Here is a 55,235-nt window from a genome sequence, read left to right as displayed (position 1 = left end):
CCTTCTTTCTCATAGCACAAAAGACAAACCGCTTCCTATTATTGAAGTGGAGAGTGGCAAAGAAACACGAATTTTGACGGGAATTGGTGAATTGAATCGTGTGCTCGGCGGGGGTGTAGTGCCGGGTTCTCTTGTTCTGGTGGGTGGTGACCCGGGCATCGGTAAGTCTACGCTTATGTTGCAAACCTCTAACGAGCTGGCATTAACTGGATTGAAGGTGCTGTACGTGTCTGGTGAGGAATCAGTTCGCCAAACGAAGCTGCGTGCAGATCGACTCGGTGCCTTGTCTCCCAGCTTATACGTATTATGTGAGACGAATCTGGAGACGATTGAAGAAGCAGTGGACAGCTTGAAGCCAGAGTTTTTGGTCATCGACTCGATACAGACTGTATATTTGCCAGAGGTGACAAGTGCGCCTGGTAGTGTAGCTCAGGTACGCGAGTGTACTTCACGATTTATGCGAATCGCGAAGGGATTAGGCATTGCGACAGTTCTGGTAGGACATGTGACCAAGGAAGGCGCTATTGCGGGTCCGCGTTTGTTAGAGCATATGGTCGATTGTGTACTTTATTTTGAAGGAGAGCGTCATCATACGTATCGGCTATTGCGTGCGGTTAAGAATCGTTTCGGTTCTACGAATGAAATCGGCATCTTTGAAATGGCCGAAAGCGGATTGCGTGAGGTAGCGAATCCTTCTGAACTTTTCCTGTCCGAACGACCACTGGGGGTGGCTGGTTCCACGGTTGTTGCCAGTATGGAGGGAACGCGACCTGTGTTGGTTGAACTGCAAGCACTCATTGCGGCTACGCATTTTCCATCTCCACGCCGAATGGGTACGGGAATTGACCATCATCGAATGGGATTAATCATTGCCGTCCTAGAAAAACGGATGGGCATGTTTTTGCAAAACCAGGACGCTTATCTTAATGTTGCCGGAGGCGTAAAGCTGGATGAACCGGCGGTCGATTTAGCTATAGCGGTGAGTATTGCTTCCAGCTTTAGGGATGCTCCTACCAAGCCATACGATGTGATTTTTGGTGAAGTGGGACTGACAGGCGAGGTGCGCGCTGTATCCCGAGCAGAACAGCGAGTGCGAGAAGCGGAGAAATTAGGTTTCAAACGGGTGATCATGCCTGAGAAAAGCTTGAAGGGCTGGACACATCCGAAAGGGATACAAATTATAGGAGTTGGAACGGTGGCAGATGCACTGGCAGCCGCACTAGATTAGGGGGCATTGAGAATGAAGGAAGCGAGCCAACTGGATAAAATGAACGATTTGCTGCGGCTTGTGGCACCGGGAACTCCCTTTCGCGACGGATTAGAAAACGTTTTGCGTGCTAAAACGGGTGCTCTTCTGGTCGTTGGCTATAGCCCGGAAGTAATGGAAGTCGTGGATGGCGGTTTCTCGATTAATTGTGACTTTTCGCCGAACTATTTGTATGAGCTGGCTAAAATGGACGGCGCAATCATATTGAGCGAGGATTTAAAACGAATTTTATATGCCAATACGCAATTGATTCCTGACTCCTCCATTTCGTCTATAGAAACAGGGATTAGGCACCGGACGGCGGAACGAGTTGCGAAGCAGACTGGCAAACTGGTGGTGTCTATTTCCCAGCGTCGTAATATTATTACGTTGTATCAGGGGACTTTACGGTATGCGCTCAAGGAAATCGGGGTTATTTTAACGAAGGCTAATCAGGCTATTCAGACGTTAGAAAAATATAGATCGGTATTGGGGCAGGCTTCAACCAATTTAACTGCATCTGAATTCGAAGAACTGGTTACCATGCCTGAGGTCGTTAATGTTATTCAACGAATTGAAATGGTGCTCCGCATCAAAATGGAGATCAAGCGATTTATCAACGAGCTCGGAAATGAGGGTAGGCTGATTAGCATGCAGATGGAGGAGCTTGTCAGCAATATCGAGGAAGAGGCTTGGTTATTGTATAAGGATTATGCTAAAGATGACAGCGACGAGAAGATTCGTGAAATTATATTGGGACTCAAACGTTCCACGGACGACGAATTACTGGATGTGAATCATATTGTACGTTTATTAGGCTACCCTTCTTCAGCGGCGACATCAGAAGAATATATCGCTGCACGCGGCTATCGGGTGCTGAACAAAATACCTCGATTGCCAAATGTAATTATTCATAATCTGGTGGAACGATTTGGACGTTTTCCACATGTGATGACTGCCACGATTGAAGAACTGGATGAAGTGGATGGTATAGGCGAGGTTCGGGCGCGTACGATTAAGGAAGGGCTTAAACGTTTGCAGGAACAAGTTTTCATTGACAGACAAATGTAAATGTAATACAGTGAAAGGATTATAATGGAACAATTCATACATTGAGGTGAAGAGATGATTACCAAATCAATTCCGAACATGTGTACCTTGGGTAACTTGTTTCTCGGAATGATCGCCATTTTATTGGCCGTAGACGGAAAATACAGTCTTGCCGCTATTATGGTTATTGTCGCCATGTTGTTGGACGGACTGGATGGAAGGATGGCCCGGGCCTTGAATGCCCAAAGCGAATTCGGTAAAGAACTGGACTCCTTATCAGATATGATATCTTTTGGTGTTGCTCCTGCAGTTATTATGTACCTGGTTGCTTTTCATGATGCGAATTCGGCTCTGGCTTGGACGGTTACAGCCATTTTTCCAATGTGTGGAGCATTGAGATTGGCTCGCTTTAACGTACGTCCAGGTGTACCAGGTTATTTTACGGGTTTGCCCATTCCGGCAGCAGGTGGCGTATTAGCCACTTTGTCCTTATTCCATGACCAGATTTCTTTGTTATACATGTCGATTGCCATGTTGCTAGTCTCATATTTGATGGTTAGCTCCATGAGATATCCGAATTTCAAAAAGGTTGGTCTTCCGAAAAAAGCGATCTGGGTTGCTCCATGGGTCGTAATCGCAGCGGTGATTCTGGCCGTTAAATTTCCTGATCAGCTGTCAAAGCTGATTTTTATACCATTGGTGCTGTATGCATTGTACGGTATGAAGCTGAATATTCGGAAGCTATCGCGTAGACGTGGACGTGAGCGGGATCGTTCTACTCAGGAAGAACAGGACGACCAATATCGTCATTCGCAACGCTAGTATCAGAAGAACTAGAATAAGCATTTATTTCCTTGATTCGTTCAGGGAGATAAATGCTTTTTTTATGCATAAAAAGTGAAAACACAGGGTTAGTTATTCAGAAAATGGATCATACTGGTAAGGGAAGTGCTATGTATCCAATCAATAGCAGACGATGAAAAGAAAATAAAGGAGGTATAGAGACTCGATGTGGAGAAAGGCTATTTTAACTTTTACAGGATTGTGCGGCGCGTGGTTTGGCTATACGTTATACCAGCGGATAGGGGGCTTCGTGTCATGGATGCCACAATGGTTGAGTGATGGATCTTTACCAGGAATGGCTGTTTGGATGATTGTGGGGGCGGTGTTATTTATGGCTGGCTGCTCATTCGCAGGGGCATCTGTGGCGAATCGATTGCAGCAGGGTATTGAAAGTTTGGTACGAATTCCGATGAATGAGATGATGGCAGGTGTGATCGGGTTAGCGGTGGGGTTGATCCTTTCCTTAGCCGTTTACCCGCTCTTTTCAGGGCTGGGGGCACCTGGTCTGCTTATTCAGACCGCGGTTACCTTGGTATGCGGATATGTGGGATTGATGGTCGGACTAGAAAAAAGGGACGAGCTGTCATCCTTTTGGAGTTCAGGATTTTTTGGTCGGGGAACAAATGTAGAAGAACGCAAGCTGGAGGAACATAAAATTTTAGACACCAGTGTTATTATAGATGGACGTATTGCTGATATTTGCAAGACAGGTTTTATTGAAGGAACCATTGTGATTCCTGAATTTGTGTTGGAAGAGCTTCAGCATATCGCCGATTCATCAGATTTGCTTAAACGTAATCGTGGACGGCGGGGTCTGGATATTTTGAATAAGATCCAAAAAGAGCTAGACGTGAATGTACTCATCTATGAAGGGGATTTCGAAGAGATTTCAGAAGTCGACAGTAAACTGGTTAAGCTTGCAAAGGTGTTGCAGGGTAAGGTTGTAACCAATGATTTTAACCTGAATAAAGTATGCGAGCTTCAAGGTGTGTCTGTGCTGAACATTAATGATTTGGCGAATGCGGTAAAGCCTGTCGTATTGCCTGGTGAGGAGATTATGGTACAGATTATCAAAGACGGCAAGGAGCATGGGCAGGGTGTGGCTTATCTGGATGATGGTACGATGATTGTCGTAGAGGGTGGACGTGACTATATTGGTTCTCTCATGGAAGTGCTGGTTACAAGCGTACTTCAGACCTCTGCTGGCCGTATGATCTTTGCTAAACCGAAATTATTGGAAAAAGCTCAATAAACGAGGTATGATGAAGTAGATGTGTTATCATACGGATCGTCCAAGGCGATCAGGGCAGGAGTTATTTGAATGAACAATCAGGTAGGAGTCGTGATTGTGGCGGCCGGGCGCGGCTCCCGTATGGGGACGCAGGAGAGCAAGCAATTTCTGCTTTTGCGAAACAAGCCCATCTTCATACATACACTTGAAATATTCGCAGCAATGCCGGAAGTGGATGAAATGGTGATGGTTACTGGCGCTGAAGATGTGGAACGCTGCAGAGACTGGATTCATCAATACAAGATCAGCAAAAATGTACGGGTGGTGGCTGGTGGCAGTGAACGCCAGCATTCGGTTTATCGCGGTTTGCGCCACTTGCAAACAGATTGGGTGATGGTGCATGATGGTGTGCGCCCATTGATTCAACCTGAGCTTGTACGTTCATGCCTGGAGGCTGCTCAGCGTACTGGTGCTTCTGTTGCGGCAGTACCTGTAAAGGATACGATCAAGCAAGTGAACGGGGATGGTATCATTACAGCAACGCCGGATCGCCGAAGTCTGTGGAGTATTCAAACGCCACAGACTTTTCGTCTTTCCGATCTGCTGCGGGCCTATGAGGAAGCGGAGCAGGCCGGATTTTTGGGGACTGATGATTCTATGCTGGTGGAGCGGATAGGCATCCCGGTTACTGTCGTTCAGGGCAGCTACAAGAACATCAAAATTACTACGCCTGAGGATTTGGATATGGCGGCGTTATGGGTAAAGACAGAGGGAGAGGATATCAAATGATCAGAGTGGGGCAAGGATTTGACGTCCACCAGCTGGTGGAAGGAAGGCCATGCATCATCGGAGGCGTACATATTCCGTATGAAAAAGGTTTGCTGGGCCATTCCGATGCAGACGTGCTGCTGCATGCCATTAGCGATGCCATCCTGGGCGCGCTTGGCTTGGGAGACATTGGAAAGCATTTTCCGGATAACGATCCTGAATTTAAGGACGCGGATAGCCTGAAGCTACTGGAGCATGTGTGGGGGCTGGCTAAAGAGCGGGGATACCGCTTGGGCAATATCGATTCTACGATCATTGCGCAGAAGCCCAAGATGATTTCATACATCCCGCAGATGAATGAAATTATCGCCCGAGTGCTGGAAGCAGAGGAGTCGTCCCAGGTAAATGTCAAGGCGACGACAACGGAGCAGCTCGGATTTACCGGGCGGGGCGAGGGAATCGCAGCTCAATCGGTTGTCTGTCTAATTAAGTAAATGCTATCATCTTGAGTAATTCTATTTGGAGGAGATTATATGAGCACGGAAGTTCGTGTACGCTATGCACCAAGTCCTACAGGTCATCTGCATATTGGCAATGCCAGAACAGCATTATTTAATTATTTGTTTGCCCGCAATCAAGGCGGAAAATTTATTATTCGCATCGAAGACACAGATGTGAAGCGCAATATTGAGGGCGGAGAAGAAAGCCAGCTTAAATATTTGAAATGGTTGGGCATGGACTGGGATGAAAGTATAGACGTGGGCGGCGAGTTTGGACCTTATCGCCAGACTGAACGCTTGGACATCTACAAAACATACTGGCAGGATTTGCTGGATCGTGGTCTGGCATACCGCTGTTACTGCACGGAAGAAGAGCTGGAGCGCGAGCGTGAAGAACAGATGGCGCGTGGGGAGACTCCACGTTATTCAGGCAAACATCGTGATTTAACAGAAGAACAGTGCCAAGCTTTTGAAGCAGAGGGCCGTGTACCAAGTATTCGTTTTCGGGTACCCGAAGATCGTGAATATACGTTTGATGATATGGTTAAAGGTCAAATTACGTTCAATTCCAAGGAAAGCGGCGATTTTGTTATCGTCAAAAAAGACGGTATTCCGACATATAACTTCGCGGTAGCGGTTGACGACTATTTGATGAAAATATCGCATGTACTACGAGGCGAAGATCATGTATCCAATACACCGCGACAGTTAATGATCTTTGAAGCACTCGGCTGGGAGCCGCCACGCTTTGGTCATATGACGCTGATCGTAGGCGAGGATCATAAAAAGCTCAGTAAACGTAACGAATCCATTATTCAGTTCATGGAGCAATACGATAAGCTGGGCTATCTGCCGGAAGCCATTTTTAACTTTATTGCACTGTTGGGCTGGTCCCCGGAAGGCGAAGAAGAGATTTACGATCGGGAACAACTGATTTCGATTTTCGATCCTAATCGTTTGTCCAAAAGCCCAGCTGTATTTGATACGAACAAGCTTGCTTATTTGAATAATCATTATATTAAAAAGGCTGATCCTGAGCGGATTGCCAGTATGGCAATTCCACATTTGCAGGCAGCAGGGCTGTTGCCGAATGAACTATCGGCAGAACAACAGGATTGGGCTAAAGCTCTTGTCCGCTTATACCAGGAACAAATGACTTCAGCGTCTGATATTGTAGCGTTGTCTGAGTTGTTTTTCCGTTCACATCTGGAGTTGGATGCGGATGCGGCGGCTGTTCTGGCCGAAGAGCAGGTTCCTGATGTACTTAGAGCCTTTGCAGCTAAGGTTGAAACGAGCGAGGAATTTACAGCTCCACAAATGGCCAAGCTGATCAAGGAAGTGCAAAAGGAAACTGGATTTAAGGGGAAACAGCTGTTCATGCCGATCCGTGTGGCCCTTACAGGTCAAACGCATGGACGGGACCTGAACGAAACCATCTACTTACTTGGTCGTGACAAGGTGTTGGACCGTCTTAAAGCACAAATTAAAGGCTGATATTTCTTGTCAATTTGTTGTCTTTTCGCTATAATGACTCCATTGATATGGATTGATACTTACGTGTAAAGGCTGCGAACAGGAGAAGTACGCTGCATAAAGGGCATCTGCCAGAGAGGACGGCCGAGGGGAAACCCGGGCTGGAAGCCGTCTAGATGACCTGCGGAGGAAATGCGCCTGGGAGCCGTGCGCCCAAACCCTCGTTAGTCTACAATGCTAATGTGGCAAGGGCATGCCGATTCGTTCCCGTTACAGGACGCCAAAGACGGACTTCTCTGTTTTTTATGCAGCAGATATGTTCGAAGCAGAGTGGGACCACGTTTATGCGTCTCTGCAGCTTAGGCTGCGGAGGCGCTTTTTCATTTTTATCAGATTCAGACGCTGTAGATTGAAAAATGTCGAAGCGTGCTGGTGACTACGAAAATTGGCGAAATGTGAAGTGTGATGCGGCAAGGATATGGAGGGAATAGGAGGGCGACATGTTCAGACATTTCAAATCCGATATTCAAACTGTTTTGGATAATGATCCGGCCGCCCGGAGTAAGCTGGAAGTCATTTTTACGTATTCTGGCGTTCATGCCCTTTGGGCACACCGAATCGCACACTGGTTTTATTTGCGAAAGTGGTGCACTCTAGCCCGAGTTATATCCCAGGTGTCGAGGTTTATGACAGGAATTGAGATTCATCCTGGCGCTCGTATTGGAAATCGGCTGTTCATTGACCATGGTATGGGTGTTGTCATTGGTGAAACCTGTGAAATTGGTGACGATGTTGTGTTGTATCAGGGAGTTACTCTCGGAGGAACTGGAAAAGAGAAAGGGAAGCGCCACCCTACCATTGGGAATAATGTTGTTATAGGCTCCGGCGCAAAAATATTGGGTTCATTCACGATTGGAGCGCAATCCAATATCGGCTCTAACTCGGTTGTGCTAAAAGAAGTTCCGCCAAACAGTACGGTGGTGGGCATCCCGGGGCGAGTGGTCAGACAGGATGGTAGACGTCCAGATCGACTTAGTCACCAGTTGCCTGATCCGGTCGTCGATTCTATACGGGCTCTTCAATTGGAAATAGAACGATTACGAGCAGAATTGTCTGATTTGAAGGATGAGCAATCTGCTCAGAAACATCAGATAACCCAAAAGAATAAATTACAAGGATAATTTTCATAAGGGAGGAACATACGATGTCGCTTCAAATTTATAATACAATGACGAGGAGCCGAGAGCTTTTTGTGCCACTGGAGCCTGGAAAGGTTAAAATGTATGTATGTGGACCTACAGTGTATGATTACATTCATATTGGTAATGCACGTCCTGTAATTGTGTTTGATGTGGTACGCAGCTACCTAGAGTATTTGGGCTATGATGTAAACTATGTGGTGAATTTTACGGACGTCGATGATAAACTGATCCGCAAGGCTCGGGAACTTGATATGGAGGTTCCGGCAGTTGCTGAGAAATTTATTGCTGCCTATCATGAGGATCTGGCCGGATTGAATGTTCCTGCTGCCAGTATAAATCCCCGTGTAACGGAGAGTATGGAGCTGATTATTGATTTTATCAAGGATCTGGTAGCCAAGGGCTATGCCTATGAAAATGATGGCGATGTCTTCTACCGTACTAAAAAGTTCAAAGACTACGGACAGCTGTCAGGTCAAAATTTGGAGGAACTCCAGTTTGGGATTCGCATTAATGTGGATGAACGAAAGGAGAATGCCGAGGATTTTGTACTCTGGAAAGCGGCCAAACCGGGAGAGATTTACTGGTCAAGTCCTTGGGGGGATGGGCGCCCAGGCTGGCATATCGAATGCTCTGCTATGGCTCGCCACTATTTGGGGGATACACTGGATATTCATGGAGGCGGACAGGATCTGCAATTTCCGCATCATGAATGCGAATGCGCACAATCCGAAGTAGTTACGGGGAAACCATTATCACGTTACTGGATGCATAACGGATATATTCGCATAGATAATGAAAAAATGTCGAAATCACTCGGTAACGGTATTCTGGTTAAAGATCTGCGTGCTCGTCACAAGCCTGAGGCTTTACGTTATTTTATGCTGTCGACACATTACCGCAATCCTTTAAACTACAACCAAGAGACGATGAGTCAGGCGGAGAATAGTGTCGAACGGATTGCTAATGCAGTCGCCAACGTAAAGCATCGTTTAGCCACTGCTTTAGAAGGTAATGGAGAAGTATCGGCTGAGCTGCAAAAGAAGCTTGACGGGATATTGCGGAAATTCGAGGGAAAAATGAATGATGATTTCAATACACCTGATGCGATTACTGCGGTATTCGAGTGGGTCAGCGAAGCCAATCTTTTGTTGCAACGTGATGTTGTCAATCAGGCGGAACTACAGGCTGTATTGCAAACCTTCCACTCGATGAATAGTGTACTTCGCATTTATTCAGAACCGAGTGAAGAACTGCTGGATGACGAAATAGAGCAGTTAATTGCAGAACGTGTCGAAGCTCGTAAAACCAAAAACTGGGGTAGAGCTGACGAAATTCGCGATCTATTGGCTGCTAAGGGCATTGTGCTTGAAGACACGGCGCAGGGGATGCGGTGGCGGCGGAAATGAGTGATAATCCATTGAACTCAGGAGCTGTGGAAGGCGCGGGAAACTGGTTTCCGTATCCTGCGTCCAAGCCGGCTCGCTTGATGCCCCCCATTGCGTTAGCTTACATTGGTGATGCGGTGTATGAGGTGGCTGTCCGGCAATATCTGTTGGCACAGCCCAACCTGCGTCCCAATCATTTACATCGACGAGCTACAAAGCTTGTCTCCGCCAAGGCACAGAGCCGTATGTTAGGGTTATTAGAAACAGTGCTGACGGATGAAGAGCGTGATATTGTCCGACAAGGGAGAAATGCCAAATCAGGGAGCCTGCCCAAAAATGCTGATGTGCTTGAGTATCGGCATGCCACGGCGCTGGAAGGGTTGATTGGTTATCTTTATTGTGATGGACATTTGGACAGATTGAGAGAGTTGGTTACTTACGGAATTGCACAAATGGAAAATACCGAAAAATCATAAATTGGGAACGGATTGGATAGGTTGAGTATCGACCGTTTCCCGGGAGGAAGCTAGAGATGGAAGATGAATGGATTGCCGGTAAGCACTCGGTAACAGAGGCCCTGCGTTCGGGCAGGACGATAAATAAAATATGGATTGCTGAAAATGCACAAAAGCATTTGACACTGCCGATTACGGCTGAGGCAAAAAAATCAGGAATCATTGTTTTGCAGGTGGACAAGCGCAAGCTCGATCAAATGGTTCCAGGCATTCAGCATCAGGGAGTGGTTGCGCAAGCTGCACCTTTTGCCTACGCTGAAGTGGAGGACTTGCTTGCTAGTGCTCGTGCTAAGGGAGAAGAGCCGTTTTTGATTTTGCTGGATGAGATTGAGGACCCTCATAACTTGGGCTCTATTCTTCGTACAGCAGATTGCACCGGAGCACATGGTATTATAGTACCGAAAAGGCGTTCAGCCGCTGTGACTGCAACGGTGTCCAAAACATCGGCAGGTGCTGTAGAGTATGTCCCGGTGGCGCGGGTGAGCAATCTGGGACAAACCATTGACCGTCTTAAAGAAGAAGGTGTATGGGTAGTTGGCACGGATGTTACGGCGACTGATCCTGTCTTTGGGAATGGAGTATTCACGGGTCCCGTAGCGATTGTCATTGGTAACGAAAATAAAGGGATGGGCCGTTTGATCCGTGAGAAATGTGATGTACTCGTCAAGCTGCCAATGGCGGGACAAATTAATTCCCTCAATGCTTCTGTAGCTGCAGGTGTCGTTATGTACGAAGTCTTGCGCGGACGACAGGCACGGGGCTGACGATATGGCTGACATGCGGGATGTTCTGCTTGTGGACGGTTACAACATGATTGGAGCCTGGCCCGAACTTTCCGCACTGGTACAATCTGGTATGCAGGAAGCGAGGGACAGACTGCTTGAACGACTGGCGGATCATCAGGCGTATTCCGGCAGAAGAGTCATCGTCGTATTTGATGCTTACAGGGTGCCAGGATTAGGTAAGACCTTTGCCCAGAGCAAAGTCCAGATTTATTTTACGAGAGAAAAAGAGACAGCTGACGAGTGCATCGAGCGATTGGTTCGTGAGCTAAGCAGCAAGAGAAGAAGTATTTACGTAGCAACAAGTGATCAGGTAGAGCAGCATGTCGCCTTTGGACAGGGAGCACTCAGGGTATCGGCACGAGAATTGCTGATCGAGATTGAGGAATCTGAAAGGGAAGTTCAGAAGCGGATTGAACAGGATAATGCCAAATTGTCCCGCAACTCGCTGGATGCCAAGCTGAGTCCAGAGCTTCGCAAGCTGTTTGAACGATGGAGAAGAGAGTGACCCAGTAATTGGTATACTCTCCATTTTGAAACCATTGACAATTTTGTTAGCGCTCTTCTTTTTTAGGTTGTTGTGGTTGACGGTATCAGGTTACATCGCGTATACTTGTCGTATATTTGAGAGAGTAACGGGTACCTTGCGTTGCAGCCGGAGGGATTGTTAGTGAGTGTGGACCTCAAGGATATCATGTTGTCAAAGTTTGATTACAAAAATGATGAAGACATTGTCGGAGCAGTCCATGAAGGTGATGGGGAAGCGCTGGAGTTTCTGATTAACAAATACCGGAACTTTGTGCGGGCCAAGGCCAGATCCTACTTCCTGATTGGTGCTGATCGCGAGGATATTATTCAGGAGGGCATGATTGGTCTCTACAAATCTATTCGCGATTTTAAGGGAGACAAGCTTGCTTCGTTTAAGGCTTTCGCCGAATTGTGTATCACACGACAGATTATTACGGCAATTAAAACGGCTACACGACAAAAGCACATTCCTCTGAACTCTTACGTATCTCTGGACAAGCCCATCTATGATGAAGAGTCAGACCGGACGTTGCTCGATGTGATTTGCGGAACACAAGTAAGTGATCCTGAAGAGCTGATTATCAATCAGGAAGAGTTTGTGGGTCTTGAGGACAAAATGTCCGAGATTCTGAGCGAGCTAGAACGCAAGGTACTTATGTTGTATCTAGACGGACGTTCGTATCAGGAGATTGCTGAAGACCTGGACCGCCATGTGAAATCCATTGATAACGCGCTGCAACGGGTCAAGCGTAAACTTGAAAAGTATCTGGAAGTAAGGGATAGCTGAAAGTAGAGGCTGACAAAGAAAAGGCTCGAGTTTGAGTCTTTTTTTATTCGTTTGGGGTAAGCTGTACAGGTTTATAAGTGTTGTAAATGATTTATACTAAAAAAGATGAATAATAGATATCGCTTTGTTTTTGAGGCAGTATTTCAGAGAACAGCTTCAAAGGATGGACAGATGTTAAAATGACTACAACCGGGACTGCGAAATGTATGCAAACATTCGTTGACATGGAAAACCTCGTGTGATAAAGTGTTTTAGGTAGGCCTAAATTCGCGGTTTTTTTAGGATCAATTATGAGACTTCCGGTGTTGGATGTCTTCGGGAGGTGCACATCATGCGGGTAATTATTACTTTGGCTTGTACGAATTGCAAACAAAGAAATTACACAACGACGAAAAACAAGCGTAATCACCCCGACCGCATGGAGATGAAGAAATTCTGTAAGTCCTGTAACGAACAGACTTCTCATCGGGAAACCAGATAGTTTTTGGAGGTGTAGTCGGCGTGAAACGCAGTTTCAAGTCTCTGTTTTCCTTTTTCTCTGAAAGCTGGGCTGAACTCAAGAAAGTTCGCTGGCCCAATCGTAAAGAACTGACCAACTATACGCTGATTGTCGTAGGGACGATTGCGTTCGTCACGATTTATTTTTGGGTTCTCGATATCGGCATTTCCGCTGTGATCGAAGCGATTATCTAGGAAGGGTTCCAGGTGGCTTGATATGGAAAAAAGATGGTACGTCGTTCATACCTATTCAGGGTATGAGAACAAAGTCAAAGCCAATTTGGAAAAACGCGTTGAGTCCATGGGCATGGAAGACAAGATATTCCGTGTTCTTGTTCCTATGGAAGAAGAACTGGTAACCAAGGACGGTAAGAAAAAAACCGTTATGCGTAAAGTCTACCCTGGTTATGTCTTGGTCGAAATGGTCCAAACCGATGATTCTTGGTATGTTGTACGCAACACACCAGGTGTTACGGGATTTGTAGGGTCGACAGGCTCGGGTTCCAAGCCGACGCCATTGCTTCCAGAAGAAGTTGAACAAATTCTGAAGCATATGGGCATGGTAGAGCCGAAACCGAAGATTGAATTCGATGTTAAGGAATCCGTGCGAATTAAAGTTGGTCCTTTTGCGAATTTTGTGGGCTCCGTGGAAGAAATTTTGGTTGAGAAGAGCAAGCTTAAGGTTCACGTCAACATGTTTGGACGGGAAACCCCGCTTGAGTTGGATTATACTCAAGTGGAGAAAATATAGATTTTTCTTACAGGTTTCTTGTGGGAGGATCAATAGGTCCGTCTACCACTATTGAGTCAAGGAGGTGTCATCCATGGCAAAAAAGGTAATTAAAATGGTAAAACTGCAGATTCCTGCAGGGAAAGCTAATCCAGCGCCTCCAGTAGGTCCAGCTTTGGGTCAAGCAGGTGTCAACATTATGGCATTCTGTAAAGAGTTCAACGCTCGTACTGCTGATCAAGCAGGCCTGATTATCCCGGTTGAAATTTCGGTATTTGAGGATCGTTCTTTTACGTTCATCACCAAAACTCCACCGGCTGCTGTTCTGTTGAAAGTTGCTGCTAAAATCGAAAAAGGTTCCGGTGAACCGAATAAAACGAAAGTTGCAACTGTAAATCGCGCTACTGTTCGTCAAATTGCAGAGCAAAAAATGCCTGACCTTAACGCAGCTTCCGTAGAATCGGCAATGCGTATGGTTGAAGGTACTGCTCGCAGCATGGGTATCACCATCGTAGATTAATTTTATTAATCTACGTGTGCCGGCAGTTTGACTGTCCGGCAAGTGTGGGAGGAATATCCGCTAATACCACATAAGGAGGAAAATATTATGGCTAAACATGGTAAGAAGTACCTGGAAGCTGCTAAGCTGATTGATAGCGAAGCAACTTACGAGCCTTTGGAAGCCGTTGAATTGGTGAAAAAGGCTGCGACTGCTAAATTTGACGAAACCGTTGAAGCAGCAGTTCGTCTGGGCGTAGATTCCCGTAAACAAGACCAGGCTGTTCGTGGTGTTGTTGTCCTGCCACATGGTACGGGTAAAACACAACGCGTTCTGGTATTTGCAAAAGGTGACAAAGTGAAAGAAGCGGAAGCGGCTGGCGCTGATTTTGTTGGCGATCAAGATATGATCAACAAAATCCAACAAGGCTGGTTCGAATTCGATGTCTGCGTTGCGACACCTGATATGATGAGTGAGGTTGGTAAACTGGGTCGTTTGCTCGGTGGTAAAGGTTTGATGCCTAATCCTAAAGCAGGTACAGTTACTTTCGACGTTGCCAAAGCTGTTCAAGAAATTAAAGCTGGTAAAATCGAATACCGTCTCGACAAAGCAGGTCAAATTCACGCACCAATCGGCAAAGCTTCCTTCAGTGCTGAACAACTGAACGAAAACCTTAAAGCCTTGATTGAAGCCTTGAACCGTGCGAAGCCAGCGGCTGCTAAAGGTGTATACCTGAAAAACATCGCTATTTCTTCGACTATGGGACCAAGTGCACGTGTGAACGCATCTGTTTACAGATAATATTTTGATTGACATACTCAATCAAAACTGGTATGCTGTAAAAGTTGTGAGTCCTTGTGACTGACCGTTAAAGTTGAATATGCTTACCGTAGACAGTAGGTGCCCTCGGGCTTAATTTCCTACCGAGGTGTTATGATAGAACGTTTCATGTGACGGGCTTGTCCCGTCCATGTGGATTTATCAAGCCTTCGTACTCTACGGAGGCTTTTTTCATGCTCAGGAAAACGACTTTGGTAGAGCACCAGAATGGGTGTTTCGAACAAAGTGGATAAATTGATCAGGAGGTGTACAGTTTGGCAAATGCAAAGGTGATTCAAGCAAAACAAGAAGCTGTTGAAGTTGTAGCTGCAAAATTGCGCGAGAGCGTAACAACTGTAGTTGCAGACTATCGCGGTCTGAATGTTGCCCAAGTAACTGAGCTGCGTAAGCAGCTTCGCGAAGCCGGAATCGAATTTCAAGTGCTGAAAAACACACTGCTCCGCCGTGCAACTGCGGCAGCAGAATTGACTGAACTGGACGCAGTATTGACAGGTCCTACTGCAATCGCGTTCGGCAAAGATGATGCAGTGTCTGCAGCTAAAATCTTGAACGATTTCGCTAAGAAAAACAATGCATTGGAACTGAAAGGTGCAGTTGTAGAAGGTCGTGTGATCGGTGTTGAGGAAATCAAAGCGCTGGCAGAATTGCCATCCCGCGAAGGTCTCCTTTCCATGCTCCTCAGCGTGCTTCAAGCTCCTATGCGCAACTTCGCGCTTGCAGTTAAAGCTGTTGCAGAAAAAGAAGAGCAAAGCGCATAAGTTAGGAATTAACCCTGCTGTATAGCAGTTGAGAACAAAAAAATACGAATTTAAATGGAGGTTCAACCATGAGTAAAGAGCAAATCTTGGAAGCAATTAAAGGTATGTCCGTATTGGAACTGAACGATCTCGTGAAAGCAATCGAAGAAGAATTTGGCGTAACTGCAGCAGCTCCAGTAGCTGTAGCAGGTGGCGCAGCAGGTGGCGCAGCAGAAGCTGAGCAATCCGAGTTCGACGTAATCTTGACAAGCGCTGGCGCTTCCAAAATCAACGTTATCAAAGCAGTTCGCGAAATCACAGGTCTTGGCCTGAAAGAAGCAAAAGAACTGGTTGACAACGCTCCAAAACCATTGAAAGAAAAAGTTGCTAAAGAAGAAGCTGAATCCATTAAAGCAAAATTGGAAGAAGCAGGCGCTTCTGTAGAAGTAAAATAATTGACTGCTCTCTAGCAGACAATGAACTAAAACAAACCCCTTGAGGTGATCTTCAAGGGGTTTGTTGCTGTAAAACGGTAATACCAACAAGTCTGAAATGATATTGTAAAGGCTATGATGGTAGTACAACCGAAAGAGGTGGGCGTGAATGGCGGATCATTATTACTCCAAACGACCAGAGACGGCGCATGAACGGCGGAGTTTAGAAACAGTACTGCGGGGTCGTTCATATCGATTTGTAAGCGATTCAGGCGTTTTTTCAAAGCAGGGAATTGATTATGGGAGTCGTGTGCTGATTGAAGCCATGCAGCTTCCTGCACAAGCCTCGGTATTAGATGTAGGATGTGGTTACGGGCCGATTGGTTTAGCGGCGGCAATGCTTGTCCCAGATGGGCATGTTACGATGGTTGATATTAACGAGCGAGCTGTTCAATTAGCCATTGAAAATGCGGAACGTAATGGGATTAGGAATGTCACTATTAAACAAAGTGATTTGTTTGATGAAGTGCGGCATGAACATTTTGATGTGATTTTGACGAACCCTCCTATACGTGCAGGGAAAGAAACGGTGCATACCATTTTTGAACTTGCATATGAGCATCTAAATGAGGGTGGAGCTTTGTGGGTGGTCATTCAGAAGAAGCAGGGAGCCCCTTCGGCGAGCGCTAAAATAGAGAGTCTTTTTGGTTGCGTGGAGGAAGTTACCAAGGATAAAGGATATCGGATTTTGAAGGCTGAAAAAAAGTCTTAGAAAATTGCAATAGGACTATTGACTTGAATCCTGGGCTGTGATATCATTATAAAATGTCAGTATTAGGATGCCCTCCATGGCTTTAGTTTGTTGAAATGTCAATAGATTTATGCGTAGCAGGGTATAGTATTTATCTCTATTACGTATAATATAACCATTTTGGGCAAATCTACAAGTGATGAAGATCTTCCGGTAAGAGGATTCTGCAGATACGTCGCTCTTTTTTCGAATGCATTCGAGTAAGGGCTTTTCTGTATTTGTAAGATCGAATCTTCTGTATGTGTCTTATTATAAGGTCACAAACAGAGGTTCGCAATGTATTTTTAAAGTGAGTAGACATGAGGGGTGAGTTTAAGTTGGCAGGACATCTTGTTCAATATGGTCGACGCACTCGGCGCAGTTATGCACGTATTAATGAGGTACTCGAGGTTCCCAACCTGATTGAGATCCAACAAAAATCCTATGATTGGTTTTTGGAGGAAGGATTACGGGAAATGTTTCGGGATATTTCTCCAATTCAAGATTTCACAGGAAATCTGATTCTGGAGTTTATCGATTACTCTCTCGGAGAACCCAAATATACCGTTGACGACGCAAAAGAACGCGACGTTACGTATGCGGCACCGCTTCGGGTAAAAGTCCGGCTTATTAATAAAGAAACCGGGGAAGTGAAAGAGCAGGAAGTATTCATGGGAGACTTCCCGCTGATGACTGAAACGGGTACGTTTATTATTAACGGTGCGGAACGGGTTATTGTCAGCCAGTTGGTTCGCTCTCCCAGCGTCTATTTCAGCACAAAAGTCGACAAGAATGCGAAAACAACATACACCGCAACGGTAATTCCTAACCGGGGGGCTTGGCTCGAACTGGAGATGGATGCGAAGGATATTATCTATGTCCGGATTGACCGTACCCGTAAAATTCCGGTTACGGTGTTGCTGCGTGCGCTTGGCTTTGGCACTGATGCTGAGATTCTGGATTTGCTCGGCAATGACGAATATATCCGCAACACACTTGATAAAGACAACACGGATTCCACGGAGAAAGCGCTGATTGAAATTTATGAGCGTCTTCGTCCGGGTGAGCCACCTACATTGGATAATGCAAAGAGCTTGCTTGTTGCACGCTTCTTTGATCCAAAACGTTATGATCTGGCCAACGTAGGCCGTTACAAAATCAATAAAAAGCTTCACATCAAAAACCGTCTGTTCAATCAACGTCTGGCTGAGACACTGATTGATACAACAACTGGTGAAATCATCGCTGAAGCAGGGCAAATGGTAGACCGCCGCTTGTTGGACGAGATTTTGGCACAACTGGAAGAGTCGGTTGGACACCGTACGTATCATGTTGCTAGTGGCGTATTGGAAAGCAATGATATTCCGCTTCAAACGATCGATGTATTCTCGCCAATCGAAGACGGTAAAGTAGTAAAACTGATTGCCAATGGAAATATCGATAAATCGATTAAGAACATTACGCCTGCCGATATTATTTCCTCCATCAGTTATTTTATTAACTTACTTCACGGAATCGGAAGTACGGACGACATTGACCATCTGGGTAACCGTCGTTTACGTTCTGTAGGTGAGTTGCTCCAAAATCAGTTCCGTATTGGTCTGTCCCGTATGGAACGCGTGGTACGCGAAAGAATGTCAATTCAGGATGCTAATGTAATTACGCCACAAGCGCTGATTAACATACGTCCGGTCATTGCATCGATTAAAGAGTTCTTTGGTAGCTCCCAGCTGTCTCAGTTCATGGATCAGACAAACCCGCTTGCTGAGCTGACGCACAAACGTCGTCTGTCTGCACTCGGACCCGGCGGTTTGACGCGCGAACGCGCGGGCATGGAAGTACGTGACGTCCATCCGAGTCACTACGGCCGTATGTGTCCTATCGAGACACCAGAGGGACCAAACATTGGTTTGATCAACTCTTTGTCAACTTTTGCACGTATCAACGAATACGGATTTATCGAAGCTCCATATCGCTGGGTAGATCCGAAAACTGGAAAAGTTACAGACCAGATTGATTACTTGACTGCTGATGAAGAAGATAACTACATCGTTGCTCAGGCAAATGCGGAATTGACGGAAGAAAACACCTTTAAGGATGAAATCGTTATTGTCCGCTATAACAAGCAGTCTGATAACATTATTCCAATGGCAAGTAGCCGTGTCGATTACATGGACGTATCGCCTAAACAGGTTGTATCGGTCGCAACTGCGCTGATCCCGTTCTTGGAGAATGATGACTCGAACCGTGCATTGATGGGTTCCAACATGCAGCGGCAGGCTGTCCCATTGCTGATTCCGAAAGCGCCTTTGGTAGGAACGGGGATGGAACATAAGTCTGCAAAAGATTCCGGTGTGTGCGTTGTGTCCAAGTACAACGGGGTAATTGAACGTTCTTCGGCTAACGAAATTTGGCTGCGTCGTATTGAAACGGTAGATGGCGCTGAAGTCAAAGGCGATATTGTTAAGTATAAATTACACAAATTTATGCGTTCTAACCAAGGAACATGCATCAACCAGCGTCCAATCGTAAACAGAGGCGATATTGTCAAAGTTGGCGATATTCTTGCTGACGGTCCTTCCACCGAGATGGGTGAGTTGGCACTCGGACGTAACGTTGTCGTAGCGTTCATGACTTGGGAAGGTTACAACTACGAGGATGCGATCTTGCTGAGCGAGAAGCTGGTTAAAGAGGATGTATATACCTCGATCCATATCGAGGAATACGAATCTGAAGCCCGTGATACGAAGCTTGGGCCAGAAGAAATCACTCGTGATATTCCAAATGTTGGTGAAGAAGCGCTTCGCAATCTAGATGAGCGCGGCATCATTCGCATTGGTGCTGAAATCGCCGCAGGTGACATTCTTGTTGGTAAAGTAACACCTAAGGGTGTAACTGAGTTGACAGCTGAAGAACGTCTCTTGCATGCAATCTTCGGTGAGAAGGCGCGCGAGGTTCGTGATACTTCCTTGAGAGTTCCTCACGGAACCGACGGAATCGTCGTAGATGTTAAAGTATTTACACGTGAAAATGGCGATGAGCTGCCACCGGGTGTAAACCAGTTGGTACGCGTCTATATTGCTCAAAAACGTAAAATTTCCGAAGGCGATAAAATGGCCGGACGTCACGGTAACAAGGGTGTCGTTGCCCGTATTCTGCCTGAAGAAGATATGCCGTTCTTGCCAGATGGCACGCCAGTACAAGTCGTTCTGAATCCGCTGGGTGTACCTTCACGGATGAACATCGGACAGGTGCTTGAAGTGCATCTGGGTATGGCTGCAATGCGTCTTGGTATTCATGTGGCAACTCCAGTATTCGATGGTGCCAAGGAGTATGACGTATTTGATACGATGGAAGAAGCGGGCATGCAACGCAATGGTAAGACAGTGTTGTATGATGGGCGTACAGGTGATCGTTTTGAACGTGAAGTTACGGTCGGTGTCATGCACATGATCAAACTGGCGCACATGGTCGACGATAAGATCCATGCTCGTTCTACAGGCCCTTACTCTCTTGTTACGCAGCAGCCGTTGGGTGGTAAAGCTCAATTCGGTGGTCAGCGCTTCGGGGAGATGGAAGTATGGGCACTGGAAGCCTACGGTGCGGCGTACACGCTTCAGGAAATTTTGACTGTGAAATCGGATGACGTGGTTGGACGTGTTAAAACATACGAATCCATCGTTAAAGGTGAAAATGTCCCAGAACCGGGTGTTCCTGAATCATTCAAGGTCTTGATCAAAGAGCTGCAAAGCTTGGGTATGGACGTGAAGATTCTGTCCGAAGACGAACAAGAGATCGAAATGAGAGAGCTTGATGATGAGGATGATACAACTGGCGATAAGCTGAGTTTGAATCTGGAAGGCTCTGAGGTTGGCGTAGAGTAATTTGACTGCTGACTGACTCATATCAGCTTTGTTATATGCCCTAATCCATTTTGAATGGATCGGGCCTCTTGATACCGCCCGGTGCTGCCGGGCGGTATCAAACCTAAAAACTCAGGATTTGGTTAAGGAGGGTTGCTCCTTGTTGGACGTTAACAATTTCGAATATATGAAAATCGGGCTTGCTTCCCCCGAAAAGATTCGTTCTTGGTCCCGCGGAGAAGTCAAAAAACCGGAGACGATTAACTATCGTACGCTTAAACCGGAAAAAGAAGGACTATTTTGCGAGAAGATTTTCGGACCTACGAAAGATTGGGAATGTCATTGTGGTAAGTACAAACGTGTACGGTATAAAGGTGTTGTCTGCGACCGCTGTGGAGTAGAAGTTACTCGTGCTAAGGTTCGCCGTGAACGCATGGGCCACATTGAGTTGGCTGCTCCTGTATCGCACATTTGGTACTTCAAAGGCATTCCGAGTCGTATGGGTCTTGCTCTTGATATGTCTCCAAGATCTTTGGAAGAGATCATTTACTTCGCATCTTATGTTGTAACCGATCCAGGAGATACGCCTTTGGAGAAAAAGCAACTCCTGTCCGAGAAAGAATACCGCAGTTACCGTGAAAAATATGGCTACGGATTTCAGGCAGGAATGGGTGCTGAAGCGGTTAAAAAGCTTCTTCAAGATTTAGATATAGACAAAGAATTGGAATTTTTGAAAGAAGAGCTGCGTACAGCTCAGGGACAACGTCGAAACCGTGCGATCAAACGCCTTGAAGTTATTGAGGCATTCCGTAATTCCGGTAACCAACCGGATTGGATGATCATGGACGTACTACCTGTTATACCTCCTGAGCTTCGTCCAATGGTACAGCTGGATGGTGGACGTTTTGCTACTTCTGACCTTAATGATCTGTATCGTCGTGTTATTAACCGTAATAACCGTCTGAAACGTCTGTTAGATCTGGGTGCGCCAGATATTATCGTACAAAATGAAAAACGGATGCTGCAGGAAGCTGTTGACGCTCTGATTGATAATGGCCGTCGTGGTCGTCCTGTTACAGGTCCGGGTAATCGTCCATTGAAATCCCTCAGCCACATGCTGAAAGGTAAACAAGGACGTTTCCGCCAAAACTTGCTCGGGAAACGTGTTGACTATTCCGGTCGTTCCGTTATCGTAGTAGGTCCGTACTTGAAGATGTACCAATGTGGTCTACCGAAAGAAATGGCGCTAGAGCTGTTCAAGCCTTTTGTAATGAAAGAGCTTGTGAACAAAGGCTTGGCACACAACATCAAGAGCGCGAAACGTAAGGTGGAGCGCGTGAGTGCTGAAGTATGGGACGTACTCGAAGAAGTAATCAAGGAACATCCAGTTCTTCTAAACCGTGCCCCTACGCTGCATAGACTGGGTATTCAAGCGTTTGAACCAATCTTGGTTGAAGGCCGTGCGATTCGTTTGCATCCGCTCGTATGTACGGCATATAATGCTGACTTTGACGGTGACCAAATGGCGGTTCACGTTCCGTTGTCTGCGGAAGCTCAAGCGGAAGCTCGTTTGCTCATGCTGGCATCCGGCAACATTTTGAATCCAAAAGACGGCAAGCCTGTTGTTACTCCTTCCCAGGATATGGTCCTTGGCTCATTCTATTTGACTATGGATAACAAGGAAGAAGAAGGAAGTAACATGATCCTTCGCAATCCGAATGAGGCTATCTCGGCTTATCAGCGCGGAACTGCTGGGCTTCATGCCCGTGTAGCTATTCCGGTTAAGGCGTTGAATAAAACGAGCTTTACAGAGAAGCAACAGGATGCAATGTTGATTACAACCGTGGGTAAAATTATCTTTAATGAGATTTTCCCAGCAAGCTTCCCGTATATCAATGACGCTACTCGCGCCAACCTGCTCTATGGTACTGCTGAGGAGTTCTTTGTTTATGAGAAGGGTGTAAATCTTACTGAAGCCATTCAGAACGCTCCACAAGCTAGTGGGGTGGGTAAGGATTACCTTGGTAATATCATCGCCCGTTGCTTTGAGATTTACCACACAACAGAAACGGCTGTGATTTTGGATAAGATCAAACAGCTTGGCTTTACGTATTCCACTCGTGCAGGTGTAACGGTTGCTGTGGCAGACGTAGTTGTACCTCAAGAGAAACAGGATATTCTTAAAGCGTCTGACGATAAAGCACAAGTCGTAACGAATCAGTATCGTCGTGGTCTGATTACGAACGAGGAGCGCTATGACCGGATTATTGATATTTGGTCCAAGGCTAAGGATGATATCACAGACATTTTGATGAAATCCATGGATCGCTACAACTCTATCATGATGATGGTTGACTCCAAAGCGCGTGGTAACAAATCACAGATTACTCAGCTCGGCGGTATGCGCGGACTGATGGCGAATCCATCGGGTCGTATTATCGAGCTCCCAATCAAATCGAATTTCCGTGAAGGTCTGACAGTACTCGAGTACTTCATCTCCACACACGGAGCGCGTAAAGGTTTGGCGGATACAGCGTTACGTACAGCTGACTCTGGTTACCTGACTCGTCGTCTCGTTGACGTGGCACAAGATGTTATCGTGCGCGAAGATGACTGCGGAACGGATAAAGGCTTTACAGTAAGTCGCATCCAGGACGGTAAAGAAGTAATTGAGGACCTGTACGATCGTTTGGAAGGTCGTTATTGCTTCGAAACAGTACGTCATCCTGAGACTGGTGAGATTTTAGCTAGACGCAATGAACTGATTGACTCCAACAAAGCTGAAGCGATTGTTAAAGCTGGTGTAGAAAAAGTCCAAATTCGTTCCGTGTTAAGTTGCCGTGCCAAACATGGCGTCTGCAAAAAATGTTACGGTCGTAATCTGGCTACTGGCAAACACGTTGAGATTGGGGAAGCGGTTGGTATTATCGCGGCTCAATCCATCGGTGAACCAGGGACACAGCTCACCATGCGTACGTTCCACACAGGTGGTGTAGCGGGCGACGATATCACGCAAGGTTTGCCTCGTATCCAGGAGCTTTTTGAAGCACGTAATCCTAAAGGTCAGGCAACCATTAGTGAAATTGACGGTGTAGTTAAAGAGGTTCGCGAAGGGAAAGACCGTCGCGAAATCGACATTCAGGGTGAAGCTGAAACAAAAACCTATTCGGTTACTTATGGTTCACGTCTGCGCGTAAGCGAAGGCATGACTGTTGAAGCCGGGGACGAACTGACGGATGGTTCGATTGACCCTAAAGAAATGCTGCGTATTAAAGGTATTCGCGGGGTACAGAACTATATCCTTCAGGAAGTTCAACGTGTATATCGGAACCAGGGTGTAGAAATCAACGACAAGCACGTAGAAGTTATGATTCGTCAAATGTTGCGTAAGATTCGTATCATCGATGCGGGTGACACGACACTCCTTCCAGGTTCATTTGTTGATGTGCATGAGTATGAGAATGCGAACAAGATAGCGATTCTTAGTGGCCAAGAACCAGCGGTGGCCAAACCAGTTCTTCTTGGTATCACCAAGGCGTCTTTGGAAACTGATTCCTTCTTGTCAGCGGCTTCCTTCCAGGAAACTACTCGTGTCTTGACAGACGCAGCTATCAAAGGAAAAGTCGATCAGTTGCTTGGTCTGAAAGAAAATGTAATTATCGGTAAATTGATCCCTGCGGGAACAGGTATGAACCGTTACCGTAGCGTGAAATTTGCCCAGCCTGAAGAGGGGCAATCCTCATCTGAGGAGCTTGAACCCATTTCAGCTGAGTAATCTAAAAATAGTATAATAAGCCCGGAACACCGTAGATATGAGCTTTGGGTAAAAGCTACAGCAACGGTGCTCCGGCGCTTCTTATGAAAAAGTAACGTACTACTTTATTTGAATAGATTATAGTTGATAATTGTCTTGACATTGTTCATAGTCAATGCTAATATAGCAAAGGTGCGTGAGCAGCCTATATGCTATTGGGTCTTTTCGGAGGAATGAGATATGTCTAAAGAACAGGGACTACAAGATGCTCATGTCAAAATCGGTACCAAACAAACCATTCGTATGGTAGAATTGGGCTTCGCCTCAGAAGTATATGTGGCAGAAGACGCAGATCAGCGTCTCACTTCCAACATCATTGATTTGTGCAATAAGCAAGGAGTCAAAGTGACTCTCGTAGACACAATGAAAAATCTCGGAGCTGCATGCGGGATTGAAGTGGGGGCCGCGATGGCTGCTATCGTAAAACAATAAGGTAAGGAACGTTTTTGTCTAGGGAATCGTTATTCTTGGCGGCAAAGACTTTTCATTTGTTCTTTTATGAACCGCCTGGGTCTGTGGGCTTAGATAAGGTTTGTAAAGTAACAGCAAAAATTGAGGAAGGGGGTGGCAACCAACATGCCAACTATTAACCAACTGGTTCGTAAAGGACGTCAAGCCAAAATCGAGAAATCGAAATCACCAGCTTTGCAAAAAGGTTTTAATGCCTTGAAACGTGAAGCTACTGACATCAGTGCCCCACAAAAACGTGGAGTATGCACTCGTGTAGGTACTATGACTCCGAAAAAACCAAACTCCGCACTTCGTAAATATGCTCGTGTTCGCTTGACGAACCGTGTAGAGGTGACTGCTTACATTCCAGGTATTGGACATAACCTTCAAGAACACAGCGTAGTGCTGATTCGTGGCGGTCGTGTAAAAGACCTTCCGGGTGTGCGTTATCACATCGTTCGCGGTGCTTTGGATACTGCAGGCGTAAATAACCGCATGCAAGCTCGTTCCAAATACGGCGCAAAACGCCCTAAAGCTAAAAAATCCTAATGAATATAAACCGCGTATGCAGGTTTAACATGTAAGAAAGGGGGATATCCATGCCACGCAAAGGTCCAGTTACCAAAAGAGACGTGTTGCCAGATCCGGTATACAACAGCAAGTTGGTTACTCGCTTGATCAACCGCATCATGCTCGACGGAAAACGAGGCGTTGCTCAAAGCATTCTGTATAATGCGTTCAAGCTTATCCAAGAACGTACGGGGAATGACCCGATGGAAGTTTTTGAAGCAGCTATCAAGAATATCATGCCAGTCCTGGAAGTTAAAGCACGCCGTGTCGGCGGTGCCAACTACCAAGTACCAATCGAGGTAAAACCAGAAAGACGTACGTCCCTGGGATTACGTTGGCTCGTAAACTACTCCCGCAACCGCGGCGAGAAGACTATGGAAGAGCGTTTGGCGGCTGAGATTATCGATGCTTCCAACAACACAGGCGCTTCCGTGAAAAAACGTGAAGACACGCACAAAATGGCTGAAGCGAACAAAGCGTTTGCTCACTATCGTTGGTAGGATTCAGCTCAAAAAAATAACTTCAATTTTGAAGGGAGACCCATTTCATGGCAAGAGAGTTCTCCTTGAAAAATACACGTAATATCGGGATCATGGCTCATATTGACGCGGGTAAAACCACAACAACAGAGCGGATCTTGTTCTACACAGGCCGTACGCACAAAATCGGTGAAGTTCACGAAGGTGCTGCAACAATGGACTGGATGGAGCAAGAACAAGAGCGCGGAATCACGATTACTTCCGCTGCGACGACCGCTGCCTGGAAAGGTCACCGCGTCAATATCATCGACACCCCGGGGCACGTTGACTTCACTGTTGAAGTTGAACGTTCCCTTCGTGTATTGGACGGAGCAGTTGGTGTTTTCAGTGCGAAAGAAGGCGTTGAGCCTCAGTCTGAAACTGTATGGAGACAGGCTGATCGCTATGGCGTTCCACGTATCGCATATGTAAACAAAATGGATATTATTGGTGCCGACTTCTTGAACGTTGTAGCTGATATGCGTGATCGCCTTCAAGCGAACGCAGTTGCGATTCAACTTCCAATCGGTGCAGAAAATGACTTCTTAGGTATCATCGATATCGTTGGACAAAAGGCTTATATGTACAAAGATGACCTTGGTCAAAATATCGAAGAAACCGAAATTCCTGCGGAATACAAAGACAAAGTTGAAGAACTCCGCAACGAATTGATTGAGAAGGTTGCTGAACTGGACGAAGATTTGACTATGAAATACCTTGAAGGTGAAGAGATCACGGTTGAAGAAATTAAAGCCGCTCTCCGTAAAGGTGTTGTAGAAGTTAAGATCTTCCCAGTTATCTGTGGATCTTCTTACCGTAACAAAGGTGTTCAGTTGATGCTGGACGCTGTTGTTGATTACCTGCCAGCTCCTATTGATGTACCGAGTATTCAAGGTCATCTGGAAGATGGTACAGAAGTTGAACGTCATTCTTCTGATGAAGAGCCTTTCTCCGCATTGGCCTTCAAAATTATGACGGATCCTTACGTTGGTAAGTTGACATTCTTCCGCGTATACTCCGGTGTGCTTCAATCCGGTTCCTACGTATTGAATGCAACAAAGGGCAAACGTGAACGTATCGGACGTATTCTTCAAATGCATGCGAACAGCCGTCAAGAAATCACTGAAGTATACTCCGGTGACATTGCGGCAGCCGTAGGTTTGAAAGATACAGGTACAGGTGATACACTGTGTGATGAGAAGAATCCAGTTATTCTCGAATCCATGAATTTCCCTGATCCGGTTATCGAAATCGCGGTTGAGCCTAAAACCAAAGCTGACCAAGACAAAATGGCAGTTGCACTCGGTAAGTTGACCGAAGAAGATCCAACTCTTCGCGCTTCTACTAACGAAGAAACTGGCCAAACTATCTTGGCAGGTATGGGTGAGCTTCACTTGGACATTATCATTGACCGTATGCGTCGTGAGTTCAAAGTGGAAACCAATGTAGGTAAACCACAAGTAGCATACCGTGAAACATTCCGTGCTCCAGCACGTGTTGAAGGTAAGTTTGTTCGTCAATCCGGTGGTCGTGGTCAATATGGTCACGTATGGGTTGAGTTCGAACCACTTGAAGCAGGTACTGGTAGCCAGTTTGAAAGCAAGGTTGTCGGTGGCTCTGTTCCAAGAGAATACATCGGACCTGCACTTGCTGGTATTGAAGAGCAAATGAAAAACGGTGTCCTGGCTGGCTTCCCGCTGGTGGACGTTAAAGCTACAATCGTGGATGGATCATACCATGATGTCGATTCCAATGAAATGGCATTTAAAATTGCCGGTTCAATGGCGCTGAAAGCAGCGAAAGACAAATGTAAACCTGTATTGCTTGAGCCGATTATGAAAGTTGAAGTAACGGTTCCAGAGGAATACATGGGAGACGTAATGGGTATGTTGAACTCCCGTCGTGGTCGGATTGAAGGTATGGATTCCCGTGGCGGTGCCCAAATCATTCGTGCAATGGTTCCATTGTCCGAAATGTTTGGATATTCCACTACACTTCGTTCCGGTACACAAGGACGCGGTGTGTTCTCCATGGAGCTTCATCACTATGAAGAGGTTCCGAAGAGCATCGCTGAAGAGATCGTTGCTAAAACCAAAGGCGGCGAGTAATACAATGTATTTGCTGATCGGATTCTCTAGTTTCTAGAGGTTTCCGACAGCCTAAAATAAAACATGTTATTGAGGAGGAATTGTTCAAATGGCAAAGGCTAAGTTTGAACGTAACAAACCGCACGTTAATATCGGTACAATTGGTCACGTCGATCATGGTAAAACAACTTTGACTGCTGCAATCACAACTGTACTTTCCAAAACTTACGGTGGTGCTGCTGTAGCATTCGATCAAATCGATAAAGCTCCAGAAGAGCGCGAACGCGGTATCACAATCTCCACTGCACACGTGGAATACGAAACACCTAACCGTCACTATGCACACGTTGACTGCCCAGGTCACGCTGACTATGTTAAAAACATGATCACTGGTGCTGCTCAAATGGACGGAGCGATCCTGGTTGTATCCGCAGCTGACGGTCCTATGCCACAAACTCGTGAACACATCCTCTTGTCCCGTCAAGTAGGTGTTCCATACATCGTAGTATTCCTGAACAAATGCGACATGGTTGAAGACGAAGAGTTGCTGGAATTGGTTGAAATGGAAGTTCGCGATTTGCTGAGCGAGTATGACTTCCCAGGCGACGACACTCCAATCACTCGCGGTTCTGCTCGTGAAGCACTGCAAAACCCAGATGGCGACTGGGCTAAGAAAATCGTTGAAATGTTCGAAACAATCGACACTTATATCCCAACTCCAGAACGCGACACTGACAAGCCTTTCCTTATGCCTGTCGAGGACGTATTCTCCATCACTGGTCGTGGTACAGTTGCTACAGGCCGTGTAGAGCGTGGTACAGTTAAAGTGGGCGACGAAATCGAAATCATCGGTATTCAAGAAGAATCCCGTAAATCCGTAGTAACAGGCGTAGAAATGTTCCGTAAATTGCTTGATTCCGCTCAAGCTGGTGACAACATCGGCGCACTGCTTCGCGGTGTAGATCGTGCACAAATCGAGCGTGGTCAAGTATTGGCTAAGCCGGGTTCTGTTAACCCACATACAGAATTCTCTGCTCAAATCTACGTTTTGACTAAAGAAGAAGGTGGACGTCACAAACCTTTCTTCACTGGTTACCGTCCACAGTTCTACTTCCGTACAACTGACGTAACTGGTATCATCACTTTGCCAGAAGGTTCCGAAATGGTAATGCCTGGTGATAACATTACAGTTACTGTTCAACTGATCAGCCCAATCGCGATTGAAGAAGGAACTAAGTTCTCCATTCGTGAAGGTGGCCGCACAGTTGGTGCAGGTGCTGTAGCAACAATCTCCAAATAATAAGGCTACGAGCCTTGAATATAGCAACATTGTACTGGAACGAGTAACATCGTATTGGAACGAAGTAAAACGAGCCCCTGCCATGGTGCGGGGGCTTTTCTCTTGAGGAATAACAGCGAGCCGCGAGTACAATTGTATCTTTGAAAATAAGATATATTGTTTTTTTCGTTTTTGCTTGCAATAGGCAGAACTATTCGATATAATAACTAATGTTGTTTGTGACTGTGCGATGATGTGAGAGGTTACTGACACACCCGGCCCCTTTGCCATGGGAGGGCTGTTAGAAAATTTTCACGGAGTATGTCCGATACCAAATTGGGCGATAGAAGGAGGGACTAAAATGGCAAAGCAAAAAATTCGTATTCGTTTGAAAGCTTACGATCACAGAATTCTTGATCAATCCGCTGAGAAAATTGTTGAAACAGCTAAACGTTCGGGTGCAGGTGTTTCCGGACCAATTCCGCTGCCAACTGAAAAACAAATCATTACTATTCTCCGTGCGGTACACAAGTACAAGGATTCTCGGGAACAATTCGAAATGCGCACACACAAGCGTTTGATCGATATTGTTAATCCGACTCCACAAACTGTGGATGCCTTGATGCGCTTGGACCTGCCGTCCGGTGTAGATATCGAAATTAAATTGTAATATGTAATTAGGAAAAGAAAAGAGGTGTCAACATGAAAGGTATCTTAGGAAAAAAACTCGGAATGACTCAAGTGTTTACCCCTGAAGGTAACGTACTTGCTGTTACGGTTATCGAAGCTGGTCCTTGTGTTGTTCTGCAAAAGAAAGATCTGGAAAACGATGGATACGAAGCTATCCAGCTCGGATTCTCTGATAAAAAAGAAAAAAGATCCAATAAACCTGAAGCAGGACATGCTAAAAAAGCAAATACTGCGCCTAAGCGCTACGTTCGTGAACTTCGTGGCATCGACCTTGCTGCGTACGAGGTTGGCCAAGAACTGAAGGCTGATGTCTTCACAGAAGGCGAATTCGTTGACGTAACAGGTATTTCTAAAGGTAAAGGTTTTGCCGGCGTTATCAAACGTTGGGGACAAAGCCGCGGACCAATGGCACACGGCTCGCGTTATCACAGAGGTCCAGGTTCTATGGGTTCCATTCAAGCTAACCGCGTTCCTAAAGGTAAACACCTGCCAGGACACATGGGGCATGAAACGGTAACGATCCAACGCCTTGAAGTTGTTAAGATCGATACAGAACGTAATGTATTGCTCGTGAAAGGATCCATTCCAGGACCTAAAAACAGCTTCGTTAAAGTATTAGAAACGGTGAAAAAATAATATCAACTGAAGAAAGGAGGAACACGAAATGCCAAAAGTAGCACTATTTAATATTAGCGGCAGCCAAGTTGGCGAAATTGAATTGAACGATGCAGTATTCGGTATCGAACCGAATAAACACGTTCTTCATGACGCTGTTGTTATGCAATTGGCTTCCCTGCGTCAAGGTACTCACAAAGTAAAGGGACGTTCTGAAGTACGTGGCGGCGGACGTAAACCTTGGAAACAAAAAGGTACTGGTCGCGCTCGTCAAGGTTCGATTCGTGCACCACAATGGGTTGGTGGCGGAACTGTATTCGGTCCGACTCCACGCAGCTATGCTTACAAATTGCCTAAAAAGGTTCGTCGTCTGGCGATCAAATCGGCATTGTCATCCAAAGTGATTGAGAATGAAATCATCGTATTGGACGCTCTTACACTGAACGGACCTAAAACGAAAGAATTCGCAGCTATTTTGAATAACCTTAAAGCTGATCGTAAAGCATTGATTGTAGCTCCTAGCTATGATGATAATGTAGCACTGTCCGCTCGTAATATTCCTGGTGTGAAGTTTGTAGCCGCAGACGGCATTAATGTTCTTGATGTGCTCGGACACGACAAACTGATCATTACGAAGGAAGCAGTTCAGAAGGTAGAGGAGGTGCTCGCGTAATGAAGGATCCTCGTGATATTATCAAACGTCCGATTATCACCGAACGTACGGCTGGTATGATGAATGACTTGAAATATGTTTTCGAAGTTGACATTCGTTCCAATAAAGTCGAAGTTAAGAAAGCAATCGAAGCGATTTTTAACGTGAAAGTAAGTAACGTTAATACACTTCGTGTGCCTGCGAAACCAAAACGCTACGGACGTCATTCCGGCTATACGAGCGAGTGGAAAAAAGCGTTCGTAACGCTGAGCAAAGACAGTAAGCCGCTTGAGTTTTTTGAAACAGTATAATTGAATCTGTAAAGTAAGGAGGGAAACTCAGTGCCAATTAAAAAGTATAAACCAACGTCCCCGGCCAGACGTGCAATGTCTGTATCTACTTTCGAGGAGATCACAACAAATCAGCCCGAGAAATCGTTGCTGGCACCTCTGAGCAAGCAAGCTGGACGTAATAACCAAGGTAAAATTACAGTTCGTCATCATGGCGGCGGACACAAACGTAAATACCGTATTATTGACTTCAAACGTAACAAAGATGGAATACCGGGCCGCGTTGCTACGATCGAATATGATCCAAACCGTACGTCCAACATCGCACTTATCCACTATGTGGATGGTGAAAAACGTTACATCATCGCTCCTAAAGGTCTGAAAGTAGGAGATGTAGTGGTATCCGGTCCGGACTCCGATATTAAAATCGGTAACTCCTTGCCTTTGGAAAACATTCCAGTGGGTACGGTTATCCACAATATCGAATTGAAACCGGGTAAAGGTGGCCAACTCGTTCGTGCTGCTGGTACGGAAGCCCAACTTCTTGGTAAAGAAGAGAAGTATGTTACAATTCGTTTGACCTCTGGTGAAGTACGTCGCATTCTGAAAGTTTGCCGTGCTACAATCGGTTCTGTAGGTAACGAAGACCACGAGCTTGTTAAGATCGGTAAAGCTGGTCGTAGTCGTTGGTTGGGACAACGTCCTGAAGTTCGCGGTGTTGTTATGAACCCTAACGATCACCCACACGGTGGTGGTGAAGGTCGCGCTCCAATCGGACGTAAATCTCCAATGTCTCCATGGGGCAAACCAACCCTTGGTTACAAAACACGTAAAAAAGGTAAAGCATCTGATAAGTACATCGTTCGTCGTCGTACTAAGTAATAAAACGTGCGCTTAAGTCGCACGTTAACATATTAAAGAACGACTACGTTTTAACGAAGGGAGGATTCACAAATGGGTCGCAGTCTCAAAAAAGGACCATTTATTGATGGTTACCTGTTGAAAAAAGTAGAGGTTTTGAACGAGTCTGACAAAAAAGTCGTGATCAAAACTTGGTCCCGTCGCTCTACGATTTTCCCGCAATTTATCGGACACACGTTTGGTGTATATGATGGTCGTAAACACGTGCCTGTATACGTAACAGAAGATATGGTTGGACACAAATTGGGCGAGTTCGCTCCAACGCGTACGTACAAAGGCCATACGGATGACGATAAGAAAACAAGAAGATAATCAACACAGCGTAGTGTTTGAGAGGAGGTAACTCAATGGAAGCAAAAGCACATGCTAAGTCCGTGCGGATTTCCGCTCGCAAAGTGAAACTTGTTATCGATTTGATTCGTGGCAAGCAGGTAGGTGAGGCGATTGCAATTCTTCGTCACACTCCGAAATCCGCTTCTCCAGTCGTTGAGAAATTGTTGAATTCTGCGATCGCGAATGCAGATCACAACTACTCTATGGACGTAAATAAATTGGTAGTGTCCGAGGTTTTTGTAAACCAAGGTCCTACAATGAAACGGTTCCGCCCGCGTGCAATGGGTCGTGCAAGCCGCATCAATAAACGCACCAGCCATATTACTCTGGTGGTATCTGAAAAATAAGGAGGGAAAACGTGTGGGCCAAAAGGTAAATCCCGTCGGACTCCGAATCGGTATTATCCGTGATTGGGAATCCAAATGGTATGCAGGCAAAGATTTCGGTGATCTTTTGCTGGAAGACGTTAAGATTCGTGAGCATCTGAAAAAAAGATTGAAAGACTCCGCTGTATCCCGTGTTGAAATCGAGAGAGCAGCTAACCGTGTCAACGTAACGATTCACACTGCGAAACCAGGTATGGTTATCGGTAAGGGTGGTTCCGAGGTTGAAAATCTGCGTAATGAAATCACTAAAATCGCAGGTGGTAAAAAGGTACACATCAATATCTCTGAAATTAAAAATCCTGAACTGGATGCAATTCTCGTTGCTGAAAGCATTGCACAACAATTGGAACGTCGTGTTTCTTTCCGTCGTGCGTTGAAACAAGCAATCCAAAGAACTATGCGTTCCGGTGCAAAAGGAATTAAAACTCAAGTAGGCGGACGTCTTGGCGGTGCCGAAATCGCTCGTTCCGAAGGGTACAGCGAAGGAACTGTTCCACTGCATACGCTTCGTGCTGACATCGACTACGGTACAGCAGAGGCTCATACTACTTATGGCCGTCTTGGCGTAAAAGTATGGATCTATCGTGGAGAGGTTCTTCCTCCAGCTAAGAAACAAGCTCCTCAGGAAGGAGGCAACTAATCATGTTGGTACCTAAACGCGTAAAACATCGTAAACAACAACGTGGTCACATGAAGGGTCGTGCTAAAGGCGGTACTACACTGAATTTTGGTGAGTACGGTTTGCAAGCTACTGAACCAGCATGGATCACTAACCGTCAAATCGAAGCTGCTCGTATTGCGATGACTCGTTACATCAAACGTGGTGGTAAGGTTTGGATTAAAATTTTCCCTGACAAACCAATTACTCAAAAGCCTCTTGAGGTTCGTATGGGTAGTGGTAAAGGTAACGTAGAAAAATGGGTTGCAGTAGTGAAACCAGGTAAGATCATGTTTGAACTTGCTGGTGTACCGGAAGAGATTGCTCGTGAAGCAATGCGTCTTGCCGCTCACAAACTGCCAATCAAAACTAAGTTTGTGAAACGTGAAGAATTGGGTGGTGAAGCAAATGAAGGCTAGTGAATTCCGCAATCTTACCACTGCTGAAATCGAACAAAAGATCTCCGGTTTTAAAGAAGAACTTTTTAACCTTCGCTTTCAACTCGCTACCGGTCAGCTTGATAACCCGACTCGGATCGGCGCTGTGCGTAAGGAAATTGCTCGTGCTAAAACTGTGATCCGTGAAAGAGAACTTGGGATTAGCTAAGATATTAGACCGGGTGGAAATTCCGCCTGTAATTAGGAAGGAGGCCAACAATGAGCGAACGTAATGCCCGTAAAGTATTAGTAGGTAAAGTAGTCAGCGACAAAATGGACAAAACGATTGTGATTGCTGTAGAAACTTACAAAAAACATGATCTCTACCATAAACGCATCAAAGTGACTAAAAAATTCAAAGCTCATGATGAAAACAACACTGCACAAATCGGTGATACTGTTAAAATCATGGAAACTCGTCCTTTGTCCAAAGACAAAAACTGGAGACTGGTCGAAATCGTTGAAAAAGCTGTTATAATCTAATGTAGTGTAGTTTTTCCGAAAGGAGGATAAATAAATGATTCAACCATTTACACGTTTGACTGTAGCCGACAATTCCGGCGCGAAGGAACTGATGTGTATCCGTGTGCTCGGTGGAACGGGACGTCGTACAGCTCAAATTGGTGACCTGATCGTTTGTTCCGTAAAACAAGCAACACCAGGCGGCGTTGTCAAAAAGGGTGATGTAGTAAGAGCGGTTGTTGTTCGTACTAAACGTTCTATCCGCCGTAAAGACGGTTCCTACATCGGATTTGATGAGAACGCAGCAGTGGTCGTTAAAGAAGACAAGAGCCCACGTGGTACTCGTATTTTCGGACCAGTTGCTCGCGAACTTCGTGACAAAGACTTCATGAAAATCGTTTCCTTGGCTCCGGAAGTGATCTAAATTCACCTTAAATTGTGCCCGTAGGAGGTGTACGAAATGCCAAAAGTGAAAAAAGTTCTGGAATCCCATAACAACAAGCTGCACGTCAAAAAAGACGACACTGTTCTGGTGATTACTGGTAAAGATAAAGGTAAAAAAGGTCGCGTTATCGCTGCTTACCCTCGTCAAAACCGTGTGCTTGTGGAAGGTGTTAACATGATTAAAAAACACCAAAAGCCTAATCAGTTGAATCCACAAGGCGGCATCATCGAGAAGGAAGCTCCGATTCACGTTTCCAACGTTATGCACATTGATCCGAAGAGCGGAAAAGTAACTCGTGTTGGTTACAAAGTTTTGGACAATGGCAAAAAAGTACGTATTGCAAAACGTTCAGGCGAAGTGATCGACTAATTATTTTTTTTGAAGAAAGGAGGACTATGATTCATGGCAACAACAAGAATGAAAGAACGTTTCTTGAAAGAAATCACTCCTGCTTTGATGCAGAAGTTCAACTATACAACAGTGATGCAAGTGCCTAAAATCGAGAAAGTTGTAATCAACATGGGTGTTGGCGACGCAGTTCAAAACTCCAAAGTGCTTGATTCTGCTCTCAACGACATGCAGCTGATCGCTGGTCAAAAGCCAGTTATCACTCGCGCAAAAAAATCTATCGCAGGTTTTAAATTGCGTGAAAACATGCCGATCGGTGTAAAGGTAACACTTCGTGGTGAGCGTATGTATTACTTCTTGGACAAATTGTTCAACATTACACTCCCTCGTGTACGTGACTTCCATGGTGTATCAACAAAAGCTTTCGACGGACGTGGTAACTACACGCTTGGTCTGAAAGAACAGTTGATCTTCCCGGAAATCGAGTACGATCAAGTTGATAAAGTTCGTGGTATGGATATCGTTATCGTAACGACTGCCAAGACTGACGAAGAGTCCCGTGAGCTTCTGACTCAGCTGGGCATGCCTTTCGCGAAATAATGTTGGCATAACGTTTTGGGCGTCTGATTTTAAGACACCCTGTTCTCCGAAACTATTTAGGAGGTGTCAGGCTAAGTGGCAAAAACTTCAATGAAAGTCAAACAACAACGCGCACCAAAGTTTAAAGTTCGTGCTTATACTCGTTGCGAACGTTGTGGTCGTCCACATTCGGTGCTGCAAAAGTTTAAAATCTGCAGAATTTGCTTCCGTGAATTAGCTTATAAAGGCCAGATTCCTGGCGTGAAAAAAGCAAGCTGGTAAAAAGTCCTGTTTGGGAAGGAGGTTTATACACAATGACTATGTCTGATCCAATTGCAGATATGCTTACTCGTATTCGTAACGCGAACACTGTTCGCCACGAAACAGTAGAAATGCCTGCATCTACAATGAAAAAACAAATCGCCGACATCCTGAAACGTGAAGGATTCATTCGTGATGCGGAATTTGTTGAAGATAGCAAACAAGGGATCATCCGTATTTTCTTGAAATACGGTGCGAACAACGAGCGTGTTATTACAGGTTTGAAAAGAATCAGTAAACCAGGTCTTCGCGTTTACACGAAGAGCAATGAGATTCCACGCGTTCTGGGTGGACTCGGGATCGCAATTATTTCCACATCCAAAGGTATCATGACCGACAAAGAAGCACGTCAGTCCAAAGCCGGCGGAGAAGTGGTTTGCTACGTTTGGTAATTTAACGTTTAAAAGATAGGAGGTGCAACAGATATGTCCCGTATTGGTCGTAAACCAATCACAGTACCAACTGGTGTTGACGTGACTTTGAACAACACAGTGATCACAGTTAAAGGTCCTAAAGGAACATTGACTCGTGAGCTTCATAAAGACATGTCCGTTACTGTGGAAAATAATGAAATTAATGTAGTTCGTCCTTCGGACAACAAACTTCACCGCTCTTTGCATGGAACAACCCGCAGCGTTGTCAGCAACATGGTAAGTGGTGTAACTGAAGGCTTTTCAAAATCTCTGGAGCTGGTTGGGGTCGGATATCGTGCAAGCAAATCCGGAGATAAAATCGTTCTGAACGTTGGATACTCTCACCCGGTTGAAATTTCACCGGAAGCAGGCATCGAGTTCGAAGTTCCTTCGAACACTAAAATCATCGTTCACGGAATTGATAAAGAGCGTGTAGGTGCCTATGCTGCTAAAATCCGTTCCGTTCGTGAACCTGAACCGTACAAAGGTAAAGGGATTAAATACGAAGGCGAGCGCATCATCCGTAAAGAAGGTAAAGCCGGTAAGAAGAAATAAGTTTCTTACCGACTTTGTGCGGTCTTTCTGCTTGAAAGACTTCGTACTTCTTTTTTACCCAGTGCGTCTTAGTATAAAGACTTAAAAGGCAAACTGAAGGGAGTGAAAACTTGAGATGATTACAAAACAAGATAAAAATAAAGCGCGTGTCAGAAGACATCTGCGTGTACGTAAGAAAATCGAAGGTACGGCTGTACGTCCTCGTTTGAACGTATTCCGCTCTTCCAAGCATATCTACGCACAACTGATTGATGATGTTGCTGGTGTAACTTTGGTTTCTGCATCCACTATGGATAAAGAACTGAGCAGCGAAATCAAAAACGGTGGCAGCGTAGAAGCAGCTCGTAAGGTTGGCGAACTCGTTGCTAAACGTGCGAAAGAAAAAGGCCATGCAAACATTGTATTTGATCGTGGTGGATACTTGTATCATGGACGGATTCAAGCTTTGGCTGATGCAGCTCGCGAAGCAGGCCTTGAATTCTAAGACATTTCTCAAAAGGAGGTTAACGACTTGCGTGTAGATCCGAATACTTTGGAACTGACTGAAAGAGTAGTAAATATTAATCGTGTAGCTAAAGTTGTCAAAGGCGGACGCCGTTTCAGCTTCAGTGCTCTGGTAGTAGTGGGCGACGGCAACGGCTGGGTAGGCGCTGGAATCGGTAAAGCTGGCGAAGTACCTGATGCGATTCGCAAAGGTATTGAAGATGCTAAGAAAAACCTGGTTCACGTTCCACTCGTAGGCACAACAATTCCTCACCTTGTTACAGGTAAGTTCGGTGCTGGCCGGGTTCTGTTGAAACCGGCATCGGAAGGTACTGGAGTTATCGCTGGTGGTCCAGTTCGTGCTGTACTGGAACTTGCTGGTGTAGGTGATATCTTGACAAAATCTTTGGGTTCTTCGAATTCCATGAATATGGTCAATGCGACTTTGGAAGGTTTGTCCCGCTTGAAACGCGCTGAAGATGTTGCTAAATTGCGCGGCAAATCTATCGAAGAGCTGCTGGGCTAAGGAGGGAATATCATGGCGAAATTAGAAATTACCCTCGTTCGTTCGTTGATCGGCCGTCCTGGTACTCAGAGAACGACTGTTAAAACGCTCGGCTTGCGTAAAATCAACCATAAAGTAGTTCAACCCGACAATGCAGCAATTCGCGGGATGATTAATCAAGTTAGCCACTTGGTTTCTGTTAAAGAAATCGAAGCTTAAGAAATAAAGTTTTTAAACAATAATCAAGGAGGTGCAACGAACGATGAAGTTACATGAGCTTTCCCCAGCTCCAGGCTCCCGCAAAGAACGTAAACGTTTGGGTCGTGGTCCTAGTAGCGGTACGGGTAAAACTTCTGGTCGTGGTCATAAAGGTCAAAACGCTCGTTCCGGCGGTGGTGTACGTCCGGGCTTCGAGGGTGGTCAAAACCCACTGTATCGTCGCTTGCCTAAACGCGGTTTCGTAAATCCTACTCGTAAAGAGTATGCGGTTTTGAATATCGAAGATTTGAACAGTTTTGCAGCGGGTACAGAAGTAAGCCCTGAGTTTTTGCTGAACAATGGTATTGTGAAGAACGCGAAATCCGGAATTAAAATTCTGGGTAACGGTGAAATCACTGTGAAATTGACAGTTAAAGCGAACAAGTTCTCTCAATCTGCGGTAGAGAAAATTGAAGCTGCCGGCGGTAAAACCGAGGTGATCTAATGTTCAAGACCCTGAAAAATATATGGCGGGTTGAGGATCTTAGAACCCGAATCCTGTTCACCCTGTTTATACTCTTTGTATATCGTATTGGCTCCTTCGTGCCGGTTCCCGGCGTGAATAAACAGGTCTTTACTTCTCAGGATCAGGCAGGAAGCGAGTTATTTGGACTCCTTAACACCTTCTCAGGGGGCGCATTGTATCAGTTTTCAATCTTCGCCCTCGGGATTATGCCGTATATTACAGCGTCCATCATTGTACAGTTGCTGTCAATGGACGTGATTCCGAAACTTGCGGAATGGGCTAAACAAGGAGAGCATGGTAAAAAGAAATTGGCTCAAATTACACGGTATGGTACTGTAATACTGGGCTTGATCCAAGCATTCGGAACGTCGATTGGTTTCAATCGACTGTACGGTGCAGCGATGATTCCAGGCGCTACTTTTGCAGATTATCTGGTTATTGCCATTGTGCTTACAGCAGGAACTACGTTCCTTATGTGGCTAGGTGAGCAAATTACTGAAAAGGGAATCGGCAATGGTATCTCTATTGTAATCTTCGCAGGAATCGCGGCAGGTATTCCAAGACATATTCGTACGATTGTAGAATCTCAGTTTATTCAAGCAGATCAACTGTTTATGAATATTCTGAAGGCAATTATTATTGCCTTGGTAGTTGTTCTGATTATTGTTGGTGTTATTTACATCCAACAGGGTATTCGGAAAATCCCAGTACAATATGCGAAACGTGTAGTTGGCAACAAAATGTACGGTGGCCAGAATACGCATATTCCGATGAAGATCAATGCGGCAGGCGTTATTCCGGTAATCTTTGCGGTATCATTGCTGCAATTCCCGACAATTATTGCGAGTTTCTGGGCAGATCATGCTTGGGCTAAGTGGGTTACCACTTACTTGTATTATGACAAGCCGCTAGGCATGGTTTTGTATGTCGTAATGATTATCGGTTTCACATTCTTCTATACCTTTGTACAGATGAATCCGCAGCAAATGGCCGACAACATGAAGAAAAACGGCGGTTATATTCCAGGTATTCGCCCAGGTAAAGCCACGGAGAAATACTTGACACGAGTAATGTCACGTTTGACAATGACAGGAGCTTTGTTCCTGGCAGTCATATCCGTATTGCCGGTATTCTTCGGTTCGCTTTCGGGCTTGCCTCGTTCCGTGCAAATTGGTGGTACTTCATTGCTCATCATTATTGGTGTAGCATTGGATACGATGAAGCAAATCGAAAGCCAACTGATCAAACGCCATTACAAAGGCTTCATCAACAAATAGGCAATAGGTACCGGCTTAGGATGTTCGCATGCTTACCGGCACCTTTTGTGCTGTTTCTTGTGTAGGGGTCGTCTTGAGGAGTGACAGATTGTGAATATTTTGATCATGGGCCCTCCGGGGGCTGGTAAAGGTACACAAGCAGATGTCATTGTGAAGGAGTTCGGCATTCCTCATATCTCGACAGGTGATGCTTTTCGCCTAGCGATGAAACAGGGAACACCTATTGGCATTAAAGCCAAAGAGTATATTGACAAGGGTGAACTTGTTCCGGATGATGTAACAATCGGTATCGTCGAAGAACGGTTGCAGCAGCCTGATTGCAAGAAGGGTTTCTTGCTGGACGGTTTTCCAAGAACTTTAGCTCAAGCTGAAGCATTGGATCAAATTATGGGCCGTTTGAATACGAAACTGGATGATGTCATCAACCTGAAAGTGGATCGTGACAATTTGTTGGCACGAATCACAGGACGGCGAGTTTGTAAAAGCTGCGGAGCTAGCTATCATATTGTCTTTAATCCTCCTAAGGTTGAAGGCATTTGCGATAAAGACGGTGGTGAACTCTATCAGCGTCCTGACGATAACGAAGATAGCGTAAGAACACGACTTGACGAATATAGTAATAAAACAGCACCACTCCTCACGTTTTATGAGAACCAGAATCTTCTGCGTCATATTGACGGAGAACAGGATATTGATGTGGTTTCCCAAAATATCGTGTCCTTGTTGCGGGGTTAGCTGTAATGATCATTTGCAAGTCGGGGACGGAATCAAGCTTTATGAGGAAAGCTAGAAAAATGAATACGGAAACGGATCATTTTCTAGCAGGAAACATCGAGCCCGGTATTACGACCGGTGAACTTGATCATTTAGCTGATCGGTATATTCGCAGTCAGGGAGCTGTGCCGTCTTTTAAAGGTTATAACGGTTTTCCTGCTAGCATTTGCGCTTCAGTCAACGAACAACTGGTGCACGGATTTCCCGGCAAACGCAAGTTAAACAAAGGCGATGTCATTACAAAACCTCGCCAGTTTACAATGTCGCATGCCATTCGGCAATATATTGAGAATCCAAACCGTGGTATTCCCGAACAGGGGTCGAGGCTGAAAACCGGCATTGTGCTGGCTATTGAATCAATGATTCCAATAGGTGCTCACCTTGTAGGGACGCTGGAAGACAACTGGACGGTCGTTACGATGGACGTAATCTCTTGTGCTCATTTTAAGCAAGTGGTGACGGACGAGGCGGACGGCATGGACATTTTCACGAAACTGAGTGCGTAGGTGATCGGAATGAATCAGCAAGGAAACCTGCAAATCGGTCAGCTGGTGAAGATTCTGAAGGGCAGAGGTGCCGGACAGATAGCGGTTGTCGTTTCAATAGCAGATAGCAGGTTTGTGTATATTGCGGATGGGGATAAACGAAAGTTTGATCAAGCGAAGAAGAAAAATGTTCTTCATTTGGTGCCTCAGCCAAAGATTAGTAGCGAGATTGTAAATAGTTTAAACGAAAGCGGTCGGGTGACGAACGGAAAACTGCGGCATGCAGTGAAAACTTTCCTGGACTCGTCCGAATACCAAGCTGAAGAGAAAGGAGACTGACTTTGGCCAAAGAAGATGTCATTGAGGTTGAAGGTACGGTAATCGAGCCACTGCCGAACGCTACGTTCAAGGTAGAGCTGGAGAACGGTCATCAAATTCTTGCTCATGTTTCCGGAAAGCTGCGGATGCACTTTATCCGTATTTTGACAGGCGACAAGGTGGTTGTACAGTTATCGCCTTACGATTTAACCAAAGGCCGTATAACGTACCGCAAGTAATTCATGCAGGTTTTTATTAAACGTATGTCATTTAAAAAAACTTGTTTTGCTCGGCAAAACGATGTGAATGTTCACGAAGCGAGTTTTACCAGGGTAAAGCTTGGAGGAGGTAATCAACATGAAGGTAAGACCTTCTGTAAAACCTATTTGCGAGAAATGCAAAGTCATTCGCCGCAAAGGGAATGTAATGGTTATTTGCGAAAATCCGAAACACAAACAAAAACAAGGTTAATAGAAGGGGGTGTAGCGTAAAATGGCTCGTATAGCTGGTGTGGATTTGCCACGTGACAAACGCGTTGAGATCGCCTTGACTTACATTTTCGGAATCGGTAAGACGACTTCTCAGAAAATTTTGAAGGAAACAGGCATCAGTGCAAACACGCGTGTTCGTGATTTGACTGAAGATGAAGTGAGCAAATTACGTGAAACGATCGACAAAGAAGTTAAAGTAGAAGGCGATCTGCGTCGTGAAATTTCCTTGAATATTAAACGTCTGACTGAGATTGGCTGCTACCGTGGTGTTCGTCACCGTCGTGGATTGCCTGTTCGCGGACAACGTACTAAAACTAATGCTCGTACCCGTAAAGGTCCTCGTCGGACTGTAGCGAACAAGAAGAAATAAGAAGGGAGGATAACATTCAATGGCTAAACCGAAAAAAGTTGTACGCACAAAACGCCGTGACCGTAAAAATATCGAGAGTGGCGTGGCACACATCCGTTCCACGTTCAACAACACGATCGTTACGATCACAGATCCACACGGTAACGCAATCTCTTGGGCCAGCTCAGGCGGCATGGGATTCCGTGGTTCCCGTAAATCTACTCCATTCGCAGCACAAATGGCCGCAGAAACTGCTGCTAAAGCTGCTATGGAACACGGCATGAAGACTGTCGAAGTCATGGTTAAAGGACCTGGTGCAGGTCGCGAAGCAGCAATTCGCTCTTTGCAAGCTGCTGGTCTGGAAGTTAACCTGATCAAAGACGTAACTCCGGTACCTCATAACGGATGCCGTCCTCCAAAACGTCGTCGCGTCTAATGAGATTTCTCCTCTGCGTGTAGTATAGATCCGGCACAAACTGCCAAGAATGGATGTTTAGGTGTACTACATGATAGACTATGGATAAGGTGAATGTTTCATATAGGAGCGACGTTTTGAAGGAGGGATATTGCAGTGATAGAAATCGAAAAGCCGAAAATTGAGACGGTTGACGTCAATGATGATGGCACCTATGGAAAATTCGTAGTAGAACCGCTGGAACGCGGATACGGCACGACGCTTGGAAACTCGCTTCGCCGTATTCTGTTATCCTCGTTGCCGGGGGCAGCAGTTACATCGGTTCAAATCGATGGGGTTCTGCACGAGTTTGCAACGGTTCCCGGTGTGAAGGAAGACGTAACGGAGATCATTCTGAACTTGAAAGCTTTATCGCTTAAAATCCACTCAGATGAAGAGAAAGTACTCGAAATCGATGCGGAAGGCGAAGGAGTTGTAACGGCAGGTGATATCCGTGCGGATAGTGATGTGGAAATTCTTAATCCGGATCTTCACATTGCAACGCTCGGACCGGGTTCGAGACTTCACATGCGTATTTTTGCCAATCGCGGTCGCGGTTACGTTAAGCAGGATCGGAATAAACGTGATGACCAGCCGATCGGCGTCATTCCCGTCGACTCCATCTACACTCCGATTGCACGCGTGAACTACGGCGTAGAAAATACGCGTGTCGGCCAGGTTACGAATTATGACAAGCTGACACTTGAGGTTTGGACGGACGGAACTATTCGTCCTGAAGAAGCTGTGAGCCTTGGAGCCAAAATTTTGACCGAGCATGTGATGTTATTCGTGGGTCTCACGGATGAAGCAAAAGATGCAGAAATTATGGTCGAAAAAGAAGAAGACAAGAAAGAAAAAGTTCTTGAAATGACGATCGAAGAGCTGGATCTCTCCGTCCGTTCCTATAACTGCCTTAAGCGCGCTGGTATCAATACGGTACAAGAACTCACGACTAAATCTGAAGAAGATATGATGAAGGTCCGCAACTTGGGTCGCAAATCTTTGGAAGAAGTACAAGAGAAGCTCGAGGAACTTGGTTTAGGACTTCGTACGGAAGAATAGCACAGCAACGGTTTTGTGAAGGAGGGGAAACTACATGGCATACCAAAAATTGGGCCGCAATTCCAGTGCCCGTAAAGCTTTGTTTCGTGATTTGGTAACCGATCTGTTCTTGTATGAGCGTATCCAAACTACTGAGGCTAAAGCGAAAGAAGTTCGTTCTATTGCTGAAAAACTGATCACCAAAGCGAAAAAAGGAGATCTGCACGCACGTCGTCAAGTGGCTGCGTTCGTTCGCCGTGAAACTTTGGATGGTGAGCAGGATGCAATCCAAAAGCTGTTTAGCGAATTGGCTACACGTTACAATGAGCGTCCAGGTGGATACACTCGTATCTTGAAACTGGGACCTCGTCGTGGCGATGCCGCTCCAATGGTATATCTGGAATTGGTTGACCGCGCGTAAACAGGCGAAGATGAGGGAAGGGTGGACAGAATCGGCTTGATTCTGAACAACCCTTTTTTTCTCTTGGAGGAGTCCTTGAGGGGCTTCTCCTTTGTTATGTTCGGTTATTTCCTGTAAGACCAGAGAATACCCCGTAAAGGTGTGAGAAGCATGCGGAACTTGTGCATGAAGGTGAACTATGATGGAACCCACTATGATGGCTTTCAGACGCAGCCCAGTGGCAATACCATTCAGGACTGTCTTGAAAATGCTATATACTCATTGACGGGCGAACGTCTTAAAATTACAGGCTCAGGACGTACAGATGCAGGTGTGCATGCATACGGGCAGGTATTCAATTTTCATACTGAATCGCCGATTCCGGTACATCGCTGGTGTCTGGCACTTAATGCCTGGCTGCCTCGTGATATCATCGTTACGGATGCGAGAGAGGTGCCACTGTCCTTTCATGCACGCCGCATGGCGAAGCGAAAGACGTATCGGTACAGTATTAATGCGAACCGGTTTCCAGACATCTTTCATCGTCGTACACAGGCCCATCATCCAACGAGGCTGGATGTAAGAGCGATGGAAAAAGGCTTGGCTCATTTAATTGGCACCTTTGACTATACTTCGTTCGCATCCCGACGTTCCCAAAAGACGAATCATATTCGTACTATTTACGACGCCTATATAACGGTAGATCATTCCTTTTCACGTCCAGGGTCGGATGATCAGGGAATTATTCATACTTATATTACAGGCAGCGGATTTTTGCAGCACATGGTTCGAATTATAATGGGGACTTTGCTGGAAGTGGGAGAAGGCAAAAAATCGCCGGATGATATTCCTTCCATTTTGGAGGCGAAAAACCGTTCAAAGGCTGGCCCTACGGCCGTTGGACACGCTTTAACGCTCTGGAATGTAGAGTATGAAGAAAACATCAAAAAACATTGATTTTTCCCTTGCAGAATTGATGGTTATCCTGTAATATAAAAGTTGTGTTTTCTTAATGGCTTTCCCACAGCCCCATTTAAGATAATCACTTTATAGCAACATCTAATCCATCGATAATGCAGCAACTTAACGAACGAAGATAAATGATGATTTCTGTTAACGAACTTAAGGAGGATACTTTTCATGCGTACTACGTATATGGCGAAGCCAAATGAAGTTGAGCGCAACTGGCACATCATTGATGCCGAAGGCAAAACGCTCGGCCGTCTGGCAAGCGAAGCGGCTGCGTTGATTCGCGGCAAACATAAGCCACAATTTACACCACATGTGGACACAGGTGATTTTGTTATTGTAATCAATGCGGAGAAAATCGTATTGACCGGTAAAAAAATGGAGAACAAGAAATACTATCGTCACTCCATGCACCCAGGTGGTCTGAAAGTAACAGTTGCACAAGATATGGTTAAGAACAAACCTGAACGTATGTTGGAATTGGCTGTTCACGGTATGCTTCCTAAAACTCGTCAAGGCGACAAAATGAAGCTGAGACTTAAAGCTTACAGAGGTACAGAGCATCCACATGCAGCACAAAAACCTGAAGTTTACGAACTTCGCGGATAATTAAAAGGGAGGACAGTTTCATGGCACAAGTACAATACTATGGGACAGGTCGTCGTAAACATTCGGTAGCTCGTGTTCGTCTCGTACCGGGTGAAGGACGCATTGTCATCAATAAGCGTGATATTAATGAATATTTCGGTTTGGAAACTCTCAAACTGATCGTAAAACAACCACTGAATCTGACAGAAACACTTGGTAGCTATGACGTACTTGTTATCGCTCACGGTGGTGGTATCTCTGGTCAAGCAGGCGCAATTCGCCACGGTATTTCCCGTGCTCTGTTGAAAGCAGACCCAGAATTCCGTCCAGCTTTGAAAAAAGCAGGCTTCTTGACTCGTGACCCACGTATGAAAGAACGTAAAAAATACGGTCTCAAAGCTGCTCGTCGTGCACCACAATTCTCGAAACGTTAATATTTCGAATACAGAAGAACCTTTTCCATATGGAAAGGGTTCTTTTTTTATATAGATCATTAACTGTTCTTATTAACCATATGTGGATAAATAGATCTGTCCTAGAATTTCATGGCCTCATTTGTCCTGCAGATACATAATTAGCAGCATACATTGTACAGAATACATAAGTTATCCACGATGCTACTAAGTTCGATTTGGTTATGCACAAATATAGTTTGCTGTTTTAGCATGGTTTATCTTGTATTGTTCATAACCTGTGACTAAGTGTAGTTCAGCTTTTTTAGTCTTACCTAATTTGATAAAGGGCTTAAGGATTTCTTTTGGCTGAGCAATGTCTATTTTCTTCTGTGTAGCTGTTGGGGGAACGTCCAGGATACAGCAAGGATACATTGTTTTGCTTGTTTGTACTAACTGAAGATTAATTTTTAGCTTACTACTGCCATCTCTCGACTAAGTAATGCAGCAATGATGATGAGTTTCTCTAACCATAAAGAAGGGGCTTGAAATAGGCCTCCAGTTACGTTTATGGCCTTATTTGTATCCAACGCAATAATTCCTCAAGAAGGGCTTTGTGCGCCCTATAGGAGCGAATAGGGGCTTACTAGCGATCTAAGAGGGTACATTTTTTATTAATTTCTCAATAGAAAGCTCGATTGTCTTCAGAGTTCCAATTTGGTGTGGGATTCTTTGGGTGTAACCTTGTAGTCAAGTGCTGGCTTAACTTGAGCTGATCCTGGCCACGTATGCATCATCTTTGAATGTATATGTAAATATGACAACCGAACCTAAATATATTTTCTGGGTCAAATCTAAGGCTAATTATGGATCAAAAGCACAACGATTTTTTCCTCAGATATGTTTATCTGATCGTAATAACCCATTCTAGTTAAGAATACGATGGCAAACGCGTATTGGGCATATTCTTTGGTTCATGTGGAGTAGAAAAGGCGCTTTCGTCAACCTAAGACAATTTTCAAGTGTTTGGTATAAGAATATTTTATATAAAGGAAATGAATTTGGATGGGTATGCAGGAGAGCGTTAAAGAATGCTGATAGAACAGCGTTTCTGCATAATGCGAGAGGACCGATGTTTACCTCATGACGTTTTTTCTTAGATTGACAATGAATATGAAAGTTTTATACTGTATTTAATCTTATTAGTTTAGTCGGTATTGTTGAAGTGGCACTTATTTATGAATCTTCATATGGAGGCGCATTGATAATGAATTTATTGGAGAAAGAAGCGTTAATTAGAGTCAAGGCAAGTGAACTCGAAGAGGCTACGCCTGAAGAAATTATCCAGTATGCAGTTCATACATTTCCGAACCTTACTTTTGCTTGTAGCTTCGGAGCAGAAGATGTAGTGCTAGTAGATATGCTTCAAAAAATTAGTCCTGCTACCGACATATTTTATTTGGACACCGATTTTCATTTTCAAGAAACCTACGACACGCGAGATCAGATGAAAGCTAAATACAATCTGGATTTTATTAGGGTCTCTCCCTTAATCACTCCTGAAGAGCAAGCTGTGGAGCATGGAGAGGAGCTATGGAAAACAGATCCTAATGCATGCTGTGGTATACGTAAAGTTGAGCCGCTGACACGCATTCTGTCTCAATACGATGCATGGATTACCGGTATTCGCCGCGATCAGGCACCTACTCGTGCAAATGCAAAAAAGGTAGAGTATGATGAAAAGTTTGGCCTTGTTAAATTTAACCCCTTGGCGAGCTGGACCTCTGAGGACGTATGGAACTATATTCGCACTCATGAAGTACTGTATAATCCATTGCATGACCGTAATTATCCTAGTATTGGCTGTGAGCAATGCACACGCGAAGTCCTGCCAGGGGAAGATCCACGTGCGGGCCGCTGGTCAGGCAATGAGAAAACTGAGTGTGGGCTTCACCAATAAAATGGTGTGCAGGTAGCTCTGAGACTTATTTATGAATAGAAAGGAAGTGCATTATGACTGCAATTCTTCCGCATGGCGGAACGCTCGTTAATAGAAATATTACAGGTCCCGAGCAAGAAGCGCTGTTGCAGGTTGCAAGTGACTTGTTTCATATCCCTGTAAACTCATGGACAATTTCCGATCTCGACTTGATTGGAGTGGGGGCCTTTTCTCCATTAACAGGATTTATGAATGAGGCAGATTATCGTTCTGTGGTAGCGGATATGCGGCTCGCTGATGGTACAGTCTGGAGTATACCCATTACTCTTGCAGTAGCAGAAAGCATAGCCAGTGAACTGAAACTAGGCCAGCAGGTTGCTTTGGTGGGGGAGACAGATGGCATAATCTACGCTGTACTTGATATTGAGAGTATTTATCAGGTGGATCAGGCGGAGGAAGCAAGATATGTATTCAAGACGGATGACCCCGCTCATCCTGGTGTAAACAAACTGTTAGATCGACCTGCTACCTATGTAGGCGGAACTGTACAAGTGCTGAATCGACCTGAGCCTACCCGATTTGGCGAATTTTATTACACACCAGCACAGACACGTAGTCTTTTTGCTGAAAAGGGCTGGAAGACAGTGGTCGGTTTTCAAACGCGAAATCCGGTACACCGGGCACATGAATACATCCAAAAAAGCGCCATGGAAATTGTGGATGCGTTATTTCTTAATCCACTCGTTGGAGAGACCAAGTCAGATGACGTTCCAGCAGATGTGCGTATGAAGAGCTATCTTACGTTGCTGGACAACTATTATCCGGCTGATCGAGCTTTTCTGGGAGTCTTTCCTGCTGCTATGCGCTACGCTGGTCCTAGAGAGGCTATTTTCCATGCTATTGTGCGAAAGAACTTTGGCTGCACTCATTTTATCGTCGGAAGAGATCATGCCGGTGTAGGGGACTATTATGGTACCTACGAAGCGCAGGAAATTTTCAAGCACTTTACACCTGAAGAGCTGGGGATTACCCCGTTGTTTTTTGAACACAGCTTTTATTGCACCCAATGTGGAAATATGGCCTCAAGCAAAACATGCCCACATCCCAAGGAGCATCATTTGACGCTCTCTGGTACTAAGGTAAGGGAATTGTTGCGTTCCGGGGTTTGTCCGCCACCTGAATTTACACGACCAGAAGTCGCTCAAGTGTTGATTGAAGGTATGAAAGAATATGTTCATGCCTGAGTTGTACTAACTACACGCCTCGTCCCATATAGATTATTAGTATCTGTATAGGACGGAGGCGTTTTGTTATGCAAAAAAACAACCGTAAAAAAGAGGTTACACTGTGGATTCGATATCGGACGCTGCAAAAAATGCTTTTAGGCTGTTGTCTCGCTGTTCTATTTATCATGTTGACATTGTATGAGATACCTGCTTCGAGAGCCTGGATTCACTGGAGTCTACCGCTTACTGGTAAGGTAATTGCTATTGATGCCGGGCACGGAGGGCCTGATGGAGGAGCGGTCAGCAAAGAGGGTGTCATTGAGAAGGATATTAATCTGGCGATTGCTTTTTATTTGCGTGATTATTTGCAGCAAGCAGGAGCTGTTGTCGTCATGACACGTGAGGATGACCGCGATCTGGCACAGCAAGAAACAAAAGGCTATTCCAGAAGAAAAACAGAGGATTTAAAGCAACGAGTACGTATGATTGAGGAGCAGAAAGCGGACCTCTTTTTAAGTATTCATATGAACAGTATCCCGTCCAGCCGTTGGAGTGGAGCTCAGACCTTTTTCGTACCTAATCATGCAGATAACGAGAATCTGGCGTCCTTAATCCAGGAAGAAATCAAACGCAATTTGGAAAATACAGACAGAGTGGCTAAGACCGTGAACACAGTCTATTTATTAAAGGCACTCAAAATGCCGGCAGCCCTTGTAGAAGTCGGATTTTTGTCCCATCCAGAAGAAGCTAGAAGACTCAGTGACGAGAACTATCAAAGACAAGTGGCTGCGTCTATATACAAAGGGATTTTGCGTTACAGTGCAGGAGAAAAGGGGACCTCCTCAGCACCTGAAGCCAGATAGTGGTATACTGTAAGTGTTTACCACTACATAAACAATAAAGCAGAGGTGCTGATTATTCATGCAATCAAGAGAGCAAGTTATAGAGCTACTTCAGCAAGTACGGGAGCCCCAAACGGGGCGTCGTTTGATTGATCTCCATTTTATTCGGGATGTCGTTGTTAAAGAGGATCGGATCTCATTGACTGCTATTACCCTGGATAGCCAGGAAAAGACGCGGTCAGAACTGGATCGGGAAATCCGGCAGACGTTAGAAGAAGCGGGATTAAGTAACGTCCATATTCGTATTCGTGAGGCATCTGAGTCTGAAAAATCAACTATTCAAAATGAACAGGATACCGGGGAGGTAGCTGATCCGGTATTGACCAAAGGACATGCTGTGGGTATGGAAGAACATGAGCTGCTTAACCCAGCATCTGGCGTGCGATTTATTGCCATTGCAAGTGGAAAAGGTGGTGTCGGAAAATCGACAGTAGCTGTGAATTTAGCGGCAGCTCTAGCCAGACAGGGTAAGCGTGTGGGTTTAATTGATGCTGATATCTATGGATTCAGTGTGCCGGATATGATCGGGGTAGAGGATGTACCTTCTGTCGAAGATGGTATCATTCAGCCAGTAGAGCGATTTGGTATTAAAATTATGTCTATGGGCTTCTTTGTTAGAGAAAACAATCCGGTCATTTGGAGAGGTCCCATGCTGGGGAGAATGCTCAGACAATTTTTTAGTGATGTCGAATGGGGCAAGCTGGATTATATGATCCTCGATTTACCACCAGGTACGGGTGATGTGGCACTTGATGTACATCAAATGATCCCTCAGAGCGAAGAAATCATTGTCACTACTCCACATGCGACGGCCGCCTTTGTAGCTGCACGTGCGGGGGCAATGGCTCTTCAAACGGATCATAAGGTCATAGGCGTTGTGGAGAATATGTCCTATTATGTGTCCTCCACCGGAGAAAAAGACTACGTTTTTGGACGGGGAGGCGGGGCTATGTTGGCAGATACACTTCATACGAAGCTGCTGGCGCAAATTCCGTTGGGTATTCCAGATAATCATCCGTCAGAAGCCGATTTTTCTCCATCCGTCTATAAACCGGAGTCGGAGACAGGGGCTATTTATAATGATATAGCTGCTCAAATTACGAGGTTACACATGGAATCTGAATAATAAAAAAGGCTGGTTTTTGAACCAGCCTTTTTTTTACTGACCTCCTCCTTGGCCGCCGCCTCCACCGCCTTCTCCTCCTTCACCACCACCTTCTTGCTTTTTGTCCCCAGAGCCACCTTGCTCTCCGCCTTTTTTCTCAACCTTAGGTTGAAGTTCCTCTTGTACAACAGTTTTGAGTAAATTCATAACCTCAAGCCGAAAAATTGGATTCTGCATAGCATCATGCATGACTGTCATAGATTGTTTGCGATATTCGGGAGTTTTAGTTAAGTCCATGAACATCTTGGTCAATTCTGGGGATTTTAGCATCGCTTCAATTGATTTTTGATAAGAAGGGTCTTTTATAAGCTGCATATGAAGCTGTTTGCTTTGACTATTGATAGCTTTGGCAAATTCTCCGGCAAAACGCGGATCAGTCATAATCTTTTCGATTTCTTTTTTATATTCTGGGGAGACCAAAGTATCTTTTACTGCAGTTTTCATCTGTTCTGCTGACTGCGTGGTCATCAGCATTTTCATTCCCACGCTGCCCCCAGAGCCACCTTGTTCACCACTTTGACCGGATTTCTCCCCTTTTTCCCCAGTTAAAGCTTCTTCTACCGCTTTTTTTCCATCATCGCTCTTCAGGATATCGACAACCATCGTTTTCATCTCTTTATAACTGTTCTGGGGAGGTGCAGAACCCTGATCCGAGCCACAGCCGCTCAGGGCAACGCCCAGTACGCATACCATGCTAACAAATCGCAAACGAGTCCAATTCATGGCCGTATTCCTCCTTTATCATGAATGTGGATAGTATGCGGATGATGGGGGAGAAATATGTCGAGTTGTTTTTGGTTTTTAACTGAGAACGATGTAAAATAACTCCTTAAAGACCCAGAGCTTGATCGCGAACCTCTTTACCTTTTACTGTACCCTGTTGCAGCAGTTCAGATACAGTTACGAATTCATAACCTTGTGCTCGCAACTTGTCGATAATGACGGGCAACGCTTCATGAGTTTGTTTACAAGAATCACTGGCATGAAGGAGGACGATATCTCCAGGATGGGCTTTATTTACAACACGGTCGATAATGACTTGCGTACCAGGGTTTTTCCAGTCTAGGGAGTCAGTATCCCATTGAATGGTTTTGTAGCCCAAAGTGCTGGCAACTTGAAGAACCCTTTTATCAAAGTCACCATTAGGCATACGGATTAACTTCGGGGATTGTCCAGTCAACTCGGTTAATGTGGTATGAGCCGTTGAAATCTGCTTACGAATCTCTTCATCGCTTAAGCTGCTATAATTTTCGTGTTTATGACCATGGCTGCCAATCTCAAATCCGCTTTCTTTAATTTGTTTTACGAGTTCTGGATGTGTTTTACTCCATGGTGCAGAAAGAAAAAAGGTCGACTTGGTCACTTTTTTATCTTCGAGAACTTTTAAAATGGGGGCGGTACGCTTATCACCCCAGCTAATGTCGAAGGTGAGAGCGATCAGTTTTTTATCAGTAGGTACACTATAGATGGCTGTTGGTGCTTCCTCGGAAAACACTGTAACATTATCGGTTTCTACATAAATGACTCCAGCAGTAAAGACGGCTGCAGCCATTACGATCAGGAATCGTTTGATTTTTTTGCCGTTCAATACGTAGAAAAAAGAACTCATAGTTAATGCCCCTTTCATCCTAGAAGTGCTTGTTTACTTAAAGCTATGCCAGGGGTTGTCAATTATTCCATTGGACTTAACGGAGGAATCAACAAATGGGTATAAAAGCATTTTTTCATCATTTACGAACAACTAGACGGTTAATTTTGACCTCTGCACTTTTTTTCTGCGCAAGCATTGTAGTGGGATGGTTAAGTACGGGTACTATTCAGTCCATTTTGGCCCAACAAGTGGAGGGACTCGGGGGAGTGGCGCAACGTTTACAGAACTCTGAGCATCCACAATGGAGTTTTTTTGTGTTTATCTTTTTCAATAATGCAATCAAATGCGTGTTAGTTATATTCGCTGGAGCTCTTTTTGGAATCGTGCCCTTTATATTTTTAATTGTGAACGGAATGGTTTTAGGCTTTGTAGTACACCTACAGGCAGATATGGGAGGAAGTATGTATGAAATTGTCGTAAAAGGTTTATTGCCACACGGTGTGATTGAATTGCCTATTTTGATTATCGCCTGTGCCTTTGGATTAAAGTTTGGAACCAATATAATTTCTACCATTGGTGCAAGTATAGGAATGAAACGAAAAGGTAATGGTCCATCGTGGAAGGATTTTTTGAGACAAACGTTAACCGTGTCCATATGGTCTGTCATCTTTCTGTTTATAGCAGCTGCGATTGAGAGCGGCATAACTTATCGTTTACTGTCGCATTAAAATAAAATGGCCAATTATTTATATATTTCCCGAAAATTGAACATAACAAAGGGGAGAGCGTAAGAAAAGGATTAAAGATGCATCGGAGTAAGTTTGAGACCTTAGCAGTTGAGTTTAAAAATAGGTAAAGTTTGGAACAACTAATTGAGCAAATATAAGCACTATATAATCTGCTGATAAGGGAGTATGGTCAAATGTTGGGTATGCTGTTTAACGAAAAGGAATGCAAGGAACTTGACTACGTTCTTCGTAAGGAACTAGATGAAATGCTGCTTGACATGAGTGATACTCGATTGGATCAGGATATCCGTTATGCAATAGCACTTCGATATAAAACAGTCTTCCGCATGTATGCCCGTTTTGCACCCGCCAAGGAACTATCCAAATATGCGCGCAGAGGCCGAGTCCCCCAGACCAAACAATGAAAAAATGAAAGAAGAACTATATCAAACAAGATATCAGAAAGTTAATATACTTTCTGATATCGAAAAAAGTATTGACACTATTCATTATTCATGGTAAATTAACTTTCGTTCCTTTTTGAAAGATTCGCTCGAAAAAAAGAATTTAAAAAAACTCTTGCAAAACTAAAAAAGAAATGATATATTATAAAAGTCGCCGCTGAGACGCGGTGGTGAAACAAAGTAAAATACAATGAAAGTTTGATCTTTGAAAACTGAACAACGAGTGAGTAAAATGATTTTGTTCGCAAAATCAAAACATGAGATATTTTATCTCGTCAGTTTCAAATGAGCTAATCGCTCTTTCGATAAACCAACTTCAGTTGGTCTTTAATGGAGAGTTTGATCCTGGCTCAGGACGAACGCTGGCGGCGTGCCTAATACATGCAAGTCGAGCGGGGTTATTTAGAAGCTTGCTTCTAAATAACCTAGCGGCGGACGGGTGAGTA

General features: G+C 45.1%; 70 protein-coding genes and 1 other annotated feature (1 of these 71 running past the window's edge). Of the genes, 68 read left to right on the top strand and 2 right to left on the bottom strand.

Going from position 1 to position 55,235, the window contains the following annotated elements; all coding sequences use genetic code 11:
* The 66 genes from radA to ACQQ6X_RS03450 all read left to right on the top strand — a co-directional run.
* Positions 1-1,228, top strand: the 3' portion of a protein-coding gene (radA, locus tag ACQQ6X_RS03775) for a DNA repair protein RadA (RefSeq protein ID WP_305168142.1). It extends 146 nt beyond the left edge of the window; 1,228 of the gene's 1,374 nt are visible here — the last part of the coding sequence; the start codon falls outside the window, past its left edge; the stop codon is at positions 1,226-1,228.
* Between the two features lie 12 nt (positions 1,229-1,240).
* The gene (disA, locus tag ACQQ6X_RS03770) at positions 1,241-2,317 is read left to right on the top strand and encodes a DNA integrity scanning diadenylate cyclase DisA (RefSeq protein WP_013373290.1); all 1,077 of its coding nucleotides are present in this window, start codon (positions 1,241-1,243) and stop codon (positions 2,315-2,317) included.
* Between the two features lie 54 nt (positions 2,318-2,371).
* The gene (pssA, locus tag ACQQ6X_RS03765) at positions 2,372-3,118 is read left to right on the top strand and encodes a CDP-diacylglycerol--serine O-phosphatidyltransferase (RefSeq protein ID WP_305168141.1); all 747 of its coding nucleotides are present in this window, start codon (positions 2,372-2,374) and stop codon (positions 3,116-3,118) included.
* A gap of 187 nt (positions 3,119-3,305) precedes the next feature.
* Complete coding sequence (locus ACQQ6X_RS03760; RefSeq protein WP_305168140.1) at positions 3,306-4,391, top strand: PIN/TRAM domain-containing protein; 1,086 nt, start codon at positions 3,306-3,308, stop codon at positions 4,389-4,391.
* Positions 4,392-4,460: 69 nt separating this feature from the next.
* The gene (gene ispD / locus ACQQ6X_RS03755) at positions 4,461-5,159 is read left to right on the top strand and encodes a 2-C-methyl-D-erythritol 4-phosphate cytidylyltransferase (protein ID WP_305168139.1); all 699 of its coding nucleotides are present in this window, start codon (positions 4,461-4,463) and stop codon (positions 5,157-5,159) included.
* Complete coding sequence (gene ispF, locus ACQQ6X_RS03750) at positions 5,156-5,632, top strand: 2-C-methyl-D-erythritol 2,4-cyclodiphosphate synthase (protein WP_063211188.1); 477 nt, start codon at positions 5,156-5,158, stop codon at positions 5,630-5,632. Before ispD ends, ispF begins: the two co-directional genes overlap by 4 nt.
* A 39-nt stretch (positions 5,633-5,671) precedes the next feature.
* Positions 5,672-7,132, top strand: coding sequence for a glutamate--tRNA ligase (gene gltX / locus ACQQ6X_RS03745; protein ID WP_305168138.1), 1,461 nt, complete (start codon positions 5,672-5,674; stop codon positions 7,130-7,132).
* A gap of 479 nt (positions 7,133-7,611) precedes the next feature.
* On the top strand, positions 7,612-8,292 hold the full coding sequence (cysE, locus tag ACQQ6X_RS03740; protein ID WP_063211185.1) for a serine O-acetyltransferase: 681 nt from the start codon (positions 7,612-7,614) through the stop codon (positions 8,290-8,292).
* Between the two features lie 23 nt (positions 8,293-8,315).
* Positions 8,316-9,719, top strand: a complete 1,404-nt coding sequence (cysS, locus tag ACQQ6X_RS03735) for a cysteine--tRNA ligase (protein WP_305168137.1) — start codon at positions 8,316-8,318, stop codon at positions 9,717-9,719.
* On the top strand, positions 9,716-10,174 hold the full coding sequence (locus ACQQ6X_RS03730) for a Mini-ribonuclease 3 (RefSeq protein WP_064795936.1): 459 nt from the start codon (positions 9,716-9,718) through the stop codon (positions 10,172-10,174). The genes cysS and ACQQ6X_RS03730 overlap by 4 nt, the downstream gene beginning before the upstream one ends.
* 56 nt (positions 10,175-10,230) lie before the next feature.
* On the top strand, positions 10,231-10,977 hold the full coding sequence (gene rlmB / locus ACQQ6X_RS03725; RefSeq protein ID WP_305168136.1) for a 23S rRNA (guanosine(2251)-2'-O)-methyltransferase RlmB: 747 nt from the start codon (positions 10,231-10,233) through the stop codon (positions 10,975-10,977).
* A gap of 4 nt (positions 10,978-10,981) precedes the next feature.
* Positions 10,982-11,503, top strand: a complete 522-nt coding sequence (locus ACQQ6X_RS03720) for an NYN domain-containing protein (RefSeq protein ID WP_305168135.1) — start codon at positions 10,982-10,984, stop codon at positions 11,501-11,503.
* Positions 11,504-11,665: 162 nt separating this feature from the next.
* On the top strand, positions 11,666-12,310 hold the full coding sequence (gene sigH / locus ACQQ6X_RS03715) for an RNA polymerase sporulation sigma factor SigH (RefSeq protein WP_016324748.1): 645 nt from the start codon (positions 11,666-11,668) through the stop codon (positions 12,308-12,310).
* A 331-nt stretch (positions 12,311-12,641) separates the two neighbouring features.
* Complete coding sequence (gene rpmG / locus ACQQ6X_RS03710; RefSeq protein ID WP_013373278.1) at positions 12,642-12,791, top strand: 50S ribosomal protein L33; 150 nt, start codon at positions 12,642-12,644, stop codon at positions 12,789-12,791.
* Between the two features lie 20 nt (positions 12,792-12,811).
* Positions 12,812-13,003: a preprotein translocase subunit SecE gene (secE, locus tag ACQQ6X_RS03705; RefSeq protein WP_063211175.1), complete on the top strand. Its 192-nt coding sequence runs from the start codon at positions 12,812-12,814 to the stop codon at positions 13,001-13,003.
* A gap of 22 nt (positions 13,004-13,025) precedes the next feature.
* Positions 13,026-13,559 (top strand): transcription termination/antitermination protein NusG, encoded by a 534-nt coding sequence (gene nusG / locus ACQQ6X_RS03700; protein WP_007432596.1) that lies wholly within the window; start codon positions 13,026-13,028, stop codon positions 13,557-13,559.
* A gap of 73 nt (positions 13,560-13,632) precedes the next feature.
* The gene (gene rplK, locus ACQQ6X_RS03695) at positions 13,633-14,058 is read left to right on the top strand and encodes a 50S ribosomal protein L11 (RefSeq protein WP_014278323.1); all 426 of its coding nucleotides are present in this window, start codon (positions 13,633-13,635) and stop codon (positions 14,056-14,058) included.
* Between the two features lie 87 nt (positions 14,059-14,145).
* On the top strand, positions 14,146-14,838 hold the full coding sequence (gene rplA, locus ACQQ6X_RS03690) for a 50S ribosomal protein L1 (RefSeq protein ID WP_007432594.1): 693 nt from the start codon (positions 14,146-14,148) through the stop codon (positions 14,836-14,838).
* Between the two features lie 68 nt (positions 14,839-14,906).
* Positions 14,907-15,058: a sequence feature (ribosomal protein L10 leader region), on the top strand.
* Between the two features lie 73 nt (positions 15,059-15,131).
* Entirely contained in the window at positions 15,132-15,635 is a 504-nt protein-coding gene (rplJ, locus tag ACQQ6X_RS03685; RefSeq protein ID WP_025715687.1) for a 50S ribosomal protein L10, read from the top strand.
* Between the two features lie 68 nt (positions 15,636-15,703).
* On the top strand, positions 15,704-16,069 hold the full coding sequence (gene rplL, locus ACQQ6X_RS03680) for a 50S ribosomal protein L7/L12 (RefSeq protein WP_063211172.1): 366 nt from the start codon (positions 15,704-15,706) through the stop codon (positions 16,067-16,069).
* A 148-nt stretch (positions 16,070-16,217) separates the two neighbouring features.
* A complete protein-coding gene (locus tag ACQQ6X_RS03675; RefSeq protein ID WP_305168134.1) occupies positions 16,218-16,820 on the top strand; it encodes a class I SAM-dependent methyltransferase in 603 nt (200 codons plus the stop codon).
* Between the two features lie 356 nt (positions 16,821-17,176).
* On the top strand, positions 17,177-20,722 hold the full coding sequence (gene rpoB / locus ACQQ6X_RS03670) for a DNA-directed RNA polymerase subunit beta (RefSeq protein ID WP_305168133.1): 3,546 nt from the start codon (positions 17,177-17,179) through the stop codon (positions 20,720-20,722).
* Between the two features lie 139 nt (positions 20,723-20,861).
* The gene (rpoC, locus tag ACQQ6X_RS03665) at positions 20,862-24,476 is read left to right on the top strand and encodes a DNA-directed RNA polymerase subunit beta' (RefSeq protein ID WP_063211167.1); all 3,615 of its coding nucleotides are present in this window, start codon (positions 20,862-20,864) and stop codon (positions 24,474-24,476) included.
* A 219-nt stretch (positions 24,477-24,695) separates the two neighbouring features.
* The gene (locus ACQQ6X_RS03660) at positions 24,696-24,947 is read left to right on the top strand and encodes a ribosomal L7Ae/L30e/S12e/Gadd45 family protein (RefSeq protein ID WP_149034436.1); all 252 of its coding nucleotides are present in this window, start codon (positions 24,696-24,698) and stop codon (positions 24,945-24,947) included.
* Between the two features lie 144 nt (positions 24,948-25,091).
* Positions 25,092-25,514: a 30S ribosomal protein S12 gene (rpsL, locus tag ACQQ6X_RS03655; RefSeq protein ID WP_007432587.1), complete on the top strand. Its 423-nt coding sequence runs from the start codon at positions 25,092-25,094 to the stop codon at positions 25,512-25,514.
* Between the two features lie 50 nt (positions 25,515-25,564).
* Positions 25,565-26,035, top strand: a complete 471-nt coding sequence (gene rpsG / locus ACQQ6X_RS03650; RefSeq protein WP_007432586.1) for a 30S ribosomal protein S7 — start codon at positions 25,565-25,567, stop codon at positions 26,033-26,035.
* 47 nt (positions 26,036-26,082) lie between these two features.
* Positions 26,083-28,161, top strand: coding sequence for an elongation factor G (fusA, locus tag ACQQ6X_RS03645; RefSeq protein WP_016324746.1), 2,079 nt, complete (start codon positions 26,083-26,085; stop codon positions 28,159-28,161).
* Positions 28,162-28,249: 88 nt separating this feature from the next.
* A complete protein-coding gene (gene tuf, locus ACQQ6X_RS03640; RefSeq protein ID WP_013373267.1) occupies positions 28,250-29,440 on the top strand; it encodes an elongation factor Tu in 1,191 nt (396 codons plus the stop codon).
* A gap of 340 nt (positions 29,441-29,780) precedes the next feature.
* The gene (gene rpsJ / locus ACQQ6X_RS03635; protein WP_005544556.1) at positions 29,781-30,089 is read left to right on the top strand and encodes a 30S ribosomal protein S10; all 309 of its coding nucleotides are present in this window, start codon (positions 29,781-29,783) and stop codon (positions 30,087-30,089) included.
* A gap of 32 nt (positions 30,090-30,121) precedes the next feature.
* Positions 30,122-30,745 carry a 50S ribosomal protein L3 gene (gene rplC / locus ACQQ6X_RS03630; protein WP_013312161.1) on the top strand — a complete coding sequence of 208 codons (624 nt, stop codon included), beginning with the start codon at positions 30,122-30,124 and terminating at the stop codon, positions 30,743-30,745.
* Between the two features lie 28 nt (positions 30,746-30,773).
* A complete protein-coding gene (gene rplD, locus ACQQ6X_RS03625) occupies positions 30,774-31,397 on the top strand; it encodes a 50S ribosomal protein L4 (protein WP_013312160.1) in 624 nt (207 codons plus the stop codon).
* Positions 31,397-31,687, top strand: a complete 291-nt coding sequence (rplW, locus tag ACQQ6X_RS03620) for a 50S ribosomal protein L23 (RefSeq protein WP_013373266.1) — start codon at positions 31,397-31,399, stop codon at positions 31,685-31,687. Before rplD ends, rplW begins: the two co-directional genes overlap by 1 nt.
* Positions 31,688-31,717: 30 nt before the next feature.
* Entirely contained in the window at positions 31,718-32,548 is an 831-nt protein-coding gene (gene rplB, locus ACQQ6X_RS03615) for a 50S ribosomal protein L2 (RefSeq protein WP_016818651.1), read from the top strand.
* 72 nt (positions 32,549-32,620) lie between these two features.
* On the top strand, positions 32,621-32,899 hold the full coding sequence (rpsS, locus tag ACQQ6X_RS03610) for a 30S ribosomal protein S19 (RefSeq protein WP_007432579.1): 279 nt from the start codon (positions 32,621-32,623) through the stop codon (positions 32,897-32,899).
* A gap of 35 nt (positions 32,900-32,934) precedes the next feature.
* Complete coding sequence (gene rplV, locus ACQQ6X_RS03605; protein WP_007432578.1) at positions 32,935-33,267, top strand: 50S ribosomal protein L22; 333 nt, start codon at positions 32,935-32,937, stop codon at positions 33,265-33,267.
* A gap of 13 nt (positions 33,268-33,280) precedes the next feature.
* Positions 33,281-33,946, top strand: a complete 666-nt coding sequence (rpsC, locus tag ACQQ6X_RS03600) for a 30S ribosomal protein S3 (protein WP_007432577.1) — start codon at positions 33,281-33,283, stop codon at positions 33,944-33,946.
* Positions 33,947-33,948: 2 nt separating this feature from the next.
* Entirely contained in the window at positions 33,949-34,383 is a 435-nt protein-coding gene (gene rplP / locus ACQQ6X_RS03595; RefSeq protein ID WP_007432576.1) for a 50S ribosomal protein L16, read from the top strand.
* Positions 34,373-34,570 carry a 50S ribosomal protein L29 gene (gene rpmC / locus ACQQ6X_RS03590; protein WP_007432575.1) on the top strand — a complete coding sequence of 66 codons (198 nt, stop codon included), beginning with the start codon at positions 34,373-34,375 and terminating at the stop codon, positions 34,568-34,570. The genes rplP and rpmC overlap by 11 nt, the downstream gene beginning before the upstream one ends.
* 50 nt (positions 34,571-34,620) lie before the next feature.
* Entirely contained in the window at positions 34,621-34,884 is a 264-nt protein-coding gene (rpsQ, locus tag ACQQ6X_RS03585) for a 30S ribosomal protein S17 (RefSeq protein ID WP_007432574.1), read from the top strand.
* Between the two features lie 34 nt (positions 34,885-34,918).
* A complete protein-coding gene (gene rplN, locus ACQQ6X_RS03580) occupies positions 34,919-35,287 on the top strand; it encodes a 50S ribosomal protein L14 (RefSeq protein ID WP_007432573.1) in 369 nt (122 codons plus the stop codon).
* Between the two features lie 36 nt (positions 35,288-35,323).
* Positions 35,324-35,677, top strand: a complete 354-nt coding sequence (gene rplX / locus ACQQ6X_RS03575; protein ID WP_013312155.1) for a 50S ribosomal protein L24 — start codon at positions 35,324-35,326, stop codon at positions 35,675-35,677.
* 33 nt (positions 35,678-35,710) lie between these two features.
* Positions 35,711-36,256, top strand: a complete 546-nt coding sequence (gene rplE / locus ACQQ6X_RS03570) for a 50S ribosomal protein L5 (protein ID WP_007432571.1) — start codon at positions 35,711-35,713, stop codon at positions 36,254-36,256.
* A gap of 75 nt (positions 36,257-36,331) precedes the next feature.
* Positions 36,332-36,517 (top strand): type Z 30S ribosomal protein S14, encoded by a 186-nt coding sequence (locus ACQQ6X_RS03565; RefSeq protein ID WP_010348808.1) that lies wholly within the window; start codon positions 36,332-36,334, stop codon positions 36,515-36,517.
* 32 nt (positions 36,518-36,549) lie between these two features.
* Positions 36,550-36,948, top strand: a complete 399-nt coding sequence (rpsH, locus tag ACQQ6X_RS03560; protein ID WP_007432570.1) for a 30S ribosomal protein S8 — start codon at positions 36,550-36,552, stop codon at positions 36,946-36,948.
* A 33-nt stretch (positions 36,949-36,981) separates the two neighbouring features.
* Positions 36,982-37,524, top strand: a complete 543-nt coding sequence (gene rplF / locus ACQQ6X_RS03555) for a 50S ribosomal protein L6 (RefSeq protein ID WP_149034434.1) — start codon at positions 36,982-36,984, stop codon at positions 37,522-37,524.
* Between the two features lie 115 nt (positions 37,525-37,639).
* Positions 37,640-38,008: a 50S ribosomal protein L18 gene (rplR, locus tag ACQQ6X_RS03550; protein WP_007432568.1), complete on the top strand. Its 369-nt coding sequence runs from the start codon at positions 37,640-37,642 to the stop codon at positions 38,006-38,008.
* Positions 38,009-38,035: 27 nt separating this feature from the next.
* The gene (rpsE, locus tag ACQQ6X_RS03545; RefSeq protein WP_013373261.1) at positions 38,036-38,533 is read left to right on the top strand and encodes a 30S ribosomal protein S5; all 498 of its coding nucleotides are present in this window, start codon (positions 38,036-38,038) and stop codon (positions 38,531-38,533) included.
* A 12-nt stretch (positions 38,534-38,545) separates the two neighbouring features.
* On the top strand, positions 38,546-38,731 hold the full coding sequence (gene rpmD / locus ACQQ6X_RS03540; protein ID WP_013373260.1) for a 50S ribosomal protein L30: 186 nt from the start codon (positions 38,546-38,548) through the stop codon (positions 38,729-38,731).
* A 43-nt stretch (positions 38,732-38,774) separates the two neighbouring features.
* Complete coding sequence (gene rplO, locus ACQQ6X_RS03535) at positions 38,775-39,215, top strand: 50S ribosomal protein L15 (RefSeq protein ID WP_013312149.1); 441 nt, start codon at positions 38,775-38,777, stop codon at positions 39,213-39,215.
* Positions 39,215-40,513 (top strand): preprotein translocase subunit SecY, encoded by a 1,299-nt coding sequence (gene secY, locus ACQQ6X_RS03530; RefSeq protein ID WP_063211157.1) that lies wholly within the window; start codon positions 39,215-39,217, stop codon positions 40,511-40,513. The genes rplO and secY overlap by 1 nt, the downstream gene beginning before the upstream one ends.
* A 90-nt stretch (positions 40,514-40,603) precedes the next feature.
* On the top strand, positions 40,604-41,248 hold the full coding sequence (locus ACQQ6X_RS03525; protein ID WP_149034433.1) for an adenylate kinase: 645 nt from the start codon (positions 40,604-40,606) through the stop codon (positions 41,246-41,248).
* Positions 41,249-41,253: 5 nt separating this feature from the next.
* Positions 41,254-41,793, top strand: a complete 540-nt coding sequence (locus tag ACQQ6X_RS03520) for a M24 family metallopeptidase (protein WP_305168132.1) — start codon at positions 41,254-41,256, stop codon at positions 41,791-41,793.
* A 9-nt stretch (positions 41,794-41,802) separates the two neighbouring features.
* Positions 41,803-42,111 carry a KOW domain-containing RNA-binding protein gene (locus ACQQ6X_RS03515; RefSeq protein ID WP_013373256.1) on the top strand — a complete coding sequence of 103 codons (309 nt, stop codon included), beginning with the start codon at positions 41,803-41,805 and terminating at the stop codon, positions 42,109-42,111.
* 2 nt (positions 42,112-42,113) lie between these two features.
* Positions 42,114-42,329, top strand: a complete 216-nt coding sequence (gene infA / locus ACQQ6X_RS03510; RefSeq protein ID WP_006212898.1) for a translation initiation factor IF-1 — start codon at positions 42,114-42,116, stop codon at positions 42,327-42,329.
* Positions 42,330-42,447: 118 nt separating this feature from the next.
* Positions 42,448-42,561 (top strand): 50S ribosomal protein L36, encoded by a 114-nt coding sequence (gene rpmJ / locus ACQQ6X_RS03505; protein ID WP_003333770.1) that lies wholly within the window; start codon positions 42,448-42,450, stop codon positions 42,559-42,561.
* Positions 42,562-42,582: 21 nt separating this feature from the next.
* Entirely contained in the window at positions 42,583-42,951 is a 369-nt protein-coding gene (gene rpsM / locus ACQQ6X_RS03500) for a 30S ribosomal protein S13 (RefSeq protein WP_007432560.1), read from the top strand.
* A 19-nt stretch (positions 42,952-42,970) separates the two neighbouring features.
* Positions 42,971-43,366 carry a 30S ribosomal protein S11 gene (gene rpsK, locus ACQQ6X_RS03495; RefSeq protein WP_007432559.1) on the top strand — a complete coding sequence of 132 codons (396 nt, stop codon included), beginning with the start codon at positions 42,971-42,973 and terminating at the stop codon, positions 43,364-43,366.
* Positions 43,367-43,501: 135 nt separating this feature from the next.
* Complete coding sequence (locus ACQQ6X_RS03490; RefSeq protein WP_013373254.1) at positions 43,502-44,446, top strand: DNA-directed RNA polymerase subunit alpha; 945 nt, start codon at positions 43,502-43,504, stop codon at positions 44,444-44,446.
* 34 nt (positions 44,447-44,480) lie between these two features.
* Positions 44,481-44,846 (top strand): 50S ribosomal protein L17, encoded by a 366-nt coding sequence (gene rplQ / locus ACQQ6X_RS03485; protein ID WP_013373253.1) that lies wholly within the window; start codon positions 44,481-44,483, stop codon positions 44,844-44,846.
* 150 nt (positions 44,847-44,996) lie between these two features.
* Positions 44,997-45,782, top strand: a complete 786-nt coding sequence (gene truA / locus ACQQ6X_RS03480) for a tRNA pseudouridine(38-40) synthase TruA (protein ID WP_305168131.1) — start codon at positions 44,997-44,999, stop codon at positions 45,780-45,782.
* Positions 45,783-45,965: 183 nt separating this feature from the next.
* Positions 45,966-46,403, top strand: a complete 438-nt coding sequence (gene rplM, locus ACQQ6X_RS03475; RefSeq protein ID WP_149034429.1) for a 50S ribosomal protein L13 — start codon at positions 45,966-45,968, stop codon at positions 46,401-46,403.
* A gap of 20 nt (positions 46,404-46,423) precedes the next feature.
* On the top strand, positions 46,424-46,816 hold the full coding sequence (gene rpsI / locus ACQQ6X_RS03470) for a 30S ribosomal protein S9 (RefSeq protein WP_013373250.1): 393 nt from the start codon (positions 46,424-46,426) through the stop codon (positions 46,814-46,816).
* A 1,225-nt stretch (positions 46,817-48,041) separates the two neighbouring features.
* Complete coding sequence (locus ACQQ6X_RS03465) at positions 48,042-48,734, top strand: phosphoadenylyl-sulfate reductase (RefSeq protein ID WP_305168130.1); 693 nt, start codon at positions 48,042-48,044, stop codon at positions 48,732-48,734.
* Positions 48,735-48,787: 53 nt separating this feature from the next.
* Positions 48,788-49,957, top strand: coding sequence for a sulfate adenylyltransferase (gene sat / locus ACQQ6X_RS03460; protein WP_305168129.1), 1,170 nt, complete (start codon positions 48,788-48,790; stop codon positions 49,955-49,957).
* A gap of 68 nt (positions 49,958-50,025) precedes the next feature.
* Entirely contained in the window at positions 50,026-50,802 is a 777-nt protein-coding gene (gene cwlD / locus ACQQ6X_RS03455) for an N-acetylmuramoyl-L-alanine amidase CwlD (RefSeq protein WP_149034426.1), read from the top strand.
* Positions 50,803-50,860: 58 nt separating this feature from the next.
* Entirely contained in the window at positions 50,861-51,967 is a 1,107-nt protein-coding gene (locus ACQQ6X_RS03450) for an Mrp/NBP35 family ATP-binding protein (protein WP_305168128.1), read from the top strand.
* Between the two features lie 33 nt (positions 51,968-52,000).
* On the opposite strand, the gene gerD is transcribed toward ACQQ6X_RS03450, so the two are convergent.
* Both gerD and pdaB read right to left on the bottom strand, forming a co-directional pair.
* Entirely contained in the window at positions 52,001-52,729 is a 729-nt protein-coding gene (gene gerD / locus ACQQ6X_RS03445) for a spore germination lipoprotein GerD (protein WP_305168127.1), read from the bottom strand.
* A 106-nt stretch (positions 52,730-52,835) separates the two neighbouring features.
* On the bottom strand, positions 52,836-53,615 hold the full coding sequence (pdaB, locus tag ACQQ6X_RS03440; RefSeq protein ID WP_063211137.1) for a polysaccharide deacetylase family sporulation protein PdaB: 780 nt from the start codon (positions 53,613-53,615) through the stop codon (positions 52,836-52,838).
* Positions 53,616-53,710: 95 nt separating this feature from the next.
* On the opposite strand from pdaB, the gene ACQQ6X_RS03435 reads away from it, so the two are divergent.
* On the top strand, positions 53,711-54,325 hold the full coding sequence (locus tag ACQQ6X_RS03435) for a stage II sporulation protein M (protein ID WP_305168126.1): 615 nt from the start codon (positions 53,711-53,713) through the stop codon (positions 54,323-54,325).
* A 194-nt stretch (positions 54,326-54,519) separates the two neighbouring features.
* A complete protein-coding gene (locus ACQQ6X_RS03430; protein WP_013312131.1) occupies positions 54,520-54,750 on the top strand; it encodes a hypothetical protein in 231 nt (76 codons plus the stop codon).
* Positions 54,751-55,235 lie beyond the last annotated feature (485 nt).

The sequence above is a fragment of the Paenibacillus ottowii genome, from assembly GCF_050516475.1.
GTDB classification, from domain to species: Bacteria; Bacillota; Bacilli; order Paenibacillales; family Paenibacillaceae; genus Paenibacillus; species Paenibacillus ottowii.
Note: the sequence above shows the minus strand (reverse complement) of the source record. Positions and strands in the feature narration are given on the sequence as shown.

Excerpts from the sequence above, each read along its gene's own strand:
- disA (WP_013373290.1), top strand. The coding sequence starts at position 1,241 with ATGAAGGAAGCGAGCCAACTGGATAAAATGAACGATTTGCTGCGGCTT.
- pssA (WP_305168141.1), top strand. The coding sequence starts at position 2,372 with ATGATTACCAAATCAATTCCGAACATGTGTACCTTGGGTAACTTGTTT.
- ACQQ6X_RS03760 (WP_305168140.1), top strand. The coding sequence starts at position 3,306 with ATGTGGAGAAAGGCTATTTTAACTTTTACAGGATTGTGCGGCGCGTGG.
- ispD (WP_305168139.1), top strand. The coding sequence starts at position 4,461 with ATGAACAATCAGGTAGGAGTCGTGATTGTGGCGGCCGGGCGCGGCTCC.
- ispF (WP_063211188.1), top strand. The coding sequence starts at position 5,156 with ATGATCAGAGTGGGGCAAGGATTTGACGTCCACCAGCTGGTGGAAGGA.
- gltX (WP_305168138.1), top strand. The coding sequence starts at position 5,672 with ATGAGCACGGAAGTTCGTGTACGCTATGCACCAAGTCCTACAGGTCAT.
- cysE (WP_063211185.1), top strand. The coding sequence starts at position 7,612 with ATGTTCAGACATTTCAAATCCGATATTCAAACTGTTTTGGATAATGAT.
- cysS (WP_305168137.1), top strand. The coding sequence starts at position 8,316 with ATGTCGCTTCAAATTTATAATACAATGACGAGGAGCCGAGAGCTTTTT.
- ACQQ6X_RS03730 (WP_064795936.1), top strand. The coding sequence starts at position 9,716 with ATGAGTGATAATCCATTGAACTCAGGAGCTGTGGAAGGCGCGGGAAAC.
- rlmB (WP_305168136.1), top strand. The coding sequence starts at position 10,231 with ATGGAAGATGAATGGATTGCCGGTAAGCACTCGGTAACAGAGGCCCTG.
- ACQQ6X_RS03720 (WP_305168135.1), top strand. The coding sequence starts at position 10,982 with ATGGCTGACATGCGGGATGTTCTGCTTGTGGACGGTTACAACATGATT.
- rpmG (WP_013373278.1), top strand. The coding sequence starts at position 12,642 with ATGCGGGTAATTATTACTTTGGCTTGTACGAATTGCAAACAAAGAAAT.
- nusG (WP_007432596.1), top strand. The coding sequence starts at position 13,026 with ATGGAAAAAAGATGGTACGTCGTTCATACCTATTCAGGGTATGAGAAC.
- rplK (WP_014278323.1), top strand. The coding sequence starts at position 13,633 with ATGGCAAAAAAGGTAATTAAAATGGTAAAACTGCAGATTCCTGCAGGG.
- rplA (WP_007432594.1), top strand. The coding sequence starts at position 14,146 with ATGGCTAAACATGGTAAGAAGTACCTGGAAGCTGCTAAGCTGATTGAT.
- rplL (WP_063211172.1), top strand. The coding sequence starts at position 15,704 with ATGAGTAAAGAGCAAATCTTGGAAGCAATTAAAGGTATGTCCGTATTG.
- ACQQ6X_RS03675 (WP_305168134.1), top strand. The coding sequence starts at position 16,218 with ATGGCGGATCATTATTACTCCAAACGACCAGAGACGGCGCATGAACGG.
- ACQQ6X_RS03660 (WP_149034436.1), top strand. The coding sequence starts at position 24,696 with ATGTCTAAAGAACAGGGACTACAAGATGCTCATGTCAAAATCGGTACC.
- rpsL (WP_007432587.1), top strand. The coding sequence starts at position 25,092 with ATGCCAACTATTAACCAACTGGTTCGTAAAGGACGTCAAGCCAAAATC.
- rpsG (WP_007432586.1), top strand. The coding sequence starts at position 25,565 with ATGCCACGCAAAGGTCCAGTTACCAAAAGAGACGTGTTGCCAGATCCG.
- fusA (WP_016324746.1), top strand. The coding sequence starts at position 26,083 with ATGGCAAGAGAGTTCTCCTTGAAAAATACACGTAATATCGGGATCATG.
- tuf (WP_013373267.1), top strand. The coding sequence starts at position 28,250 with ATGGCAAAGGCTAAGTTTGAACGTAACAAACCGCACGTTAATATCGGT.
- rpsJ (WP_005544556.1), top strand. The coding sequence starts at position 29,781 with ATGGCAAAGCAAAAAATTCGTATTCGTTTGAAAGCTTACGATCACAGA.
- rplC (WP_013312161.1), top strand. The coding sequence starts at position 30,122 with ATGAAAGGTATCTTAGGAAAAAAACTCGGAATGACTCAAGTGTTTACC.
- rplD (WP_013312160.1), top strand. The coding sequence starts at position 30,774 with ATGCCAAAAGTAGCACTATTTAATATTAGCGGCAGCCAAGTTGGCGAA.
- rplW (WP_013373266.1), top strand. The coding sequence starts at position 31,397 with ATGAAGGATCCTCGTGATATTATCAAACGTCCGATTATCACCGAACGT.
- rpsS (WP_007432579.1), top strand. The coding sequence starts at position 32,621 with ATGGGTCGCAGTCTCAAAAAAGGACCATTTATTGATGGTTACCTGTTG.
- rplV (WP_007432578.1), top strand. The coding sequence starts at position 32,935 with ATGGAAGCAAAAGCACATGCTAAGTCCGTGCGGATTTCCGCTCGCAAA.
- rplP (WP_007432576.1), top strand. The coding sequence starts at position 33,949 with ATGTTGGTACCTAAACGCGTAAAACATCGTAAACAACAACGTGGTCAC.
- rpmC (WP_007432575.1), top strand. The coding sequence starts at position 34,373 with ATGAAGGCTAGTGAATTCCGCAATCTTACCACTGCTGAAATCGAACAA.
- rpsQ (WP_007432574.1), top strand. The coding sequence starts at position 34,621 with ATGAGCGAACGTAATGCCCGTAAAGTATTAGTAGGTAAAGTAGTCAGC.
- rplN (WP_007432573.1), top strand. The coding sequence starts at position 34,919 with ATGATTCAACCATTTACACGTTTGACTGTAGCCGACAATTCCGGCGCG.
- rplX (WP_013312155.1), top strand. The coding sequence starts at position 35,324 with ATGCCAAAAGTGAAAAAAGTTCTGGAATCCCATAACAACAAGCTGCAC.
- rplE (WP_007432571.1), top strand. The coding sequence starts at position 35,711 with ATGGCAACAACAAGAATGAAAGAACGTTTCTTGAAAGAAATCACTCCT.
- rpsH (WP_007432570.1), top strand. The coding sequence starts at position 36,550 with ATGACTATGTCTGATCCAATTGCAGATATGCTTACTCGTATTCGTAAC.
- rplF (WP_149034434.1), top strand. The coding sequence starts at position 36,982 with ATGTCCCGTATTGGTCGTAAACCAATCACAGTACCAACTGGTGTTGAC.
- rplR (WP_007432568.1), top strand. The coding sequence starts at position 37,640 with ATGATTACAAAACAAGATAAAAATAAAGCGCGTGTCAGAAGACATCTG.
- rpmD (WP_013373260.1), top strand. The coding sequence starts at position 38,546 with ATGGCGAAATTAGAAATTACCCTCGTTCGTTCGTTGATCGGCCGTCCT.
- rplO (WP_013312149.1), top strand. The coding sequence starts at position 38,775 with ATGAAGTTACATGAGCTTTCCCCAGCTCCAGGCTCCCGCAAAGAACGT.
- secY (WP_063211157.1), top strand. The coding sequence starts at position 39,215 with ATGTTCAAGACCCTGAAAAATATATGGCGGGTTGAGGATCTTAGAACC.
- ACQQ6X_RS03520 (WP_305168132.1), top strand. The coding sequence starts at position 41,254 with ATGATCATTTGCAAGTCGGGGACGGAATCAAGCTTTATGAGGAAAGCT.
- ACQQ6X_RS03515 (WP_013373256.1), top strand. The coding sequence starts at position 41,803 with ATGAATCAGCAAGGAAACCTGCAAATCGGTCAGCTGGTGAAGATTCTG.
- rpmJ (WP_003333770.1), top strand. The coding sequence starts at position 42,448 with ATGAAGGTAAGACCTTCTGTAAAACCTATTTGCGAGAAATGCAAAGTC.
- rpsM (WP_007432560.1), top strand. The coding sequence starts at position 42,583 with ATGGCTCGTATAGCTGGTGTGGATTTGCCACGTGACAAACGCGTTGAG.
- rpsK (WP_007432559.1), top strand. The coding sequence starts at position 42,971 with ATGGCTAAACCGAAAAAAGTTGTACGCACAAAACGCCGTGACCGTAAA.
- rplQ (WP_013373253.1), top strand. The coding sequence starts at position 44,481 with ATGGCATACCAAAAATTGGGCCGCAATTCCAGTGCCCGTAAAGCTTTG.
- truA (WP_305168131.1), top strand. The coding sequence starts at position 44,997 with ATGCGGAACTTGTGCATGAAGGTGAACTATGATGGAACCCACTATGAT.
- rplM (WP_149034429.1), top strand. The coding sequence starts at position 45,966 with ATGCGTACTACGTATATGGCGAAGCCAAATGAAGTTGAGCGCAACTGG.
- rpsI (WP_013373250.1), top strand. The coding sequence starts at position 46,424 with ATGGCACAAGTACAATACTATGGGACAGGTCGTCGTAAACATTCGGTA.
- ACQQ6X_RS03465 (WP_305168130.1), top strand. The coding sequence starts at position 48,042 with ATGAATTTATTGGAGAAAGAAGCGTTAATTAGAGTCAAGGCAAGTGAA.
- sat (WP_305168129.1), top strand. The coding sequence starts at position 48,788 with ATGACTGCAATTCTTCCGCATGGCGGAACGCTCGTTAATAGAAATATT.
- cwlD (WP_149034426.1), top strand. The coding sequence starts at position 50,026 with ATGCAAAAAAACAACCGTAAAAAAGAGGTTACACTGTGGATTCGATAT.
- ACQQ6X_RS03450 (WP_305168128.1), top strand. The coding sequence starts at position 50,861 with ATGCAATCAAGAGAGCAAGTTATAGAGCTACTTCAGCAAGTACGGGAG.
- gerD (WP_305168127.1), bottom strand. The coding sequence starts at position 52,729 with ATGAATTGGACTCGTTTGCGATTTGTTAGCATGGTATGCGTACTGGGC.
- pdaB (WP_063211137.1), bottom strand. The coding sequence starts at position 53,615 with ATGAGTTCTTTTTTCTACGTATTGAACGGCAAAAAAATCAAACGATTC.
- ACQQ6X_RS03435 (WP_305168126.1), top strand. The coding sequence starts at position 53,711 with ATGGGTATAAAAGCATTTTTTCATCATTTACGAACAACTAGACGGTTA.
- ACQQ6X_RS03430 (WP_013312131.1), top strand. The coding sequence starts at position 54,520 with ATGTTGGGTATGCTGTTTAACGAAAAGGAATGCAAGGAACTTGACTAC.